A 57,554-nucleotide genomic window follows, 5' to 3' on the forward strand; every position below is an offset into this window, starting at 1 on the left:
ACCTGCTGCGCGGCGGTCTGGCGAGCGCGGAGCAGGCGGGATACGGGCTGTGGGAGGAGACGGCGGCCCGCATGGTCGACGCCCAGGCACCCGGACTGGCAGCGCGGGTGCGGGAGTTGGGGGCGGTCCCGTCGTCCGGGCCCGGCTGGCCGGTGCGCCTGCTGGAGGAGTGCGCGTTGCTCCATCTCCTCGACCAGGGCTGGCTGCACCGCGAGCAGCTGCCGGACGGCCTCGCGGCGACGGTCCGTTCACGGATCGGCCTGTCCGGCACGGCGGACGGCCCGCCGCTGCGGGACCGCTGGCTGGTCCTCGCCCAGTACGACACGGCGGACGCACGCCTGACGACCCGCCGGATCTGGCTGCACGGCACCGACTCGGACCGCACCGCACTGCTCCTCTCCTACGGCGCCGCGGGCCGCGCCCCGGAGCTGGCGCTGCCCGTCGGGCTGGCCTTGGATGCCGAGGTGTCCGCCTATCCGGGCGCCGGGCAGCTGCGGGCGGCCCTGGGCGAGCAGTTCGCCCCGCCGGCACCGGCGGTGACACGGCCACCGGGAGTGACGACGTCCCAGGCAGCCACCCGCTACGGCGATGCGTTGCGGGAGGACCCATGGCTGGACTCCGTGCCGGTCACGCTGGACCGGGTCGTACCGGTCCCGGACGGCGACTCCTGGCAATTGGCGGACGCCGACGAGGACGCGGCGCTGCCGCTGACCACCGCCGCCCGCACCCGCCCCGGCCTCTGGCGCCTGGTCGCCCTCTCGGGCGGCGCCCCCGTCAAGGTCTTCGGCGAGTGCGGCCACCGGGGCTTCACGCCGCTGACGGCCTGGCCGGAGGGGGCGGGCGAGGCGGTACAGCTGTGCTGAGCCGACGGTTCGGGGACTGCCGTACGACGCCGCCGGGACGGACCCTTGATGGCCCTCCATGGAAAGGAACCACATGAACAGCACGTCCACACCCATGGATTCGCCCACCCCGGGCGCCTGGGAGGAGCTCGTCACGGCGGCGCTGCTCGGGACCGAGCGGCGCACCCCTCCGGGCGGAGCGGCGGGGCGGGAGGCACCGGTGGCGCTGCTGGACGCTGCCGCCTCGGAGACCGTACGACGACGGGCCGGGCTGCAGCCCGCGCGGGCGGCCGGGCGGCCCGATCCCGCGGCCGCGGACCCGCGCCCCGCGCTGCCCGCCGCCGCGGCCCGCAGGCTCGCGCTGCTGCTGGCCGACCGCCCCGGCACGGGCGGCGGCGGCCGTAGGGGCACGGCGCCGGACCTCATGGAGCTGCTGCCCCAGTGGCTCGCGGCGGCGAACGCCCGCGGCTTCGCGGCGCCCCCTCAGACCCTGCCCGCGCTGCTGGACGCGGCGCGGGGGCGTACGGATCTGCGGCCCGCGGCGCTGGCGTTCGCAGGGCCGCGGGCCGTGTGGCTCGCCCGGCTGAACCCGGACTGGCGCTTCGCCCTGCGCGCGATGCCGGGCGGGGGCGCCGCCCTGCCGCATCACGAGGACACGGAGAAGACGCGGCGCCTGTGGGAGGAGGGCCTGTTCGCCGAGCGGGTGGCGCTCCTGTCCGCCATACGCGCCCGGGAGCCCGCCACCGCCCGCGAGCTGCTGACAACGACCTGGTCGACGGAGCGGGCCGAGGACCGCCTGATGTTCCTCGACTCGCTGCGCACGGGACTGGGCCCGCAGGACGAGCCCTTCCTCGAACGGGCGCTGGCCGACCGCAGCCGCAACGTACGAGCGACGGCGGCCGAGCTGCTCTCCGCGCTGCCGGGTTCGGCGCTGGCCGCACGGATGGCGGTGAGGGCCGCGGCCTGTGTGGCCGTCGACCCCCTGCGGCGCTCACCGACGATCACCGTCGAGGCCCCGCACGAGTGCGACGCGAGCATGGAACGCGACGGTGTTGTGCCCAAGGCCCCGGCAGGACGGGGTGAACGGTCGTGGTGGTTCGGCCAGTTGGTGGAGGCGACACCGCTCGGGACATGGTCCGCGCGGCTTGGTGGACGTACGCCGCGGCAGATCGTGGCACTGCCGGTGACGGACGACTGGCAGAGCGAACTGCACGCGGCATGGTGCCGGGCTGCCGTGCGGCAGCGGGACCCCGAGTGGGCGCGGGCGCTCCTCGGGACCCCGTCCGCCCCGGAGGCCGGCGGGCCGGGAGCGGTATCGCTGGCTGAGCGCGCCAAGCTGCTCGGCACGCTGGGCTCCGCCGAACGGGCCGACTGGGTGGCCGGGTTCATCGCGGCACATGGTCTGTCCGAGGCGTTTCAGCTGCTCGGGGTGTGCGCGGTCCCCTGGGCTGCGCCGCTCGGGCGGGCGGTGGTCGACGCGCTCAACATCGCGCGGGACGCGGGGAGTTACCCATGGAGCTTCAGCGGAGTGATGGGCCTGGCCGAGCGCTGCCTCGACCCCTCCGAGGCAAGCCGCCTCGACGGCCTGCTGGCAATACCGGACGAACCGGAGGACGCGTCGCCCGGCGCCGGGGGCTACTGGGCGGAGGCGTTCCAGCGCCTGATGACGACATTGCGGCTGCGGGCGGCGATGACGGAGGAGCTGGGGGCGTAGGGCGGTACGTCTTCACCACCGGTCGGCTGCATCCAGCCCGTCCGGCGTTTGAGGACGAGGCCCTTCAGGCCGACCGGGGGTCTGGGGGCAGAGCCCCCGGGGACAGCAAGCCCCACTCACCCACAGCCCACCACGGCCTAAGCCCCAGCCGGCTGCCTGACATTGGCCCGCACCCAGTCCACGATCGACTGCGTCGTCGCCCCCGGCGTAAAGATCTCCGCGACACCCTTCTCCTTCAACGGAGCGATGTCCGCCTCGGGGATGATCCCGCCGCCGAAGACCAGGATGTCCTCCGCGTCCCGCTCCTTGAGCAGCTCGATCACCGCGGCGAAGAGCGTGTTGTGGGCGCCGGAGAGGATCGACAGCCCGATCGCGTCGGCGTCCTCCTGGATCGCGGTGTCGACGATCTGCTCGGGAGTCTGGTGAAGGCCGGTGTAGATGACCTCCATACCGGCGTCGCGCAGCGCCCGCGCGATCACCTTGGCCCCCCGATCGTGGCCGTCGAGCCCCGGCTTGGCCACCACCACGCGGATCGGACCGGCTGCCACACCCATCACTGCCTCCATGAAGCGACTGCATCCATCCCTACCGACAAGTACTGCAGTACCCGAAGCGGCCGGGGAAGTGAACGAACGTTATCGCCAGCATCCCGCAACCGGCAGTTTCGCGGTGAAGACCGAGGGGGAAATCACACGATGGGACACGTTCACCGCGCACTGTTCCGGCGGGAACACGCGCAACGGGAGCCGCAAAGAGGTAGCCGCACCACCGCGCCGCAGGCCGCGCGCCGTGGCGATGCGGCGTGTCGACGATGGCATGAAGGGCCGTCGACCGCCTTCCTCGCGGCTTCCCACGAGGGCACACGGGGGACAGAGGCGTCCTCCTGCGTGCCGACTGGAGGTCGGCCATGAAGGTCACCAGGGCAGCGCTGCCCTTTCTGCCGCTCTGCCAGCGGCTGCTCCCGAGCAGACTGGCGGGACTCTCCCTGGCCCTGCTGAAGGCGACCGCCCTGGAACTCGCGATCCTCGCGGGTCACCTCCTCCTCTATCCCTCCGGCATCGCACAGGAACGCCGAGGACCATCAGCCCCCCTGCCGTCGCCGGACGGCGCCGCACAGCTGCCGACCGAGACCAAACCCCCGGTCGTCCTCCTGCACGGCTTCATAGACAACCGCTCGGTCTTCGTGCTGCTGCGCCGCAGCCTCGCCCAGCACGGCAGGCCCCAGGTCGAGTCGCTCAACTACTCGCCGCTGACCTGCGACATCCGCACCGCGGCCGAGCTGCTCGGCCGGCACATAGAGGAGATCTGCGAGCGCACGGGCAGCGCGCAGGTCGACATCGTCGGGCACAGCCTCGGCGGACTGATAGCGCGGTACTACGTGCAGCGGCTCGGCGGTGACCTCCGCGTCCGCACACTGGTGACGCTCGGCACCCCGCACTCGGGAACCCGTGTGGTGCCGCTGGCCAACGCGCACCCGATCGTGCGCCAGATGCGCCCCGGCTCGGAGCTGCTGGAGGAGCTGACCCGGCCCGCTCCCGGCTGCCGTACGCACTTCGTGAGTTTCTGGAGCGACCTCGACCACTTGATGGATCCGCTGGAGACCGCCTGCATCGACCACCCCGACCTGATGGTGCAGAACGTACGGGTGAGCGGGATCGGACACCTCGCCCTGCCCGTGCACCCGGCCGTCGCAACCGGGATACGCCAGGCCCTCGACGCCGAGCCGACAGGAGCCGAAGCCGCCGCCCACGCCGGCGGCCTGACAGTGGCCTGACCGCATCCCGTACAGGCAGCTCACAGTCCTCGGACGGCGCTCGGACAGCACCCGGACGGCCTTCCGACAGCCATTCGGCCTCGAACATCGCTCGAACACAGGGCCAAAGCCGTGCCCGCCCTCCCCCGAAACACGGCCGATTGCCCGTTTCCTGCGCGCACGAAACCTGTTGAAGATTGTCGAGCCCGCATACCGCCGGGTACAGTCACCGCACTGCTCTGGCAGCCCCTGTTGTCGAGGCGAAAGAGAAGTTGGTGAACGACCGTCACCCGTCGGGGACCATGACCACCCCGGCTCCGGCTTCCGACGCCGCCTCGGCGCACTATGCGTCGTACGGCATGCAGGAAGCCCAGTACGGCGACTTCACCACGTACGGCGGCTACGACTCCAACGGTTTCGCGACCGGCGGCCACACCACCGGGACCTTCGCCGCGGACCCCTTGTTCGGCAGCCTCCCGGGCGAGAGCACCGGTTCGTACGACTCCGGTCAGTGGGCCACGGGCGGTCACCAGACCCTGAACTACGACGTGTACGCGGCCCAGCACCATGCCGCCTATGACACCGGCGCGTACGACACGACCGTCTGGACCGCCGGCTACCAGCCGCTCTCCGCCATCCCGCCGCAGGCCACCGGGCACGACGTCTCCGGTCAGTGGGATGCGAACGCCTGGCTGCAGCCCGATCATTCAGGCGCTCCCGCCGACCGGACCCAGCAGTGGGAATGGGGCACCCAGGCCTTCGACACCGGGGCGTACGACGCCACGCAGTGGAACTCCGAGAGCCCGGAGGGCGGCGACAGCGCCGCGCCCGCCGACGACTACGAGCAGCATTCCGATCAGGGCTCGTACGACGAACCCGTCCCGGACGGCGGCCAGTTGAACGCCGCCAACGAGCTGTCCTCGGTGGCGCCGCTCCTCGACGACCAGGAAGAGGTCACCCCGGCTCCGGCGTCGCGCGCGGCCTCCCGCGGCGGGGCCCGTTCCCGCCGCCGCGCCCCCGCCAAGCGCTCCGCGCTGCTGACCATCGCCGTGCCCTCGGCGTGTGTGATGGGTGTGGCCGGTATCGCCGCCGCCTCCGTGGGCACCTTCAGCGGCGACAAGGACACCTCGACGACCGCCTCGGACGCACATGCGGTGAAACCATCCGCCGCCAACAACAAGCTGGACACCCAGATCCAGAGCCTCTCCGCCGGCGCCGACGACTTCGCCGACCGGGCCAGCCGTACACAGGAGCGCATCGACCTCAAGAGCCAGCAGGAGGCCGAGAAGAAGAAGGCGGCGGCGGAGGCGGCCCGCAAGGAGCGGCTGCGTCCGAAGTACGTCCTTCCGGTCACCCAGAAGGGGCTCAGCGCCTACTTCGGCCAGGCCGGCATCAACTGGATGTCCGTGCACACCGGCATCGACTTCCCGGTCTCGTACGGCACGACGGTGATGTCCGCGACCGACGGCACCGTCCGCACGGAGTGGAACAGCGCGTACGGGAACATGATGATAGTGACCGCGAAGGACGGTACGGAGACCTGGTACTGCCACCTCTCCAGCTACCGCGTGGCCTCCGGCGCGACGGTGAAGGCCGGCGACCCGATCGCGTACTCCGGGAACTCGGGCAACTCGACCGGCCCGCACCTGCACTTCGAGGTACGGCCGGGCGGCGGCTCGGCGATCGACCCGCTGCCGTGGCTGCGGAGCCACGGGCTGGACCCGACGTAGGAGCCCTGGGGGCTGCGCCCCCAGACCCCCGCTTCGGCCTGAACGGCCTCGTCCTCAAACGCCGGACGGGCTGTTACATCACCGCCAGTTACAACTTCTCCACCGGCGCGTAGCGCAACAGCAGCCGCTTCGGCTTGGCCTCGCCGAAGTCGATCGTCGCCTCGGCGTTCCCGCCCGTGCCCTTCACTGCCACGACCGTGCCGAGTCCGAACTGGTCGTGCGTGACCCGGTCGCCGACGGCCAGCGAGACCACCGGCTTGTCGGAGGCCCGGCTCGTGGCGAAGCCGGACGCGCCCGAGGCCGAGGAGCGCGAGCGGGAGGACGACAGGGAGGCCGCCACACCCGACGCCGGGCCGGAGGAGACGGGGGCCGTGGCGCCCGTCCGCTTCCAGTCGACGTGCTGCGGCGGGATCTCCTCCAGGAAGCGCGAGGGCGGGTTGTACGACGGCTGGCCCCAGGCGCTGCGCAGGGACGAGCGCGTGAGGTAGAGCCGTTCACGCGCGCGCGTGATGCCCACGTACGCGAGGCGCCGCTCCTCCTCCAGCTCCTTGGTCTGGCCGAGGGCGCGCATGTGCGGGAACACGCCGTCCTCCATGCCCGTCAGGAACACGACCGGGAACTCCAGGCCCTTGGCGGTGTGCAGGGTCATCAGGGTGATGACTCCGGAGCCGTCCTCGTCCTCGTCCGGGATCTGGTCGGAGTCGGCGACGAGCGCGACCCGCTCCAGGAAGGCGGCGAGCCCGGCGGACTCCTCGCCCTCGCCCGTCTCCTGCTCGAACTCCAGGGCCACGGCGGCGAGTTCCTGGAGGTTCTCGATGCGGGTCTCGTCCTGCGGATCGGTTGAGGCCTGCAACTCGGCGAGATAGCCGGTGCGTTCGAGGATCGCCTCCAGGACGGTCGCCGGGCCGGCGCCGGACTCGACGATCGTCCGGAGGTCCTCCATCAGTGTGTTGAACCGCTTGACGGCGTTCGTGGAGCGCGCGGCCATTCCGTACGCCTCGTCGACGCGGCGCAGCGCCTGCGGGAAGCTGATCTTCTCGCGCTGGGCGAGGGCGTCGATCATCGCCTCCGCGCGGTCGCCGATGCCGCGCTTGGGGACGTTCAGGATGCGGCGCAGGGGCACCGAGTCCTCGGGGTTGGCCAGCACCCGCAGGTAGGCCAGGACGTCGCGGACCTCTTTGCGCTCGTAGAAGCGGACGCCGCCGACGACCTTGTAGGGCAGGCCGACGCGGATGAAGATCTCTTCGAAGACACGGGACTGGGCGTTCGTACGGTAGAAGACGGCGACGTCTCCGGCCTTCGCCTCGCCGGAGTCCGTGAGACGGTCTATTTCGTCGGCGACGAACTGTGCCTCGTCGTGCTCCGTGTCGGCGACGTACCCGGTGATACGAGCGCCCGCGCCCGCATTGGTCCACAGGTTCTTTGGGCGGCGGGACTCATTGCGCTCGATGACCGCGTTGGCCGCACTCAGAATCGTCTGCGTGGAGCGGTAGTTCTGCTCCAGGAGGATCGTCATGGCGTCCGGGTAGTCCTCCTCGAACTGGAGGATGTTGCGGATCGTCGCGCCCCGGAAGGCATAGATCGACTGGTCGGCGTCGCCCACGACACAGAGCTCCGCGGGCTGGAGGTCGTGCTCGTTCGGCGGGACGTCCTCGTCGTGGGCCCCGGTGCCGACGAGCTCGCGCACGAGCGCGTACTGCGCGTGGTTGGTGTCCTGGTACTCGTCGACCAGGACGTGCCGGAAGCGGCGGCGGTAGTGTTCGGCGACGTCGGGGAAGGCGCGCAGCAGGTTGACCGTCGTCATGATCAGGTCGTCGAAGTCGAGGGCGTTCGCCTCGCGCAGCCGCGACTGGTACATGGCGTAGGCCTGGGCGAGGGTCTTCTCGAAGCCGTCGGCGGCCTGGGCGGCGAAGTCCTCCTCGTCGATCAGCTCGTTCTTCAGGTTCGAGATCTTGGCGCTGAAGGACTTCGGCGGGTAGCGCTTGGGGTCGAGGTCCAGGTCGCGGCAGACCAGGGCCATCAGGCGCTTGCTGTCGGCGGCGTCGTAGATCGAGAACGAGGACGTGAAGCCGAGCTTCTTCGACTCCCGGCGCAGGATGCGCACGCACGCGCTGTGGAAGGTCATCACCCACATCGCGTTCGCGCGCGGGCCGACGAGCTGCTCGACGCGCTCCTTCATCTCGCCCGCGGCCTTGTTGGTGAAGGTGATCGCGAGGACCTGGCCCGGGTGCACATGCCGCTCGCCGAGGAGGTGGGCGATGCGGTGGGTGAGCACGCGGGTCTTGCCGGAGCCGGCGCCCGCCACGATGAGCAGGGGGGTGCCGGAGTGGACGACGGCCGCGCGCTGGTTCTCGTTCAGCCCGTCCAGGAGCGCGGCCGGGTCGATCGCCGGGCGGGGGGCGCCGTCGCGGTAGTAGGCATCCCGGTCCGGTGGCACGTCGAACTTCCCGCCGAACAGATCGTCCGGAACCGGCTCCGGTCCGTGATCGTCCTCGGGCGGCGGCGGGGGTTCCTCGTCGTGCCCGCGGGGGGTCTGGAGGTTCGCCAGGAAGCTGTCGTCAAAGAGGCTGCTCATCGCTCTCCGAGTCTAGGGCGCCCCACTGACAGCCCGCCGCCGCCCCGGGAACATCGCCGGATTCAGTGACCCGGAGGCCCTCCGGGACCGCGCCATCACGGTCCGTGATCGATCGCGGATACCCAACCCTCTTGGTCGCCGACTGGAAGTTAGCGGCTGGAAGCGGGCAGACATCGCCACTCCGGCCAGAATGCGCACAAGACGGTGCAGATCACTCCGGATTGGCTGCCGCGCGCGACACTCTGACCAAAGGTCACGAAAATGTATCGGGCATATCGAACATCAACCTTCACAGAGGCCACACGAGTTGGCTACCGTTCCGAACAGGCCGTACGACCCCCACCGGCGAACGTCGCCGGGCCGCACGGCCTCCGCCGAGTCCGAAGCGCCGCCGCGCATCCGGAGCCGGGGACCCACACCGACCTTGGGGTGAATCGGTCCGACTCCCCTTCGGGGAACGGACCGTAGGGCAACCCTTCCGAAGCACCCGCCCGAACCCGACAGCTAACTCGGTAGGCGGAGTATGGAAGGAGTCGCCTCCCTTGGCGTCGCACCGCAAGTCGCGCCCCGCGGGTACGCGCGTAGCAGGCATACGCACCCCCGCACTCGCCACGGCCGCCCTCACCTCGGTGGCCCTGCTGTCCCAGTCGGCGAACGCCGCCCCCGCCGCCGACGGCAAGCCCAGCCTCGAAGAAGTCGAGAAGAAGGTCGACGACCTCTACCGCCAGGCGGAGTCGGCCACCGAGAAGTACAACGCGGCCAAAGAGAAGACCACGAAGCAGCGCAAGAACGTCGACACCCTCCTCGACGACGTCGCCAAGCGCACTCAGAAGCTCAACGAAGAGCGGGAGCAGCTCGGCTCCTTCGCCGCGGCCCAGTACCGGACCGGCGCCGCCGCACCCGACACTGCGACCTTCCTGCTCGCCGACTCCCCGCAGGACTACTTCGACCAGACGCAGCTGATGGGGCGGCTGACGTCCCGTCAGAAGAGCGCGGTCGACGACTACTTCACCGAGCAGTCCGCGACGATGAAGAAGCGTCAGGAGGCCTCCAAGAGCCTCGAGACGCTCACCGAGACGCAGAGCAGCCTGCAGACCGCCAAGTCCACGGTGCAGACCAAGCTCTCCGACGCGCGTGAGCTGCTGTCGAAGCTGACCGCCGAGGAGAAGGCGCGGCTCGCGGCGATCCAGAAGAAGCAGGAGGAGGCGGCCGCCCAGAAGGCCGCGGAGCTGGCGAAGCAGCAGGCGGCGGCAGAGAAGGCCAAGGAGGAGGCCGCGGCCCAGCAGGACCAGAGCTCCAGCTCCTCCTCGGACTCGGGATCCACCTCCGCCGGCGACTCCTCGTACGCCGCCAAGGCCGAGAAGGCGCTCGCCTTCGCCCGTGCGCAGATCGGCAAGCCGTACGTCTGGGGCGCCACCGGCCCCGGCTCCTACGACTGCTCCGGCCTCACCCAGGCCGCCTGGAAGGCCGCGGGCGTCTCCCTCCCGCGCACCACCTACGACCAGGTGAACTCCGGCACCACGGTCTCCCTCACCGACGCCCAGCCCGGCGACCTGATCTTCTTCTACGACGACATCAGCCACGTCGGCATCTACATCGGCAACGGCATGATGATCCACGCCCCGAAGCCCGGCGCATACGTCCGCGAGGAGTCGGTCTACTACGGCGGCGAGTCGATCATCCACAGCGTGGTCCGGCCGGCCTGAGGCCCTGGGGAGCAGTGCACGCGCGCGTGCAGCCCGTTTGTGATGCACGCGCGCGTGCGGGCCGGTTTGCAGGGCCTCTGCAGAGGGCGCCTTCCTGAGTCACCGGCGTGCTGCTCCCGCCTCGCGCGCCCACCCCGACCCCTGCGCCCGCGCGTAATTCGCCATTCGCCGTACCCGCGCGCGTGCCCCACCCTCAACCCGCGTCGCGCTCCTTAGCATCGGCCCCATGTCCGGACCGACCTCCCTCCGCGCCTGGTGGGCGCAGCGTTCGCCGGCGGCCGGGGCCGCCGTGATGGCGACCAGCATTCTGTCGGTCGGGCTGCATCTGACGGGGCACGCAGTGCTGTCGCGGGTCTTCCTGGTCCTGGCCTGTGTCGCCTGGGTGGGGCTGGCGGCGGACTTCGGCGTCCGGCTGATGCGGGAGCGGGAGAGGTGGCGGGCGGAGGCGGGGACGCCGGGGGCACTCACCGCCGTCGCGGCGACCGCCGTGCTCGGAACCCGGTTCTCCGCCCTCGGACGGCAGACCCTCGCCGAGGCCCTGCTCGCACTGGCGGCCGTGCTGTGGCCGGGGCTGCTGTTCGCAGCCGTGCGGCGCTGGCGGCGTCATATGCCGGGCGCGGTCTTCCTGTGCTGTGTGGCCACGCAGGGGCTCGCGGTGCTCGGCGCCACGCTCGCCGGTGCCGAGGCGACGGCTTGGCTCGCGCATGCGGCGCTCGTGCTGTTCTGGCTCGGGCTCGTTCTCTACGGCTGCGCGCTGCCCCTCTTCGACCTGCGGCAGGTGATGGAGGGACGCGGGGACCACTGGGTGGCGGGCGGCGCGCTCGCCATCTCGGCGCTGGCCGGATCGAAGCTCGTCGCCGCGGACAGCGCGCGCCTGTACCTGTGGAACGACGACGACCGCGGTGTCCTGCGCACGGTCACCGTCGCACTGCTCGTGCTCGGCCTGGCCTGGTACGCCGTACTGCTCGTCGCCGAGGCGGTCCGGCCGCGACCGCGCTACGACGTGCGCCGCTGGGCGACCGTGTTCCCGATGGGGATGACGGCGGCGGCCGTGCTGTCCGTCGCCGCCGCCCTGGATGTCTCGTGGCTCAAGGGGCCCGGGCGGGTGCTGCTGTGGATCGCGGTGGCGGCGTGGGTGGCCGTCGCCGCGGGGGCCGTCGCCGCGGCCCGAGCCGGCATCAGGTCCACAGCACCGCGATGAAGATGTTCGCCGTGGTGAGCAGGCCCACCAGCCCGAACAGGCTCTTGTCGATCTTCTCGTCGTCCCGCTTCACATAGACCAGGCCGAGGATCACGATCAGCAGGGCCAGCTTCACGCCGATCTTGATGTTGTTGACGTGATGGTCGTCGGCCTGGTTGAGGCCGACCAGGATCGCGCCGGTGACCAGCATCGTCAGCGCGCCGTGCAGCATCCCCGGGACGAAGCGGGCGTCGCCGCGGCCCATCGCCTTCATCTGGGTGAGGAAGCCGCCGAGGAGCGCGGCGATGCCGATGATGTGCAGGCCGACGAAGAGATGGATGAGTACGTCCATGAGGCGGGAGCTTAGACAGGGGCGCCCGGGGCACCGGACACCGCCCCGTCCTTCATGGACGGATCCTGATAGGTGAATCCTGATAGATGGATCCTGCATATATGCGGTCCATAGCAGTCCGTCCCCCACGCATGTCCCGGAACCGCCACATCGGTCAGCGCGCTGCGTGAAGTCGACGGCGCGAGTCCTGGATCACGGCCGTATACGGTCACTCGGCGATCCGCCGGGGGCACTTCCGCACATCGCGTTACCGAGCCGACACAGTCAGGTTTAGCGTCCTCCACCAGGTGACCGGCTCCCCACCGCCGCCCGGGCCAGGGGCGGCAGTCGGCCACCACCGCCGAGAAGGTCCGGCGGCGGCCCGCTCCCCCTGTGCGGGCCGCCGCCGGACGCGTAAGTCGCCCCGGAACGGGCGGTCGTACGAAAGGACGTGCAGTCCAGGTGGCAGCGCACCGCAAGCCCAGTCGGCGCTCGCTCAGCGGCAGTTCGGCCCGGACCGCCTTCACGATCGCCGTGGCGGGCGCGGCGACCGCGACGGGCTTCGACGGGACCGGGCACGCCGCGCCGGATCTGACGCCGGCGCAGGTCAAGGCGGAGGTGGACAAGCTGTACCAGGAGGCGGAGGTCGCCACCCAGAAGTACGACGGGGCGAAGGAGCAGGCGGACGCCGCCGAGCAACGTCTGTCGACGCTGCGGGACGAGGCGGCGCGCAAGACGGACAGCCTCAACTCGGCGCGGGACGCGCTGGGTTCGATGGCCGCGGCGCAGTACCGCGACGGCGGCCTCGACCCGGCGCTGCAACTCGCACTGTCGGACGACCCCGACCGCTATCTCGAGGGCGCCGAGTTCGTCGACCGGGCGGACACCCGGCAGGCGGCGGCCGTCGCGGGCGTACGGGAACAGCTGCGGGAGATCGAGCAGCTGCGCGGGGCCGCACGCATCGAGCTGGCCGGGCTCAGGTCGCGGCAGGCGGAGCTGAAGCGGGACAAGAAGACGATCACCGGAAAGCTGGATGCGGCACGCCTGCTGGCGTCCCGGCTGTCGGCCGCGGAGCGCGCCCGGCTCGGGGACGGCACCGGCCGCGCCGCACGGTCCGCCACGGGCGGCCGGGACGGCCTCGCGCCCCTCGGATCCGCGACCGCCGAGGCGCCCGGCTCCCGCGCCGCGGCGGCCCTCTCGTACGCGTACTCCAAGCTGGGCAGCCCCTATGTGTGGGGCGCGACCGGCCCGGAGGCCTTCGACTGCTCGGGCCTCGTCCAGGCCGCCTACCGCTCCGCGGGCATCTCCCTGCCCCGCACGACCTACGCCCAGATCGACGCCGGCCGGCGCGTCTCCCGCTCCGAACTGGCCCCGGGCGACCTCGTGTTCTTCTACTCCGGCATCAGCCACGTCGGCATCTACGTCGGCAACGGCATGATGATCCACGCCCCGAATCCGTCGGAGCCCGTGAAGATCGCGCCGATCGACGAGATGCCGTTCGCGGGGGCCACGCGGGTGGAGTGAGCTTCGGGCAGGGGCTCTCAGACCAGCCGCCGCGCCGTCGCCCACCGCGTCAGCTCGTGCCGGTTCGACAGCTGAAGCTTCCGCAGCACCGCCGAGACATGGGACTCGACCGTCTTCACCGAGATGAACAGCTGCTTGGCGATCTCCTTGTACGCATACCCCCGGGCGATCAGCCGCAGCACCTCGCGCTCGCGCTGGGTGAGGCGGTCGAGGTCCTCGTCGACCGGCGGGGCGTCGGTGGAGGCGAAGGCGTCGAGGACGAAGCCGGCCAGCCGCGGGGAGAAGACGGCGTCGCCCTCCTGTACGCGGAAGATGGAGTTGACGAGGTCCGTGCCGGTGATCGTCTTGGTGACATAGCCGCGCGCGCCGCCCCGGATCACACCGATCACATCCTCCGCCGCGTCCGACACGGACAGCGCGAGGAAGCGGACGGGCTGCTCGGCATCGGACATCAACGCGGCGCAGCGGCGCAGGACTTCGACCCCGCCGCCGCCCGGCAGGTGGACGTCGAGGAGGACCACCTCGGGGCGGGTCGCGGTGATGACCGTGACCGCCTGGTCCACGTCCGCGGCCTCGCCGACGACTTCGACGCCGGTCTGCTCGGTCTGGCCGATCTCGGCCTGTACGCCCGTACGGAACATGCGGTGGTCGTCGACGAGGACCACGCGCACATGCCGCTCGCCCGCGCCGCCACCGGCCGTCGGCTCCACAGGCTCCGCGTTCGCCTCGGTCGGGTCGCTCATCACGTCTTCTCCGCCCTCTCCATCTCCAACTCGACCTCCGTGCCGCCGTCCGGTACCGCACGTAGCCGCGCCGTACCGCCGTGTCGCTCCATGCGGCCGATGATCGATTCTCTGACGCCCATGCGGTCGGCGGGTATCGAGTCCAGGTCGAAGCCGGGACCGCGGTCCCGGACCGACACGAAGACCGTCTTTCCCTCGACTTCGGCGTAGACCTGTACGGCGCCGCCCTCGCCACCGTACTTGGCGGCGTTCACCATCGCCTCGCGCGCGGCCTGCATCTGGGCGCCGACTCTTTCGTCGAGCGGGCAGTCGCCGACGATGACGACCTCTATGGGGACGCCGTGCTTGTCCTCCACCTCCGCGGCGTTGCGCCGCACCGCGTCGGCGAGTGTGGTGGGTTCGTCGGCCTCGTCCTTGCCGGTGCCCTCCGGTTTGTAGAGCCAGGTGCGCAGGTCGCGCTCCTGGGCGCGGGCGAGGCGGCGCACCTCGTTCGCGTTCTCCGCGTTGCGCTGGATCAGGGTCAGGGTGTGCAGCACGGAGTCGTGGACATGGGCGGCGACCTCGGCGCGCTCCTGCGCACGGATGCGCATCAGGCGCTCCTCGGAGAGGTCCTGGGTCATACGGACGAGGTACGGCCCCGCGAGGAGCGTTATCCCGACGAGGACCGCGAGGGCCGCCTGCAGGACCGAGCCGAGGTGGGCGGCGGAGCCCTGGAGCACGAAGATGCCGGAGACACCGGCGGTGACGAGGAGGACACCGCCTGCCGCGCGCAGCAGCGTGAGCGTGCGCCGGCGGCTGCCGACCTCGACCCAGCGGGCCCGGCGGGCGTTGTCCGCCTGGCGCCAGACGAGGGCGACGCCCGCACCGACGAGGACCGTGGGCCAGAGGTAGGCCTTGGCTCCGCCGCCCACGTTCACATTGCCCACGAAGACCATGGCCACCACGACCATGAGGAGCAGGGCGACGATCTGGCCCTTGTCCGGCTTGCGGGCGACCAGTCTGCGGCGGCCGTCGGGCGAGGTCTCGGTGCTGACCAGAGAAGGGGGTTTCTGGCCGCCGACGCCGCCGACGCCGAGCGGCACGAAGAACCAGAACGCGGCATACAGCAGCGCGCCGAGGCCGTCCGCCATGAACAGGCCGACGAACACCAGCCGCACCCAGATGACCGGCAGCCCGAGATGCCCGGCGAGCCCCCGCGCCACACCACCGAGCCAGCGTCCGTCGCTGCTGCGGTAGAGCTTGCGCGGCGGCCGCGGTTCGACGAGTGGCGCTGCAGCGGCTTCCGGCATGGCATCGATACTCACACGGGCGGAGGACGGGGGCATCAGGGTCGACCCCCGAGACTCCCCTGATCTTCGGGGCTCCCCTGACTTTCAAGAACCTGGCCGGTCGAAATCTTCGAGAACCTGCCCGTCGAACGCTTCCCGGGCGCCGGCTCAGGGGCGATATCAGGGTCCGGCCAGGGTCGTTCCGACTCCCGCCGGAGCGGCTCGGCCGTCACCATGGACACATGACAGATCACGAGCGCGCCGCGACGGGTCCGGGACCCGGCTCCGGCCCGCGCCCCGCTCCGGGCGCCGGGCCGCAGGATGCCGCGCCCGCCGCGGATGCCGCACCCGCCGCCGGGGCGGGACCCGGTGCGGAGGCGGAGGCCGCCGAGGCTCCCCGCAGGTTCCGCCGCGACCGGCGGTACAAGGTGCTCGCCGGGGTGTGTGCCGGGCTCGGGCGGCAGTGCGACATGGATCCGGTGATCTTCCGGGTCACCCTCGCGGTGCTCTCCGCGACCGGCGGCATCGGCCTGATCTTCTACGGCTTCGCCTGGCTCCTCATCCCGTACGAGGACGAGGAGGAGAACGAGGTCCGCAAGCTGCTGACCGGCCGAGTCGACGGCCAGGCGCTGACCGCGGTGATGTTCGCGCTGGTCGGCTGCGGGGTGTTCCTGTCCTTGCTGAAGAACGGCGGGGTGCTGGCCTTCGCCGTGGTCCTCTCCCTGCTCCTCGCGGGTGCCGGGTACTGGTCGCGGCAGCGCGGCGCCCCCGACCCCGACCCGCTGGCCGCGCAGGCCGTCGCCGACGCCCCGCCGGAGGCCCAGGCACCGCCGGTCATGGTCACCTACCCCTCCTGGTGGCGCGACCCCATCGTCAAGGACGGCACGCATATCGGCGGGACCGGCTATCTGTGGGGCCCGGGGGACTCCCGCGCCCGGGACGTCGCGGCCGCGGTCAACATCAGCCTCGGCAGGTCCTGGACCGACCGCGCGGACATACGCACACCCCGCTCCCCGGCGCCCAGGCCGCGCAGCCCGCGCTGGATCGGCGGCTGGGTCTTCCTGCTCGCCCTGCTCGCGGGCGGCCTCGGCACGGGGCTGACCTGGCACGACCACACGCTCGGCACCAGCCTGCAGACCGGCCTGTCCTGCGCGCTCCTGGTCCTCGGCCTGGGCATCGCCATCAGCGCGTTCCTGGGGCGTACGGGAGCGGGGTCCGTCTTCCTCGCCGTCATCACCGCGGCCCTGCTCGCCGGCTCGGCGGCCCTGCCCAAGGACGTCGGCACACATTGGATACGTACGACCTGGCAGCCGGCCGCGGCGGCGGATGTACAGGGGAAGTACGAGGTCGGCAGCGGCGTCGGCACCCTGGACCTGAGCCGGCTGCACCCGGCCGAGGGGCAGACGGTGAGCACGAGGGCCGAAGTCGGCCTGGGCCGGCTGAAGGTGATCGTGCCGAAGGGCGCGACCGTGAAGCTGAGCATCGACGTGGGGGTGGGCGACATCCAGTTGCCGGGCGACAAACCGGGAGATGTGGACGTGGAGCCGGGCAAGCACAAGGAGGTGACCCTGTCGCCGGTCTCGGGCGGCAAGAACACGGGCACGCTCGACCTCGATCTCAAGGTCGGCCTCGGACAGGCGGAGGTGAGCCGTGCTGCGTCATGAGTTCCAGCCGGGAAAGCTGGTCGCCGGTGTCTTTCTCGCCCTCGCGGGCGCCATCTACGCCGGTGACGCGGCCGGTCTGTGGGAGACGCCGTGGTTCGCGGTGATCCCGGTCGTCACGGGCGGGCTCTGCCTCGCCGGTGTGGTGGGAGTGCTGGCCCGGGTCGTACGACGGCGCCGGGCGGCGGTGGCCGGAAAGGGCGCGAGGGAGGCACAGCTGGATGCACCCGGGACATGACTCGGGCTCCCGGGGCGGCGCGGCTCCACGCCGAGGGACATGACACATGACCCCGAGCTGACGCGGCTTCAGATCTAGCCGGGCCGCCCCGCCACCGGTAGCCCCCGCCGACCAGGAGCTACCGGTAACCTCCCGCCCGCTGCCATCGCCGCGCGCGGATTGCGGCGTCCAGGGAGAACGTGGCTGCGCCCGCGAGCACGAGGGGGATCCAGGCCATCAGGTAGGCGAGGTCGTTGCCGTAGTAGTACGGGTCCGATTGCCAGCTCACGGTCAGCCACAGGCTGAGGGAGATCAGTGCGCCGCCGAGCGCCGCCAGGCGCCCGAACAGGCCGATCAGAGTGCCGATGCCGACGGCCAACTCGCCGAGGGCGATGGCGTACCCGAAGCCCACGGGGTTCTTCAGAGCCAGGTCGACCATGGCCGGGATGGCGGAGGAGTCGCGGACGGAGCGCATCATCTCGCCGATCGAGCCGGCCCCGGAGTCCTTCATGAACGCACTGTTGGTGAGCTTGTCCACGCCGGCGTAGATGAACGTGACACCGAGGAAGACACGGAGCGGAAGGAGGGCGTACCGGGTGGCGGAATCGCGCCAGCTCCGGTCGCCGTCGAGATAGGGGGTGTGCGTGTCGGTGCGCATGCCGTGAGTCATCGCTGTCGCCTCTCGCCAGCAGTGCCGGGACCCCTCACCAGACGATACGTACGCAAAGGACGGTGCGCTCAATGAGTTCGTGCCGATTTCAACGGCCGTGCCCGGTGCCGCGCCCGTGCCCTGTGTCGAGAGGGGTGTGCCCGTCAGTCCGTCACATCAATCGCGTACCTGTTGGTCTCTGCCCCCGCTGCCGTGACCACTTGCACCTCGACCCTCCCCGGTTCCACATCCGCCGGTACGGGCACGGTCAGTGCCGCGTCCGTCGGGTTGCTGAAGCCGCCGGTCACCGGGACGAGGGGCACATGGACGTTCACCGTGCCGATGCGGACCACCATCCGCGTCAGCCGGTCGGCGCCGTGCGCGCCCGGGGGGACGAAGCCCGCGCCGCGGATCTCGATGTCGTCGCCCGTGCGGATGGGGCCGTCGAGGTCGCCGGCCTCGCGGGCGCGCACCACGGACAGGATCACCGGGCGGCCGCCCTCCGCGTACTTGCCGGCCACATAGGTCGCCGCCGACACCAGCACCACCACCGCGAGACCCCAGGGGAGGTCCGGCAGTTGGTCCGGGCGGCGGGCCAGCCGTACCGCAGCGAACAGAAGGGCGACGGTGCTGATCACGACGTACTGGATGTCGGCGAAGGTGCCCCGGCCCGAGTCGTCGGTCAGCAGGTCGGCCGCCCTGGGCCGGTCCGCCCGTACCTTCTGCAGCCGCTGGCCGAGGACCCGCAGCCCGACCACGCGCCGCACCAGCACCGCGATGCCGCACACCACAGCAAGCACGGTGACGACGCCGGCGCCGCGGGCGAGTCCGAGGCCGGAGATCAGCGCGTCGCGCTCCGCGTGGTCGGAGGCCGCGGCGAGGCGGCCGGCCAGGACCAGCACGGCGTAGGCGACGAACAGCACCCAGGCCGCCGCCACCGTGCGGGAGGTGGACAGGCGGTTGTCCTCGCCGATCATCGGAGCCAGTACGCCGCCCCGGGCACGGTGGAACCAGGACGCGGCGGTCAGCGCACCGCCCACGACGACGGCCGCCAGCAGTCCCGCCGTGCGTGCCGTCGTCCAGCCCGCGCCGATGGCCGTGAGCGACTGCACCAGCAGCAACAGCACCACCAGCGCCCACACCGCGCTCACCGTTCGCCGCCACAGACGGGCCAGCCAGGCTTCGCCCTCGGCGCGGCCGCGTTCGGCGACGAGTTCCGCGGACTGGGTGAGCTCCTCCGAGACCCACTGGCGGGAGGCCGAGGCGGAGTGGGCCACCGCGGCGGGCAGCCCCTGTCCGGCCGCGAAACCGTCCCGCATCAGCAGGAATTCGGCGACCGCGCGCCGGTGTCCCTCGCGCGCCCCGTGCGGGCAGTCCCCGCAGGTACAGCCACCGCCGTGCGCACCTTTGCCGGCGCCCGCGTCCGCGCCGCCTCTCGCCTCCTGCACCGCCACGCCCGACGCCCGCCTTCCCCACAACCCCGACGGCCGGCGGCCCCGTCCAGCAGTCGGCCGCCGCCTGAAATTCCCCGTGTGATGACAGCGAATTGTGCCCTACACCGTCCCACCCCCGTCCGGCAGGTCTGGTCAGCGCGGGGTGAAGCGGGGCCGCCGTGTTGACCCGGCTGCGAGAATTTCCGTATGGCCGAGATCATCCAGCGCGACGGGACCTGGGCCTTCGACGGCACCACGGTCAGGATCACGCCGGGTCTCCACCGCTCCGTGCCGCTGTTCCGGCAGACGTACGGCGAGGTCGCGGTGCCCCTCGAAGCCATCGCGGGCGTGGTCTTCGAGCCCGAACGCAAGCGCGGACGGCTGCGGATACGGCTGCGCGAGGGCGCCGACCCGCTGCTCCAGGCGACCGGCGGGCGGCTGCCGGATCCTGCGGACCCGTACCGGCTGGTGGTGGACGTGGACCGGGCCGGGGTCGCCGAGTACGTCGCCGAGGAGATCCGCCGGGCCCTGCTCCTTGACCAGATCCCCAAGGAGCCGACCAAGGCGTATCTGCTGCCCGGGCCGCCCGTCCCGGTGTCCGTCCGCTCCTCCGACGGCACCGTCTCCTTCGACGGCACCCAGGTGCGCATCGACTGGGCCGACACCTCCGACCGGGTCAAGCGGGCGACCGGGCCGCGGATCATCGCCGTCGGCGATCTCGTACAGGTCGAGTGGCTGCCCAACTCCGGTTACGAGGACGGCTTCCTGCGCTTCGTGACCCGCGAGACGGTGTTCTCCAAACTGCCGCCGGAGAAGGACCCGTACGCCCTGGACCTGTGGGGCAGCGCCCGGCGCGATCTGCTCACCGCGCTCGTCGCCACCGCGGTCACGGCCCGTCTGCCGCACCCGTCCACCCGCAACGGCGGCGAGTACACGGAGAGACGGCAGCCGACGGCAGCCGTACCGCCCGCGGCCGACCACCACGACGTACTCCTGCGCAGGCTGCGGGAGTTGGGCGAGCTGCACCGGGACGGGGTGCTCACGGACGAGGAGTTCGCGATGACGAAAGCGGCCGTACTGCGAGGATTCTGAAACCGTCAGCTCAGCAGATCCGGCTCGCTGCGGCTGATGTCCTGCCACAGCGGCTGGTAGTTGATCCATGCCACCAGGTCGCCGCCGAGCTGCTCGCGGGTCGCCACCGCCATTCGGTGATCGATGAGGAGGGGGCGTCCGGCGGCCTTGGCGGTCAGCTGCACCTGGGCGGAGCGTTCCATGGACACGAACCACCAGGCGGCCGCGTCCACCGAATCGCCGACCGTCAGCAGCCCGTGGTTGCGCAGTACGAGCGCCTTGCGGGAGCCGAGCGCGGAGGCGATACGGCGGCCCTCCTCGGCGTCGACCGCGACGCCGGTGTAGGCGTCGTAGAGGGCGGCGTCCTCGTAGAAGGCGCAGCTCTCCTGGGTGATCGGGTCGATGAGGTCGCCGAGCGCGGACAGGGCGCGGCCGTGCACCGAGTGGCAGTGGGCCACGGCCACCACGTCGGGGCGGGCCGCGTGGACCTGGGCGTGGACGGTGAAGGCGGCCTGGTTGACGTGGTAGCGCCCCTCGATCACCTGGCCCTCCGAGTTGGCGAGCACCAGGTCGCTCACGGTGACGTGCTTGAAGGGCATCCCGAACGGATTGACCCAGAAGCAGTCGCTGTACTCGGGGTCGCGGGCCGTGATGTGCCCCGAGACACCGTCCTCGAAGCCGAGCCGCCCGAAGAGCCGCAGCGCGCCCGCGAGCCGCTCCTTGCGATGCCGGCGCTCGTCGTCGACCGAGTCGTGCATGGGCGGCATCGCGAACCGCAGCCGGTCGCTCGGAAGGGCGGGGGGCGGAGTGGGCCCGGCCCCGGGGGTCCCGTGCATGTGTCCTCCAGCACTGGGTTGCTTTACGGGGCGGAAGTTACCGTCGGTCAGCCCAGGAGAACAGAGATGTTCTGTAAAGATGACGCGCGGGATATCCGACAGCGATACCCGACAGAAGATGTCGGATATCGGCGCCACACTCGCCGTATGACAGCGAATACGGCAGCGCATACGGCAGCGAACTGGGCGGCGTTCATCAGCGCCGAACCCGACCTGGCCAGGACCGTGGAAGAACGCTTCGGCGCCTTCACGCACCACGTTCTCGCCACGCTCCGCAAGGACGGCTCCCCGCGCACCACGGGCCTGGAGGTCCGTTTCCTCCACGGCGAGCTGTGGCTCGGCATGATGCCGGGCTCGCTCAAGGCCCTCGACCTGAACCGCGACCCGCGCTTCGCACTCCAGGCGAACCCGGGTCCGGGCACCGGGATGGGCGGCGGTGACGTGCGGATCGGCGGGCGGGCGATCGGCGTCGAGGACGGGGAGGCGAAGGCGGCGTACAGCAAAGAGGTGGAACCGCCGGAGCCGTTCCACCTCTTCCGCACCGAGTTGACGGAGGTCGTACGGACCTACGTCGAGGACGACAAGTACCTGGTCGTCGAGGTCTGGAAGCCCGGAGCGCCGGTGCGCACGCTCAAGCGGACATGACCTTCACAGCCGTGGGGCCTACTCCCACTCGATGGTGCCCGGCGGCTTCGACGTCACGTCGAGGACGACTCGGTTGACGTCCGCCACCTCGTTGGTGATCCGGGTCGAGATCTTCGCGAGGACGTCGTACGGCAGGCGCGACCAGTCGGCCGTCATGGCGTCCTCACTGGACACCGGGCGCAGCACGATCGGGTGGCCGTACGTCCGGCCGTCGCCCTGGACGCCGACGCTGCGGACGTCCGCGAGCAGGACCACCGGGCACTGCCAGATGTCACGGTCGAGGCCGGCCGCGGTCAGCTCCTCGCGGGCGATGGCGTCGGCCTCGCGGAGCAGGTCGAGCCGCTCCTTGGTGACCTCGCCGACGATACGGATGCCGAGGCCGGGGCCCGGGAACGGCTGGCGCTGGACGATCTCGTCCGGGAGCCCGAGCTCCTGGCCGACCATCCGGACCTCGTCCTTGAAGAGCTTGCGCAGCGGCTCGATGAGCTTGAACTCGAGGTCTTCCGGAAGCCCGCCGACGTTGTGGTGGGACTTGATGTTGGCCGTGCCGGTACCGCCACCGGACTCGACCACGTCCGGGTAGAGGGTCCCCTGGACGAGGAACTCCACCGCCGGGCCCGCGTCCGCGATGATCTCCGCCTGCGCCTGCTCGAAGACCCGGATGAACTCGCGGCCGATGATCTTCCGCTTCTCCTCGGGGTCGGAGACGCCCTTGAGCGCGGTGAGGAAGCGCTCCTCCGCGTCCACGACCTTCAGCTGCACGCCGGTCGCGGCCACGAAGTCCTTCTCGACCTGCTCGGTCTCGCCCTTGCGCATCAGACCGTGGTCGACGTACACACAGGTCAGCTGGGAGCCGATGGCCTTCTGGACGAGGGCCGCGGCCACGGCGGAGTCGACGCCGCCGGACAGCCCGCAGATGGCGCGCTTGTCGCCGACCTGCTCGCGGATGGCGGCGACCTGCTCGTCGATGACGTTCCCGGTGGTCCAGGAAGGCGTGAGCCCGGCACCGCGGTACAGGAAGTGCTCCAGCACCTGCTGTCCGTGCGTGGAGTGCATGACCTCCGGGTGGTACTGGACGCCGTACAGCTTCTGCTCGTCGTTCTCGAAGGCGGCGACCGGGACGACGTCCGTGGAGGCCGTGACCGAGAAGCCCTCGGGGGCGGCGGAGCAGGCGTCGCCGTGCGACATCCATACCGACTGCTCGTCCGGGGTGCCCTCGAAGAGGGTGGAGCCGGCCTTGGACACGTGCAGTGGCGTACGGCCGTACTCACGGGCGCCGGTGTTGTCGACGGTGCCGCCGAGGGTCGTGGCCATCAGCTGGAAGCCGTAGCACATGCCGAAGACGGGGACACCGGACTCGAAGATCTCGCGGTCGAGACGCGGGGCGCCCTCCGCATAGACCGACGAGGGGCCGCCGGAGAGGATGATCGCCGCCGGGTTCTTGGCGAGCATCTCGGCGACCGGCATGGTGCTCGGCACGATCTCGCTGTAGACCCGGGCCTCGCGGACGCGACGGGCGATGAGCTGGGCGTACTGCGCGCCGAAGTCGACGACCAGGACGGTGTCGGGGGCGGAGGCTTGTGACACGGGGTGCCTTCTGGTGGTCGGGCGGGGTCGGTGGTACCGATTCTAACGGGGTGCGGCTTGGCCACTTCCCGTCTCAGGATGCGAACCGGGTTGGAGGCCCCGGCCACGCACGGCATACTGACCGCATGCTCACGCATCCGACCTTCCTGTTTACCTATGGCAACCGGCCCGCCGGCTGCCATGGTCGTGCTGCTTGAGCTACTGACAAGCGACTTCCCAGGCGCCCCGGGCCGACAAGGTCCGGGGCGCCTGGTGTTTTCCGGATCCTGTCGCTTCGGGGCAGCCTTCACCGAAACCAAGAGGAGCCCCCATGACCGCCATCGACGTGACCGGCGCCCGTACCCCCGAGGCCGCCGATGTGATCACCGGCGCGCGTGAGCGCATCGACGCGCTCGACGACCGGATCATCGGCCTGATCCAGGAACGGATGGCCGTCTCCGCCGTCATCCAGGAGGCGCGCATCGCCTCCGGCGGACGCCGCGTGAACCTGTCCCGCGAGATGGAGGTCCTCGGCCACTACAGCGAGGCCCTCGGGAAGCCCGGCACGTCCCTCGCGATGACGCTGCTCGAACTGTGCCGCGGTCGCATCTGAGTTCGGAGTCCCTTTAACCCGTACGGCGCGTGACCGCCGCCCGAACCCCTTCGTTGGTGGTGTTGTCCGTGCCAGCCAGGGGCGGGCCCGAAAGAACCACGCGTGGGCTTGCTGGAGTGATGAGACGTACGGGTCGTGCCGGACGTCGTGGGACCTCACTTCAGGGTTGTGACCGGACGGCAGGGGACAGCAGCCCGGTCACCCAAGAGAACGGTCGGCTCCGGGGACGCCCGGGGCCGACCGGCGGAAAATGCAAAAATGCACAACCCTGGGTCAAACGGTTGCGTACACCCCGTTCTTCCAGCACGATGCGTAGAAAGCCCCAAGTCCCGCCGCAGACAACTGCATTGCTTGCACTTCCGTACCTTCAGAGGTCGAGACCATCCGTGCGCCCCATACGCGCCGGGGCGGCGACCCAGGGCACACAAGACAGAGGACACACAGGGCAAGCGGCGCAACCCCCCGGCGCCGCTCCCAGGCACCGGCGCTGCCCTGACGTCGGTGCTGACGGAGAAGGGCCCCGCGGCTCAAGCCCGCGGGGCCCTTCGCACGCCCCCGGCGATCGTGACCCAGACCACATAAAAATTCTGTGAATGCCGGCACAACCATTCACAGGCTTCACGGATCCAACAGGTGAACCAAGGGCCACACCCGCGCCCCACACGCGGAGCCCTCCCACTGGACTGGACTCCCTTGAGGTTTTCATGAAGCTTCGTCGTGCCATGGGCGTGGCGGCTGCGACCGCGGTCATCGCTCCCCTCGCGCTGCTGTCCGCGCCCGCCGCCTTCGCGGACGAGACGCCGACCGCGGGCGCCACCGAGACCGTGTCCGAGGCACCCTCCGACGCGCCGTCCGAGGTGCCGAGCGACACGGCCTCCGCAACGCCGACGGACACCGGCCTGCCGACCGACACGGCCGCGCCGAGCGACCCGGCGACCGGCACGACGCCGACCGCGAGCGCCACCGCGAGCGATTCGGGCGAGCCCACGCCCTCCACGTCGGCCGAGCCGAGCGATGACCCGACCGAGCCGGACGTGCCCTACTGCGAGGACCTCGACCAGAACTTCGGCAACGCGAAGGTGGCCGCGGACATCAAGGGTCTGCCGGGCAAGATCGTCGCGGGTGACGGCTTCCACTCCTTCAAGCTCACCGTCACCAACGAGTCGAAGACCACCGTCGACGGTGTCGCCTTCTACGCCGAGGTGGAGAACTACGAGCTCGACGAGGCGAAGTTCCTGAGCCCGTACGTCGACCTGGAGTTCAAGAACCCCGAGACCGGCTCCTGGGACCGCATCGGTACCGACGAGTGGGCGGGTGACTACTTTTTCTACGTCGACAAGCTCAAGGCCGGCAAGAGCCAGACCGTCGACCTGCGCGTGAGCATCGACGCCAAGGCCCCGGCCGGTGACGCCTACTCCTTCGGTTCCGGTGCCTACCTCGACAATGTCGACGGACAGGACTGCATCGCCGAGGGCTGGGCACAGTACGACTTCGAGGTGCTGAAGGCCGGCTCCGCCAACACCGACCCGGGCTCCGCCACCCCGAGCGACAAGGGCCCCAAGGACTCGGTGAAGAAGCCGCAGGGCGAGATCTCCGCCCTGCCGACCGGCAACCTCGCCGAGACCGGCTCCAGCTCCGCCCTGCCGGTGATCGGTCTGGTCGGCGGTGTCGCCGTCGTCGCCGGTGCCGGTGCGGTGTTCGCGGTGCGTCGCCGTCGGGCCGGCGCGAGCGCGTAACCACAACAGCTCACTGCAAGAGGAAGGACCCGCACTCGGAGGGGGGTGCGGGTCCTTCTGTGTGTCCGTGTCTCTGCTGCTACTTCTTCGGCGGCACCGTCGGCATCCCCAGGAACGGCAGCTTCAGTGCGCCGAAGGCGTCCGCCGGGACCGCCGGGGTGTTCGGCTCCACCGGCTTCAGGCGTTCGTACGCCGCTCCCTGCGCCGGACGCGGGTCCTCCTCGCCCTTGTTGGGCCAGTACGACATCGCGCGCTCGGCCTGGGCGGTGATGGTGAGGGACGGGTTCACGCCCAGGTTGGCCGAGACCGCGGCGCCGTCGACCACCGAGATGCCGGGGTGGCCGTAGAGGCGGTGGTACGGGTCGATCACGCCGGTCTCGCGCGAGGAACCGATGGGGCAGCCGCCGAGGAAGTGGGCGGTGAGGGGGGTGCCCATGAGTTCGCCGACATTGGAGCCCGCGAAGCCGTTGATGTCGGCGGCGATGGCGGATGCGCTCTCCGTGGCGGCCTTGATCTGCTTGGGGTTGGGGGTGCCGTGGCCCTGGCGGGCGGTGAGCAGGCCCTTGCCGACCCCGTCCGGTTTCAGGTACGTCGTCAGGGAGTTGTCCAGCGACTGCATCACCAGGCCGATGATGGTCTTCTCCGACCAGCGGCGGTTGGAGAGGGAGCGCAGGACGAGCAGGGGGTGGCGGGCGGCGTTCGCCAGCCAGGCCAGGACCCTTGACGATCCCTCGGCGTACGGGACCTGCAGGATCGACAGGCCGCCCATCGAGTTGGAGCCCTTGCCGTAGCGGACGGGCTCGATGTGGGTGTTCTCGTCCGGGTGGATGGACGAGGTGATGGCGACTCCCTGCGTGAAGTCGACCTTCGGCTCGCCGGTCGCCTTGCGGTAGCGGCGGTTGTCGGTCTGCGCACCCACCAGCGCCTCGGAGTTGGTACGGGTCAGCTCACCCAACTTCTGTGAGATGTACGGGAGTTGACCGCCGGCCTTCATGCGGTGCAGCAGGGTCTGGGTGCCGTAGGTGCCGGCGGCCAGCACCACCCGGCGGGCCTTGAAGGTGCGGCCCTCGGCCTTCTTCTCGTCGGTGGGGAGGGTCGCGACCGCGTAGCCGCCCTGCGAGTCGTCCGTGATCGATGTGACCGTGGTCATCGGGTGGACGACCGCGCCCGCCTTCTCGGCGAGGTAGAGGTAGTTCTCGTTGAGGGTGTTCTTCGCGCCGTGGCGGCAGCCGGTCATGCACTCGCCGCACTCGGTGCACGCTTTGCGGGCCGGGCCCGCGCCGCCGAAGTAGGGGTCGTCCACCTGGTCACCGGGCGCCGCCTTCGACTTCCCCTCCGCGTCCTTCCCGTCGCCGAAGAAGACTCCGACCGGCGCCATGTGGAAGGTGTCGCCGACACCCATCCGCTCGGCCGCGGCCTTCAGATGGACGTCGGACGGCGTCATCGTCGGGTTCAGCCGTACGCCGAGCATGCGCTGCGCCTGGTCGTAGTACGGCTTCAGCTCCTCCTGCCAGTCCGTGATGTCACGCCACTGGGGGTCGTCGAAGAACGGCTTCGGCGGTACGTAGAGGGTGTTGGCGTAGTTGAGGGAGCCGCCGCCGACGCCTGCGCCGGCCAGGACCATGACATTGCCCAGCAGGTGGATGCGCTGGATGCCGTACATGTGGAGCTTGGGGGCCCAGAGGTAGTTCTTCAGGTCCCAGGAGTTCTTGGGGAGGGACTCCCGGGTGAAGCGGCGGCCGGCTTCCAGGACACCTACGCGGTAGCCCTTTTCCGTCAGGCGCAGGGCGGTCACGGAACCGCCGAAGCCCGAGCCGACGACGAGTACGTCGTAGTCGTAGGTGTCCTGTGACACGTGCTCTCCTCGTTGAGAACGGGTGTTTCTGCCTGAAGTGCTACTTGAAACGCAAGGCCTTCATCAGCCTCAGGCTGCGGCTCATGAAGGCCGCGTACTTCTCGTCGTCCATCCCCAGCGAGGGAGCCATCGGCAGGAGCCGCTGCTGGGCCACCGTCTGGGCCTCCGTGTACTTGAGGATGCCCTCGGAGCCGTGGCGGCGGCCGAGGCCGGAGTCCTTCATGCCGCCCATGGGGGACTGGACGCTGCCGTAGGCGGGGGCGTAGCCCTCGTTGACGTTCACGGTTCCGGTACGGAGGCGGGCGGCCACCTCGCGGCCGCGGCTGCCGTTCTTCGTCCAGACCGAGGAATTCAGGCCGTACGGCGTGGAGTTGGCGTGCTCGACCGCCTCGTCGTCGGTCTTGAAGCGGTAGATCGAGACGACCGGGCCGAAGGTCTCCTCCGTGCAGACCGACATCGGTTCGGTCACGCCGTCGAGGATCGTCGGCTCGAAGAAGTACGGGCCGATGTCCGGGCGGGCCGTACCGCCGGCCACGAGCTTCGCGCCCTTCGCCACCGCCTCCTCGACATGGCGGGTGACCGTCTCCAGCTGGCGTTCGCCGACCAGGGAGCCCATGTCGGCGCCGTATGCGAGGGAGGTGCCGAGGCGCATGGCCTTCGTGCGGGTGGCGAAGCGCTCCAGGAAGGCGTCGGCGATCGACTCGTGGACGTACAACCGCTCGATGGAGATGCAGAGCTGCCCCGCGGAGGAGAAGCAGGCGCGGACCGCGCCCGCGGCCGCCTTCTCGATGTCGGCGTCCTCCAGGACGAGCATGGCGTTCTTGCCGCCGAGTTCGAGGGAGACGCCGACCAGACGGGCGGCGGCGCCCTGGGCGACCTCGCGGCCGGTGCGGGTGGAGCCGGTGAAGGAGACGTAGTCGGCGTGCTTGACCACTTCCGGGCCGACGACGGGGCCCTCGCCGAGGACGACCTGGAAGACGTCCGCCGGAAGCCCCGCCTCGATGAGGAGGTCGCGGGCCCAGAGGGCGGTCAGGCAGGTCTCGGTGTCCGGCTTCATGACGACCGCGTTGCCCGCGACGAAGGCGGGGAGCGCGTCGCCGACCGAGAGTTCCAGGGGGTAGTTCCAGGGGGCGATCTGGCCGACCACGCCGCGCGGGTGGCGCAGTTCGGTGACCTTGGTGAGGGTCGGTACGGCGCCGGTGTGCCGCTTCGGCCTCAGGTACGCGGGGGCCTTGCGGCCGTAGTGACGGGCCGCGACGGCTACGGCCTGGACCTCCTCGTGGGCGTGCAGCCGGGCCTTGCCGGTCTCCAGCTGGATGAGGTCGAGGACCTCGGCCTGGCGGGCGAGGATCAGGTCGTGGAAGCGGAGGAGGACGGCCGCGCGCTGCCGGACCGGGGTCTGCGCCCAGACCGCCTGCGCGGCGCGGGCCGCCTCGAAGGCCTTGGCCACGTCCTCGGGCGTGGACTCGGGCAGGTCGGCCAGCTTCTCGCCGGTGAACGGCGTGTGGTTGGCGGTGCGCCCGGAACCGACCACGCCCTTGGTGAGCTGGACGATCAGCTCGGGGGTGACCACGTCGGCGGCGGTGCGGGCGCCTTCGGGGGCAGGGGCGAGAGGGTTCGTGCCGGTCTTGGCCTCGGCATGCGCTTCCGTCATGAGGCGCAGGGTATGACGGAGCGGGGGCTTTGGGTACCCGTCGGTAACGCGGCTTCACGGAGTACTCACACGGCGCCAGTGCTCACTGGCAAGGTTTGCGCTGATCAGGGCGTTGGGCGGGGACGACGGGGAACGGTTCAGCTTTTTGCGATCACGAGGCGGTCACGGGCGCCCTTGAAGAGCGCCGTGCCCTTCTTCTCGGCCGGTGTCCCCTTGGGCATGTCCACGCGCAGTTCGTACATGCGTCCGTCGTCGGTGCGGATCATCAGCTGCATCACCCGGGACGGGGTGCCGGCCAGGCCGTAGGAGGTGTCGGCCTGGACGGCCTCGAAGCCGTGGAAGGTGGTGCGGGTGTACTGGGTGCGTGCGTCCCCGTTGTAGCTGTTCCAGTCGGCGTGCGCCTGCTGTGCCTGGGCCATCGGGGAGCGGGGGGCCTTGTCCCACTGGGTGAGGCGGATGCTGACGTCGCCGTCGGGCGCGTCGTACTCCACGAGGCGGCGCGGGCTCGCGGGGCTGCCCTCCCTGGCGGACTCCCGGTACCGGCTCGGCAGGGACAGCACGGCGTTCATGCCTTTCTCCCGGTGCGCGGTCCAGGCGGTGGCGGCGGGGCTCCCGACGCGGGCCGGGGCCTCGGTGAGGGTGGCGGTGCGCCCGGAGACGCCTCCGCCGCCGGATGCGTCGAAGTAGGACGTGCCGAGCCAGGTGCCGCCGATCAGTACGGCGGCGAGCGCGGCGAGGGAGACGGGGCGGCGCAGGAGGGGGTGCTTCGGGGCTGGGGTTGAGGTTGGGGCCGGGTGGGTGATGCCGGCGGTCGCGGGTTCGGCGGAGGGGTCGGGGGCCGGGCGGGGGCCGGGTGTGGGTGCGGTGTCGGATGCCGATGCGGTGTCGTATACCGACGTCGATGCCGATTCCGATTCCGACGCCGACCCCGATGCCGATTGTGACGCCGACCCCGATGCCGATGCCGATGCCGATGCCGATGCAGTATCGGATGCTGATGCAGATTCCGATGCGGCCACGGGGGCCGTCCGGTCCGAGACGGGCGCCGCCCCCAGTCGTACGGTCCCCATGTCGTCGGCGAACTCCCGTAGTCCTGCCGTGTCCTGGGCCGCCGTCGCACCGGCCTCGACCCGCGGTACCGGCCAGCCCTCCGCCACGGCCTCCAGCACCGCCCCGGCCTGCTCCGCGCCGGGCCGCTGCTCCGGGTCCTTCACCAGCAGCCGTGCGATCAACGGGGCGAGCGGTCCGGCCTGTTGGGGCTCGGGCGGGTCGAAGGCGATGACCGCGGCGAGCGTGGACTCCACCGTCGTACGCCGGAACGGCGACACTCCCTCCACGGCCGCGTACAGCAGCACGCCCAGCGACCACAGGTCGGAGGCGGGTCCGGCGCCCCGCCCCGACATCCGCTCGGGCGCGACGAACTCCAGCGATCCGACGAACTCCCCGCTGACGGTGAGGGATTCCTCGCCCTGGACATGGGCGATGCCGAAGTCGGTGAGGACGACACGGCCGTGTGCGCCGAGGAGGACGTTGGCGGGCTTGACGTCCCGGTGCACGATGCCGACGGCATGCGCGGCATCCAGGGCGCCGAGGACGGCGAGGCCGATACGGGCGGCTTCGGCAGCCTCGACCGGGCCGCGCTGGAGCACTTCGTGGAGGGACTCGCCGCGGATCAACTCCATGACGATCCAAGGCAGTCCGTCCTCCTCGACCACCACGTCATGGATGGAGACCGCGGCCGGATGGTCGACCCGGGCGGCTGCGCGGGCCTCGCGGTAGAGGCGGTGGGCGGCCCGCTTATGGTGCTCGTCGTCCGGGTCGCCGGGCAGCCGGGGCTGCTTGACGGCGACGTCCCGCTCCACGAGTTCGTCGTACGCCTGCCAGACGGTGCCCATCCCGCCGGAGCCGATGCGCTCGGCCAGCCGATAGCGCCCGCCGAGCAGCCGACCTTCGCGCGTCTGTTCGCCGCCTGCACTCATGCCACATGAGTACCGTGCGGAACGGGGACTTGTCGACGCGGGTCGCCACGACGTCCTTGGACGTCCTACGGCGTCCTACGACGTCCAGTCGGCGAAGGCGAGCGAGTCGCCCCGTCGCTGCACCTCCACGGCCCCCGATCCGCCGAAGTGCGCGGGGATCACCAACTCGGCCTCTTCTACGGCCCGTTCGAGCACCCGGCGGCGACTGGCGGCCGCCTGCCCGGGGTCCAGGCAGAAGCAGCTGCTGCACTCGGGGTGCAGGATCTGGACCGGGCTGTGCAGCAAGTCACCGACGAATACGGCGCGTTCACCGCGTGAGGCCATTCGCAGGACGGACGAGCCGGGGGTGTGGCCGGGGGCGGACTCCAGGGTGAGGTGCTCGTCGATGCGGTGCAGGCCGTCCCACAGCACGGCCTGCCCGGACTTGTGCACGGGCGCGATGCTGTCCTCGTAGATCAGCCGGTCGTCCGGACGCACGCCGCCGCCGTACCCGCCGTCGGGGCCGAAGTGGTGGTCGTCGGCGGCCGGGAGGAGATAGGTGGCATTGGGGAAGGCCGGCACCCAACTGCCGTCCACATCATGGGTGTTCCAGCCGACGTGGTCCCCGTGGATGTGGGTGTTGACGACCACGTCGACGTCCTCGGGCCGCACACCGGCCCGGGCCAGGCGCGCGGGGAGGCCATCGCCCTGCCGCTGGTGGAACAGCGGATTGCTCGGCCGCTCCCGCCCGTGACCGACCCCGGTGTCCACCAGCACGGTCCGCCCGCCGCTGCGCAGGACCCAGGTCTGCAGCGCAACCACGGCACGGTCGCTGCCGGGCTCCCAGTGCTCGGGCACAAGGACTTCCCTGTTCTCCTGCCACACCTCGGGGCCCACGTCCGGCACGAGGCCGCGGGCGGGCGCGTACGGCTCCTGCCACTCGACTACCCGGAGGACCTCGACGTCACCGATCACGAAACTCTTCGCGTTGTCATCAGCCATGCCGGCAACACTAGAAGCGCCGCCGTGAGCATTCCAATGCCTGCCTGGCTCACTCAGATACGCTTGCGTCTCATGGACGTGGTGAGCGACGCGATCTCCGCCGTACGCATCGGACAGCCCTCCTCGAACCGGCTGCGGGTCGGCGGGACCTGGTGCACGCGGCTGGCCCCGTACGAGGGCGCGGGGTTCCATGTCGTCCTCGCGGGCGGCTGCTGGCTGCTGCCCGACGGGGGCGGCGAGCCGGTGACGCTGGGCACGGGGGACGTCGTACTGCTGCCGCACGGGGCGGGGCATGTGCTGGCGGATGCACCGGGCGATACGACGCGGGCGGTGCCGTTCGAGGAGATGAGGCGGCCGGCGGGGGCGCCGGGCGGGCGTGAGGTGGAGTTGCTGTGCGGCAAGTACCGCCTGGACCGCAGCCGGGTGCATCCGCTGCTGGCGGAGCTGCCGCAGGTCGTCCATCTGCCGAACCGGGTCGGCTCCCATCCCGAACTCCGCGCTGCAGTGGACCTGTTGGCCCGCGAGCTCGACGAGCGCCGCCCGGGTTCCTGCCTTGCCCTGCCGAGCCTGCTCGACCTGCTGCTGATCTACATGGTGCGGGCGTGGACGACGGAGACGGGCGCGGCGACGGGTGCCTGGCCTGCGGTGCTCAGCGACCCGGTGACCACGGCCGCCCTGCGCGCCCTGCACTCGGACCCGGCCGCCCCCTGGACCAACGACCGCCTGGCCGCTGAGGCAGGCGTCTCCCGCGCGACGCTGGCCCGCCGGTTCACCGCCCTGGTCGGCCGCCCGCCCATGGCATACCTGACCTGGTGGCGCCTGACCCGCACGGCCACGCTGCTGCGCGACTCCGACGCCCCGCTGGCCTCGGTCGCACGTGAGGCGGGGTACAGCAGCCCGTACGCGCTCTCGCATGCGTTCAACAGGGAGTTCGGGGTGACCCCCGGGCGGTACAGGGCACAGGTTCGACGCTGAGGACGGTCAGAGCCTGTCGACGTCCAGATTCGCGATCGCGGCCTGCGCCACCTCGCGTCCGCGGGCGGTGAAGTCGCCCTTGCCCGGGTAGCTGACGATCAACTCGTACAGGTCGCCGGCCGAGGACTTGTAGTAGAAGATCCGGACTTCGCGCGGGAGCGGGTGCTGACTGTCGTCGGTCTTGTAGACCACCGTGTTCTCGGCGGCCTGCTTTCCCTTGTACGTCGTCTGACTGGTCCTGGTCCTCGGGCCGGCGGGCATGTTCAGTTCGTACGCGCCGCTCTCCTTGAACTTGCCGTTGTCGTCGTACATCTGGGCGGCCGCGGAGTCCTTGATGGCATCGCCGGTGTCCTCGGACTTCTTCTGGAGGCTCAGGGTGATCCCGATCGCGCCGCTCAGGTCGCTGTAGGTGACCCAGTGGGTTTTGTCGGTCTTCCGGTCGGGCACGGCCCGCTGGTAGCCGCCCGGCACCGCGAGCGTCGCGGCCACGTCCTTCTCATGGTGCGTCTGCCAGCCGTCCGGCAGCGTGCCCGCGAACAGCGCCGCGACCAGCAGCCACGCCGCCACCGCCGCAACGACGACGCCCGCGCCGATCCCGAGCCACGCCCTCCGTCCGAGCCGGATCCCTCGGGTGACGATCTGCCCCGGCTGCGTGGGCTGCATGGGCATGGGCGCGGCTGCCGGCGGGTTCACGGTCTGCGACAGCAGGGCCCGGACCCGGGTGGCGTCCGGACGTCTCGCCGGATCCTTCTGCAGCAGCCCCGTGATCACCTCGGCCAGCGGTCCCGACGCCGAAGCGGGCGGTGCCGGCGTGGCGTTGAGGACCGACTGGAGCGTGGCCGGCGTGTTGCTGCGGCGGAACGGGGAGACGCCCTCGGTGGCCGCGTAGAGGACGACGCCGAGGGACCAGAGGTCGGAGGCCGGGCCGGGGCGCTGGCCCAACACCCGTTCCGGCGCGATGTATTCGGGCGAACCGACGAAGCCGCCGGTGTCCGTCAGGTTGGTCTCGCCCTCGATCTGGGCGATGCCGAAGTCGGTGAGGACGACGCGGTCGTGGCGGCCGAGGAGCACGTTGTCCGGCTTGACGTCGCGGTGCAGGATGCCCGCCGCGTGCGCGGCCTCCAGCGCGCCGAGCACCTCCAGGCCGATTCTGGCCGCCTCGCGCACGTCGAGCGTGCCCTCCTGCAGGGCGCTGCCGAGCGAACGGCCCTGTACCAGCTCCATGACGATCCACGGCCGGCCGTCGACCACGGCCACGTCGTGCACGTTGACCACCGCCGGGTGGTCGAGACGGGCTGCGGCGCGGGCCTCGCGCCGCATCCGCTCGAAGGCCTTGGCACGTTCGCGTTCGGGAAGGTGGTCCGGGAGCCGGGGCTCCTTCACGGCGACCTCACGGTCTACGGTCTCGTCCTTGGCGCGCCATACCGTGCCCATGCCACCGTGCCCGAGCTTGGTCAGCAGCCGGTATCGGCCCGCGATGAGACGCCCGGCACCGGGCTCCGACTGCGACGGTCTGGGAGGTCTGGGAGGTTGCAGAACAAAACTCGTTGTCTCGTCGGACTCGTGGCCGACTCCCCCGTTACTGCTCATGGACCATCCATATCGCGCCAGACGCTCACGCATCCAGCGTTGACGCATTCCGGTCACAGACCCGTGACCCGGGCTGCCGCTTATTTCCGCTTCATGCGCGTACGAACGTGTCCACTGCGACGTCGAAGTACTCCTTCGCCTCCCGCACCTTGCCGACCGGCGCCGACACCCACACGTCGTACATCCGCCCGCCCTCCTCCCAGCACAGGTCGTATGTGTGCCGGGGCCCCTCGGCCGTGCTGAAGCCGTTCCAGGTGAACTCCCAGAGGGCGGCCGGGTGTCCGTGCCGAGCGGTCGAGGTGACCTGGCCGTCGTGGTAGCCGGGGTTGGTGTCGGAGCCCTTGGCGGCGGCGCGCCGCATCACCGCGAGCGGGCCGCCCGGTTCGGGGTCGGCGACCTTGATGCCGAGGCGGAAGGTTTCTCCGGGCGAGAGGTAAAAGACCCGCTCGCCCTGCGGCCGGCGGGTGAAGGCCTCCGGTACGGCCAGGGAGAAGCCGGCGGAGTCGTCGGCCACGCGGTAGCCGGAGGGGGCGGAGGGGCGGGTCGCGCTGACGGGGGGTGTGGAGGTGGGCGACGCGCTCGGCGTACGGGTCGTGCGCGAGGGCGTCGGCGACGCGCTCGCCGACGTCCGCGGCGCAGAACTCGTCGGCGTACCGCCGCCCCCTTCGCCGTCCCGGTTCATGAGCAGCGCCGCCGCCGACACCCCCGCCCCGGCCATCGCGGCGACCAGCAGCGCGGCCACCAGCACGCCCCGGGTGGAGTGCCTGGTCTCCACCGTGGGCGACGGCGTCGGCGTCGGTGGCGGCGCGGGCCGGCGGGGCACGTTCCGCTCGGTCGGTGTGTAGCCGGGCGGTAGCTGCGGGGTGCGGCCGGTGTCGCGGTAGGCGCGCAGCATCCGCTCGGCCTGCTCCGCCGTCAGCCGCCGGTCCGGATCGCGCTCCAACAGGCCCAGTACGAGGGGCAGGAGCGGCGCGGCCTGCGCGGGCGGGCGGATGTCGTCGAAGACGACCGCGTGCAGGATGCCGCCCAACGAGTCGCGCCGGAAGGGGGATTCGCCGCTCAGGACCGTGCACAGCAGCGCGCCCAGCGACCACAGGTCGGACTCCGGCCCGGTACGGGCGCCCGACATCCGCTCCGGCGCGGTGTATTCGGGCGAGCCGACGAAGGAGCCGGTCTCGGTGAGCGTGGTGGCGCCCGCGACCTGGGCGATGCCGAAGTCGGTGAGGACGACGCGGTCGGTGCCGGACTCCAGCAGGACGTTGGCGGGCTTGATGTCCCGGTGCAGGACACCGGCCTCGTGCGCCGTGCGCAGCGCGCTCAGCAGGCCGACGCCGATCCGGGCGGCCTCGGCGACGTCGACCGGCCCGCGCGCGGAGATGCGGTCGGCGAGGGAGCCGCCGTCGATCAACTCCATGACGATGTAAGGGCGTTCGTCGTGCTCCACGACGTCGTGCACGACGATGATGTGCGGATGGCGCAACTGGGCCACCGCGCGGGCCTCGCGCAGGGCGCGGTCGCGCTGCCGCCGGGCCTCCTCGGCGGAGAGCGTCTCGTCGAGGTCGAGTGGTATCTCCTTGACCGCCACCTGCCTGCCGAGCAGCTCGTCGGTCGCCCGCCACACCACGCCCATACCACCGCGGCCGAGTCTCGACTCCAGCCGGTACCGGCCCGCTATGACACGGACGCCTTCCCCCTCGGTCCCCATGCGCCCCATCATGCCGCACCGGACGACCCGGCTCCGGGGCGGCGACCGGCCAACCCGGCCGAATCACGGCCCGCTACTGCGAGGTCTTCTCCTGCCAGCCCTGCAGCACCGCCTTGAACTGCTTGCTGCTCTTCGCCCAGTCGTCGGCCGGCCCCGACATGTAGATCGCGTACTCGGTGCCTTCGCGCGAGATGTACGTCTCCTCGATCGCATGCCTCGGCCCGGGGAACTTGCCGCTGTCGGCCCCCGCGGTCCAGGTGGACTCCCACAGGGAGCCGGGCCGGTCGCGGTAGGTGTTCTCCTCCAGCCGCACGGTCTTGAAGTCGGGGAACCGCACCTGGAGTTGCTGCGCCAGGTCCTTCTGGTGCTCGTACGCGGTGGCGAAGTCCGGCGAGGTGTCGACGGCGATCCGGACGAAGTTCTTCTCGTTGTCCGGTGTGTAGTCGACCTGCCTCAGGTCGCCCTTGACGCCGACGACGACCCGCTTCCAGCCCTTGGGCAGGTAGACGGTGAAGCCCCAGGGGTCGTTGTACGCCTGCCAGTTGGCGGGAACGGTCCCGTTGTTCCCCTTGCTCGGCGAGCTGCTCGGCGACGGGCTCTGCGATCCGGAGGTCCCGGTGGAGTCCGACTGACTGCCGTGGTCCTGCTGCTGCAACGCCACGGCCGCACCGCCGCCGACGATCGCCGCGAGGGCGACCACCAGGAGGAAGGTGCGCAGGCGCCGGCGCTTGCGGGCGGGCGGGGCGGAGCCGGGGCCGGTACCGGAGGGCTGCCCCGGGCCCATGCCGGTCGGCCCGATGTGCGTCGGCCCGGTCATCGGCGGGTACGGCGTGGCCGAGCCCGACTGCGGGCCCGTACGGGAGCCGGTGTGCTGCCCCGTACCGGTGCTGCCCGTGTCGAAGCCGTGCCGGGTGTGCACATACGCCTGCGCCGCGTTCGACCGCCGCCCCTCGGCCGCCTCGGCGAGCATCTCCTCGGCCGTGGCCGCACTCGGTCGTTGAGCGGGATCCTTGGCCAGCAGCGCGGCCATCACGGGCCCGAGCGGACCGGCGTACGTCGGATCGGCGGCGTCCTCCTCGACGACCGCCTGCATCGTGGACAGCGGAGAGGTGCGGCGGAACGGCGAGCGGCCCTCCACCGCCGTGTACAGCGTGGCGCCGAGCGCCCACAGGTCGGAGGAGGGGCCCGGGTCGTGGCCGCGGACGCGCTCGGGGGCGAGGTAGTCGACGGAGCCGACGACCTCTCCGGTGCGGGTGATCGTCGTATCGCCCTCGATCTGGGCGATGCCGAAGTCGGTGAGCAGGACACGTCCGTCGTGGCCGATGAGGACGTTGCCGGGCTTCACGTCACGGTGCAGGACACCGGCGGAGTGCGCGGCGCGCAGCGCCCGCAGCACCCACAGCCCGATGCGCGCGGCCTCGGCGGGCTCGATGCGCCCCTGCTCCTTGACCGCGTCGGCGAGCGAGTAGCCCTCGACGAGCTCCATCACGATCCACGGGCGGCCGTCGTGTTCGAGCACATCGTGCACGGTGACGACCGCGGAGTGGTTGATGCGCGCGGCGGCACGCGCCTCGGCCCGCGTGCGCGCGAGCAACCGCTCCTGCTCGCTCTCGGACACATAGAGCGCGGCGGTCAACTCCTTGATCGCGACGGCCCGGTGCAGCACCTCGTCGTGTGCTCGCCACACGCGGCCCATGCCGCCGCTGCCGATCGATTCGGCGAGCCGGTAGCGGCCCGCGACAAGCTGGCCCTGCATCTGATTCACGTTGCCCCGCAATGCTCTTGACAGGGTCAGACTAAGGACTGGACCACGACCAGGGAACCACGGGGGTACCAAGGAGACCGCACTGTGACGGTTGTCGCTTCGAGGCCCGGACAGCAACCGTTTTCGCCTTCACGGACCGTTCACAAGCGGGGTCAGCCGGTCACTTGATAGGTGGCCGAAGCCTGCTCGTACAACTTCGTCACCTCGTCCCGCTGCGACTCGGGACCACGCACCTGCACGATGTGGTACCGCCCGTCGATGAGCATCACCAGGTTGCGCACATACAGGTCCTTCCCGCTGTCGTCGGTCCAGGTGAACTGCCCCTCGGCCATGGTCCGCGTCCCCACCGTGACGGTGCGCAGCCCGGTCGCGGTGGCCCAGCTGGAGCTGCGGTACGGCTGCAACTCGTGCTCCGTGTCCCGCTGGTACGCCATCGGGTCGCTGCCGTAGGTGACCGCGCCGTCGCGTCCCTTCACGACGATGAGCTGGAAGTCGCCGTGCGAGTAGACCACCTGGTTCCAGTCGTTCTTGGGCTGCCGGGACCAGCCCTTGGCCACGGCGATCCGGAACCCCTCCGGGTCCGTGCGCAGGGTGAAACCGCCGGCGAGGACGGGCCCGGTGGTCTGGCTCTCGCTCGCACCGGCCGAATTCGACGGGCTGTCCTCGGACTTGGGCGAGGTCTGGTCGGTACCGGGCCGGCTGCCTGCGCCCGTGTCCGACTGCTCGGGAGCGGGGCTGACGTCCCCCGCGCTGCCGGTACGGTCGCTGCCCGCCGCGCCGTTCTCCCCGGCCTTCGGCATGAAGAACACGGCGTACGCGACCGCCGCGGCCAGCAGGAGCAGGATCAGCAGAAGCAGGGTGCGGCCCAGTCTGCGCGGCGACTTCACCTCCTGCTTGGCCCGCTTGTGCCGCCCGTGCGAGCTGGTCGCGGGCAGCCCGGCGCGCCGCCTGCGCACCAGCTCGCCCCGCCGCCTCACGATCGGCAGCCGGTTCGGGTCGGCGGGCGGCGCGGCGACGACATGCGCACCGGCATCGGGCTCGGGCGCGGACCGCACCAGCGACCGCAGCCAGCCCCGCAGTTCCTCGAAGTCCAGCCGCTCGGTGGGGTCCTGACGCAGCAGCGACTCCACGACCGGCCTCAGCGGCCCGCATTCCTCGGCGAAGGCGGGCGGTTCGGCGCACACCATCTGCACCAGGTCGGCCGTCGACTCCTCGGGATACGGGGCATGTCCCTGTACGGCTCTGAAGAGCAGCGCCCCGAGCGCCCACAGGTCGGTCGCGGGCCCGATGGGCGCCGCCAGCTGCCAGTTCTCGTGCACCGGCCCGGCCTGCTCCGGCGCCCAACGCTCCGTCACGGGCCCCACCACGGCCATCCGCGCCTGCCGGGCCCGCTCCGCGGCGAGCGGGGTGGCGGGACCGCGCGCGGCGGGGGTCCGGGCCACGAGGTCGTCCCAGCGGCTGGGGGGCGTCGCGCCGGACGGGAGCGGGGCGGGGGTGTTGGGGGCGGGCGTCGGGATGCCCCCCGGGGGAGCCGTGTCGAGGCCGGGCGCCGGAATGCCGGAGGCGGGCGGAGCACCGGGGGCGGGCAGTATGCCGGGCTGTGCGGCATGGGCACCGCCGTTGGGATGGGTGTCACTGTGGGGGTAGACACCACCGTGGGGGTAGGCACCGCCGCCGCCCGGCGGGAGTGCCGTACGACCGCCCTGGCCGGCGAGGCCGGCCGCTCCGCCGCCCCCGACGGCTGCTCCCCCGCCGGCCCCTCCGCGCGGCTCGGCGCCGTGCCAGGAGGTGGCGGTCACGCCGTACGGGTCGGCTATCTGTCCCGGAGGGGCGGTGGTGCGGGGCGTGCTCTCCACTCCGTCGCCGGAAGTGTGCGACTGCGCCGAGCCGCCCGCCTGCGCCGCGGGGCCGCCTTCGGGCGCGGAACGGGCACCGGGCAGCGCCGCCCGCCCGCTCTGCTGCGCCTCCTGAACCCTGGCCGCCGCCCGGGCGCCCGCCCGGTACGCGGCTATCGCCCCGGCTCGCGCGGCCCGGATGTCCCCGCCGCTCTCCAGGGCCTTGGGCGCGAGCGCACCCGAAGCGCCCGGCGCCCCCGCCCCGTTCGTCGTGTCCGCCCCGGCGCTCGGCAGCCCCCCGGCCGTACGCGCCCGGATGGCGGCACGCCGGGCAGCCTCGGGATCAGCACCCTCGGGGACGCCTTGAGCACCCTGGATCCCAGGAGGTCCCTGGAATCCAGGAGATCCCTGAGCCGCTGGGATGCCCTGTCCCCCTCGGCCCCCTTGGCCGCCTTCCGGGCCCGGCCCGCCCGGTGAACCGCCCGCACGTCCGAAACCACTGTCCCCGTCGTCCTCCGGAGCCGGCACCGGGTCGTACCCGCACAGCGCCTCCTCCGCCGCCCCGACCGCGAGTCCGGTCAGCATCACCCGGCCGTCGTCGCAGACCAGCACCGTACGGGCCGTGATGTTCCGGTGCACCCAGCCATGGGCGTGCAGCACCCGCAGCGCCATGAGGACGTCGGACGCCACCTCGGCCGCCCGATACGGCGTGAGCGGCTTCTCGGCGAGCAGCGCCGCCAGCGGCCGCGCCGACACCAACTCGCTGACGATCCACAGCGAACCGCCCTCGGCGAACACGTCGAAGACCTGGTCGAGCCGCGGATGGTCGGGGATCTGCGCCGCGGCTTGCGCGGCCTCGACCGCACGCCTCACGGCCGGGTCGGTGGGCCGCCGCACCCCGGCACGCGCCGTGGACCGCCCGCTCCCCCGCTCCCGCGGGTCACGGGCCGTGAAACCGTCGGGCAGTCCCTCCGCGTCGAGCACCTCCGCCTCGACGACTTCCGGCAACGGCACCTGCCTGACCAGGACTTCCTGGCCGCTGTAGGTGTCGAAGGCCCGGGTGTCGGTGAGTTCGTACTCGTCGGCGGGTGGCAGCGGCAGGCGGTAGCGGTCGGCAAGAACCCGTCCCGCATAGTCGTCCACGTTGCCTCCCCCGGCCGCCCGGTTGGTCAATTCCGTTCGCCTTGTGCCCCGTTCCGAACCCATACCTGGATGCGTACGGTCCGCAAACACTCACGATACGTGCCGGAGGCAACCTGCAATGAGGGGATGCCATATCTCATATGGCATCTCGCGGCATCTCACAGCTCAAACGCCGACCGGCTCATTTCACGACTTGGGTTCGAACGTCTTCGCGAGCGTCTTCCAGGTGTCCTTACGGAGGTCACTGTCCCAATTCGCGGCTTTCGCCGTGTACATCAGCGCATATCCGAGATGGTCGTTGACGACGAATCCCCGGTCGATCGTCCGGTACTTCGTCCCGCTCTCCACATAGGTGAACTCCCAGTCGGCCGTGTTCCAGCCGCGGTAGTCCACCTGCTCTATGCGGATCTTCTGGTACTGCGAGCGCGTCATGTAGCGCTCCTGGTTCTTCCAGTCGGCCACGGGGTCACCCTTGGGCGTGGACGTCCACGCGACGAGCAGCTTCTGTCCGTCGGGCCCGGTGAACCGGTCCCCGGCCGAGCTCGCCGACTGGTACTTCCACCCCTTGGGCAGCCCGATCGAGTACCCCTGGCTCCCCTTGTGCGTCGTCTCCACCGCGGCGTCTCCCCCGGACGACCCGTCCGCCCCGGCACTGCTGCCGCCGGACGCGGTCGGACCGTTGCCGGGCGTGCTCCCGCCCGTCGAGCCCGAGGCGGACTGCGCGTCGCCTCCGTCCGCGCTGGTGCCGCCGCCCTTGTCCTCCTTGGTGTGGGCACTGGCGGACGCGCTCGCCGCGGCCTTTCCGCCGTTGTTCTTGGTGCCGTTCGAACTCTTGCCGTCGTCTCCGCCGAGCGTGATGGCCAGCACGGTCCCGATCACTGCGAGCACGAGCACCAACGCAATGATCACCAGCGTCCGCTTCGGCACCACATCGGTGAGCGGCGCCCTGGGCACGGGCCGCGGAGGCAGATCCGGCGGCGGCACGACCGGCCACCCCGAACTACGCCCACCGGCCGCCGCGTTCGCCCCCTGCGTCCCGCTCTCCCGACTCCCGGAGGCCGCACCTCCCGACGAGCCAGAAGCACTCGCGGAGCCCGAACCTGCCGACGAGGACGAACCGGAATCGGCCGAACCCGCCGAGCCCCCCGAAGCGGCCGAAGAACCGGCAGATTCCGAGGACCCCGATGCCGCCGACGAAGCCGAGGACTTCGCCGGAGCCGACGGCGCCGAAGCCGGCGACGAGGCCGACCGCGGAGCCGGAGGCGCTGAAGGCACCGCGGGCATAGGAGTCGTCGCAGCCGGGGGAGTCTTCAGAGCCGGAGGGGCCTTCGGAGGTGGAGGAGCCGAAGAACCGGCCGCCCCCGCCGCCCCGCCCCCGGCCGCCCCTGCGGACTTGGTGCCACCGGAGTCCGAACCCGCCGTACCGCTCGCCGACCTGCCGCGCGCCGCAGCCGCCGAACCGGCCGCCGCCCCCGCGGCCTTCCGCACGGAACGCAGCGCCCCGCGCAGCTTCTCCGCCGCCTCCTCGCCCCGCTTGCCGCCGGAGCCCCCCGAACTCCCCTTGCCCTTGGGCGCATCGGGCTGCACCGGCAACGGCACCACCCTGGTCGCATCCGCCGGCGGCTCCGGCTCGGCCTGCTTCGGCTCGGGGGCGTGGATCACCCGGTTGAGCATCGCCCGCGCACCCGCGTCGTCGAGCCGCTTGGCGGGATCCTTGGTCAGCAGCCCGTAGATGACGTCCTTCAGCGGCCCCGCGTTCTTCGGCTCCTCCATCGGCTCGGTCATCACCGCGGTGAGGGTCGCGATCGCGGACCCCTTGTCGTACGGCGGCACACCCTCGACCGCCGCGTACAGCAGCCCGCCGAGCGACCACAGGTCGGCCGCGGGTCCGGGCTTGTGCCCGCGGGCCCGCTCCGGGGAGATGTAGGAGGGCGCGCCGACGAGCATGCCGGTGGAGGTGATCGACGGGTCGCCCTCGACCTGGGCGATACCGAAGTCGGTGAGCACGACCCGGTCGGTTTCGCCCTCCAGCAGCACGTTCGACGGCTTCACGTCACGGTGCAGGATGCCCTCGCGGTGCGCCGAGCGCAGCACGTCGAGGATCGCGAGCCCGACCTCGGCCGCGCGCTTCGGCTCCAGCAGGCCGTCCTCCCGGATGACCTCGGCGAGCGACTTGCCCTCGACGAGCTCCATCACGATCCACGGCCGGTCGTCCTCTTCGACCACGTCGAAGACCGTCACCGCGCTGTTGTTGCGGATCCGCGCGATCGCCTTGGCCTCGCGCAGCGTCCGCGTGATCAGCCGGCGCTTCTCGTCCTCGTCGATGTTCGACGGGAACCGCAGCTCCTTGACGGCGACCGTCCGGCCCAGGGTCTCGTCCTCGGCCCGCCACACCGTGCCCATGCCGCCGCGACCGAGCACTCCTCCCAGCCGGTACCGCCCGGCGAGAAGACGCTCGCTGTTGTCCTGACGAGTCTCCTGACGGGATGTCCCCGCCCGCTCCGCCTCCGACATGCGTCCCCTCATGCAACCCGCCCTGACAGAGCCTCCATTGTCCCTCACCCGACAAGTGCCGGGCGCCCAGGGTGCCCGCCGGCGCCCTACGAGGAGCCTGTGCACCCTTGACCCCGCCGAACCGCGCGGCCCACCACCCTGCATGATGGGCCGCGACAAGGGAGGACCACGCGATGCCGCCGCTTCGGACGCTACTGGCCGTGCCCGTGTCCCTGGCGCTCCTGTCCCTGTCCCCGGCCGCCTCCTCGGCCCCCGCGGCACCGGCCACGGACACGCTCCTCCCCCTGCTGGTCACGCGGGGCAGAGCCCCCGCCGCAGCCCTTCTGGCCCGCGAGGAGTCCGGCACCCGCTACGCCGGGGCCGGCCGTGGCATCGCCCGTGCCGACCACTTCCGCGCAGGCAGCATCACGAAGACCTTCATCGCGACGGTCGTCCTGCAACTCGCGGCGGAACACCGGCTGTCCCTGTCCGACACCGTCGAGCAGCATCTGCCCGGCCTGGTGCGCGGAGCGGGCAACGACGGCCGCACGATGACCCTGCGCGCTCTGCTCACCCACACCAGCGGCCTGAACGACTTCGCCGTGGACACCAGAGCCGTGGTTCCCCTCTCCCCTCTTCAGGCCCTACGCATCGCACTCACCCACCCCCCGGCCGACCCCGGCCGCTTCTCCTACTCCAGCACCAACTACGTGCTGCTCGGCATGGTCATCAAGCAGGTCACCGGCCACTCGTACGCCACCGAGGCCGAGCGCCGCATCATCGCTCCGCTGGGTCTGACGGGCACCTCCTTCCCCGGCTCCCGTATCTCTCTGCCCTCCCCGCACGGCCGCGCCTACGCCGCCGACGGAACCGACGTCACCGAACTCGACCCGCGGGTGGCCGGAGCCGCGGGCGAGTTGGTGACCACGCTCGCCGACCTGGACCGCTTCTACGCGGCGCTGCTCGGCGGCGAACTGCTGCCCCCGCGCCGGCTGCGCGAGATGCTCGACACCCGCACCGCACACGGCCTGTACGGCATGGGCCTGTTTCCCGTGAAGCTGCCGTGCGGCATCACGGTCTGGGGGCACAACGGGCGCATCACCGGCAGCTACGTGCGCACCGCAGCCACCGTCGACGGCCGGCGTGTCCTCACCTTCCGCGTGAACACGGACGCGATCGCAGACCCCGACCTCGAACCACGGCTGCTCGCCGCCGAGTTCTGCCCCCGCACTCCGTAGAACGACCGGGTTCCGAACGTAGATCCCGGTTCACGACACCCGTTCGAGTGACGTTTCGAGTGATGTCCGGTGTCGGGCGTCCTACAGCGGCACGATGTCCGGCGCCCCCAGCCGAGCCGCATCCGCCGTCAGGTCGTCCGGCTGCCGCTGCGACTCCCGCTCCGCCTCCACCCGCTTCTCGTAGTGCTCGATCTCGCGCTCGATCTGGTCCTTGTCCCAGCCGAGCACCGGCGCCATGAGCTCGGCCGCCTCCCGCGCGCTCCGCGTCCCCCGGTCGAAGGTCTCGATGGAGATGCGGGTGCGCCGGGTCAGCACGTCGTCCAGGTGCCGGGCGCCCTCGTGCGAGGCGGCGTACACGATCTCGGCGCGCAGATAGTCGTCTGCGGCCTGCAGGGGCTCACCGAGCGACGCATCGGCAGTGACGAGGTCGAGGACCTCCTCCGCCATCGACCCGTACCGGTTCAACAGGTGCTCCACGCGCACCACATGAAGCCCCGTCCGTGCCGCGATCCGCGCCCGCGCGTTCCACAGCGCCCGGTAGCCCTCGGCCCCCAGCAGCGGCACGTCCTCCGTCACACACTCGGCGACCCGCAGATCGAGCCCGTGCACCGCCTCGTCCACCGCGTCCTTGGCCATCACCCGGTACGTCGTGTACTTGCCGCCCGCCACCACGACCAGGCCGGGCGCGGGATGCGCCACGGTGTGCTCGCGCGACAGCTTGCTGGTGGCGTCGGACTCGCCGGCCAGCAGCGGGCGCAGCCCTGCGTACACACCCTGCACGTCGTCCCGCGTCAGCGGCACCGCGAGCACCGAGTTCACATGCTCCAGCAGGTAGTCGATGTCCGCGCTGGACGCGGCGGGGTGCGCCTTGTCGAGGTCCCAGTCGGTGTCCGTAGTGCCGACGATCCAGTGCCGGCCCCAGGGGATGACGAACAGCACGGACTTCTCGGTGCGCAGGATCAGCCCGGACGACGAGCTGATGCGGTCCTTCGGTACGACCAGGTGGATGCCCTTGGACGCCCGGACATGGAACTGCCCGCGCTCGCCCACCATGCCCTGGGTGTCATCGGTCCACACTCCGGTCGCATTGACGATCTGCTTGGCGCGGATCTCGTACTCGCCGCCGGCCTCGACATCCTCCACGCGCGCCCCGACGACACGCTCCCCCTCCCGCAGGAAGCCCGTCACGCGCGCGCGGTTGGCGACTTTTGCGCCGTAGGCCGCCGCCGTGCGCACCAGGGTGGCCACATAACGGGCGTCGTCCATCTGGGCGTCGTAGTACTGCAGGGCTCCGACGAGCGCGTCCTTCTTCAAGGCGGGCGCCACGCGCAGAGCGTGGCGCCGGGTCAGATGGCGGTGCATGGGCAGGCCCCGACCGTGTCCGCGGGCCATCGACATCGCGTCGTAGAGCGCAACGCCCGAACCGGCGTACAGGCGCTCCCAGCCCTTGTGCTGCAGCGGGTACAGGAACGCCACCGGCTTCACCAGATGCGGGGCGAGCCGCTCCAGCAGCAGCCCGCGCTCCTTCAGCGCTTCTCGTACGAGCGCGAAGTCGAGCATCTCCAGATAGCGCAGTCCGCCGTGGATCAGCTTGCTGGACCTGCTGGATGTGCCCGACGCCCAGTCACGCGCCTCGACCAGGCCGGTGGACAGACCGCGCGTCACGGCGTCCAGGGCGGTGCCCGCACCGACCACGCCGCCGCCCACGACCAGTACGTCCAGCTCGCGCTCGGCCATTCCCGCCAGTGACTCGGCTCGCTGCGCCGGCCCCAGTGTCGCTGTCCTCACCGCTGCCTCCCGCTATCGATAGCGCCGGCCGCACCCGTCGGGCGAAGCCCGGTTCCTATCCCCCATGCCCAAATTCTGACCGGCTTGCCCGACTTCAGCCACCAGTCGCCCCCAGCCTGTGGACAACATTCCCGAGACCTGCGGAAAACGCGGACAACCAATCCCGCAAATCGGTCATATTTACTCCTAGTGTGACATTGCATCTCGCCTGTCCTGTCCACAGGGCTTGCGCACCTGTCCCGCTTCGGTTATTGAGAAGGACGGCCCACGCCATGCCCGCAGATCTCGCCGTCATCGGACTCGGCCCGTTCGGCCTGCCCCTGGCCCAGGCAGCCGTCGCGGCCGGCATCCCCACCCTCGGCTACCGAACCGGGCCCGAACCCGTCTCCCTCAGCCCCGCCGAGCTGCGCCGGATGCTCTCGGGGGGCTTCCGGCACGCCACCAGCCCGGCCGAGCTCGGCCGGGTGCGGACGGCGGTCATCTGCGCACCCACCACACGCGGCGCGGACGGCGCGCCCGACCTCGGCCAGGTGGAGGCGGCCGCCCGCACCCTGGCCGCGCGGCTGCGCCCGCACACCACGGTCATCCTGGAGTCACCCGTCCCCCCGGGCACCACCGAGGAGTTCCTCTGCCCCCTCCTCGAAGAGGGCTCCGGCCTCCAGGCGGGCCGCGATTTCCACCTCGCCTACTCCCCCAGCCGGGTCGACCCCGGCAACCGCGCCTTCACCCCTGCCAACATCCCCAAGGTGATCGGCGGCCTCACCCCGGCCTGCACCGAGTCCGCCGCCGCGTTCTACGGCCGCCTCACCGACAAGGTGGTACGCGCGCGTGGACTGCGCGAGGCGGAGACCGTGCAGCTTCTGGAGACCAACTTCCGGCACGTCAACATCGCGCTCGTCAACGAGATGGCCGTCCTCTGCAACAACATCGGCGTCGACGTCTGGGACGTCATCCGCTGCGCGGAGACCAAGCCGTTCGGCTTCGAGGCCTTCCGCCCCGGTCCCGGCGTCGGCGGCCACGCCGTCCCCCAGGACCTGACCGGCCACCCGGGCCGCACCCTGCGCATGGTCGAACTGGCCCAGCAGGTCAACAGCCAGATGCCCCGTTACGTCGTCCAGCGCGCCGCAGCACTCCTCAACGAGCACGGCAAGTCGGCGCGCGGCGCGCGCGTGCTGCTCCTCGGCGTCACCTACAAGCCGGACCTCGCCGACCAACAGGGCACCCCCGCCCCGGAGATCGCCGTCCGCCTCATGGAACTGGGCGCCTCGATCAGCTACCACGACCCGCACATCCCGTCCTGGAACGTCCTGGACCGCCCGGTCCCCCGCGCGGACGCCCTTTACGAGGCCGCGGCCGAGGCCGACCTGACGATCCTGCTCCAACAGCACCGGACGTACGACCTGCAGGGCCTGTCGGTGAAGGCACAGCTGCTGCTGGACACGCGGGGGGCTGCGCCCACGGGGGCGGCGCATCGGTTGTGAAGGGGGGCGCGCGGGTGGACGGGCACCGGGGGCTGGTGGCAGGCGGGGCGCGGCGCGGGTACCTTACGGAGACAGGTGGGGTCGGCCGCAGCGGGCACTGCGGCAGGCTCGTGGATGGATCACGGAGTGTCCACCCCTAAGTTGTCTGGGGGCGGCCGCTCGCCTTCCCACCAACAAGGTGGAGCCCACCGCAGGGGCTACTGCGGCAGGCTCCTGGATGGTTCACGGAGTGTCCGCCCCTAGTTGCTTTGGGGGCGGCCGCTCACCATCCGAAAATCCGCAAGATCCACCTCCTCCGGCACTTCACCATCCACGGACGGATCCGATCCCAGCGAGTGGGCTTGCGGTGACGTCCCATGGGCGCCCCCTTCCACGAGGCCGCCCAGTGCCCGGTGGACGGTCCGTTGGAAATCGGGCCGGGCCCCGAGGAGCGGGGTCCGGAACCAAATCCTTGGAAGGGGGCGCTCCAGCAACGTGGGGCGCCGACACGGACGTTATCGCCCTCGGACCGGCTGACCAGCCCGTATCCGTCCCGAACGCATCCGCGCGCCCCCGCACCACCCCACGCGCCCCGCGCAAGCCCACGGCACACAAAAGGGGCCGGTCACCCCACCAGGTGACCGGCCCCCATCACGCCGTAAGCCCTACCGCTTGTGCTGCGAGTCCGCCACCGTGACCTCGACCCGCTGGAACTCCTTCAGCTCGCTGTACCCGGTCGTGGCCATCGCCCGCCGCAGCGCACCGAAGAGGTTCATGGAACCGTCCGGAGTGTGCGACGGCCCCGTCAGCACCTCCTCGATGGTGCCGACCGTGCCGAGGTCGACCTTCTTGCCGCGCGGGAGCTCCTCGTTGACGGCTTCCATGCCCCAGTGGTGGCCCTTGCCGGGCGCGTCCGTGGCGCGGGCCAGCGGGGAGCCCATCATCACGGCGTCCGCGCCACAGGCGATCGCCTTCGGGATGTCGCCGGACCAGCCGACACCGCCGTCGGCGATCACGTGCACATACCGACCGCCGGACTCGTCCATGTAGTCACGGCGGGCCGCCGCCACGTCCGCGACCGCGGTCGCCATCGGGACCCGGATGCCCAGCACGTTGCGCGTGGTGTGCGCCGCGCCGCCGCCGAAGCCGACCAGGACGCCCGCCGCGCCGGTGCGCATCAGGTGCAGGGCGGCGGTGTACGTGGCGCAGCCGCCGACGATCACCGGGACGTCGAGCTCGTAGATGAACTGCTTCAGGTTCAGCGGCTCGTGCGAGCCGGAGACGTGCTCCGCCGAGACCGTCGTACCGCGGATGACGAAGATGTCCACGCCCGCGTCCACGACCGTCTTGGAGAACTGCGCCGTGCGCTGCGGGGAGAGCGCGGCCGCCGTGACCACGCCGGAGTCCCGCACCTCCTTCAGACGCGCGCCGATCAGCTCCTCCTTGATGGGGGCGGCGTAGATCTCCTGGAGCCGACGAGTGGCCCGGTCCGGGTCCAGCCCGACGATCTCGTCGAGCAACGGCTGCGGGTCCTCGTACCTCGTCCACAGGCCCTCGAGGTTCAGCACGCCGAGGCCGCCGAGCTCGCCGATGCGGATCGCGGTGGCCGGGGAGACGACCGAGTCCATGGGGGCGGCCAGGAACGGCAGCTCGAAGCGGTAGGCGTCGATCTGCCAGGCGATCGAGACCTCCTTCGGGTCCCGCGTACGGCGGCTGGGGACGACGGCGATGTCGTCGAAGGCGTACGCCCGGCGGCCGCGCTTGCCGCGCCCGATCTCGATCTCAGTCACGTCTGTGGCCTTTCCCTGATGCGTTGCAGCGTCTACCAGTATCGCCGACGGGTACGACAAGGGCGGCCCCGGTGCTCCGGGGCCGCCCTTGGAGAAGCTGCTGACTACTTGTTGCTGTAGTTCGGCGCCTCGACCGTCATCTGGATGTCGTGCGGGTGGCTCTCCTTGAGGCCCGCGGAGGTGATCCGCACGAAGCGGCCCTTGGACTCCATCTCGTCGATGGTGGCCGCGCCCACATAGCCCATGGTCTGGCGCAGCCCGCCGACGAGCTGGTGCAGCACGCTGGCCAGCGGACCGCGGTAGGGCACCTGGCCCTCGATGCCCTCGGGCACGAGCTTGTCGTCGGCGGCGACCTCGGCCTGGAAGTAGCGGTCCTTCGAGTACGACTTGCCCTGGCCGCGGGACTGCATGGCACCGAGCGAGCCCATGCCGCGGTACGACTTGAACTGCTTGCCGTTGATGAACTGCAGCTCGCCCGGGGACTCCTCGCAGCCCGCGAGCAGCGAGCCCAGCATCACCGTGTCGGCGCCGGCGGCCAGCGCCTTGCCGATGTCGCCGGAGTACTGGAGGCCACCGTCCCCGATCAGCGGGATGCCCGCCGGGCGGGCGGCGAGGGAGGCCTCGTAGATGGCGGTGACCTGCGGGACGCCGATGCCGGCGACCACGCGGGTGGTGCAGATCGAACCGGGGCCCACGCCCACCTTGATGCCGTCGACACCGGCGTCGATCAGCGCCTGGGCGCCGTCGCGGGTGGCGACGTTGCCGCCGATCACGTCGACGGACACGCTCGACTTGATCTTGGACATCCAGCTGAGGGCGTTGCTGTTGTGGCCGTGCGAGGTGTCGACGACCAGGAAGTCCACCCCGGCCTCGGCGAGCGCCTGGGCGCGCTCCAGGGCCTCGGGGCTGGCGCCCACGGCGGCACCGACGAGTAGCCGGCCCTCGGAGTCCTTGGCGGCGTTCGGGTACTTCTCGGCCTTGACGAAGTCCTTGACCGTGATGAGGCCCTTGAGAACGCCCGCCTCGTCGACCAGCGGAAGCTTCTCGATCTTGTGGCGGCGCAGCAGCTCCATGGCGTCCACACCGGAGATGCCGACCTTGCCGGTGACCAGCGGCATCGGCGTCATGACCTCGCGTACCTGGCGGCTGCGGTCGGACTCGAAGGCCATGTCGCGGTTGGTCACGATGCCGAGCAGCTTGCCGGCCGGGTCGGTGACGGGGACACCGCTGATGCGGAACTTGGCGCACAGGGCGTCCGCGTCGGCGAGCGTCGCCTCCGGGTGCACCGTGATGGGGTCGGTGACCATGCCGGACTCGGACCGCTTGACCAGGTCGACCTGGTTGACCTGGTCCTCGACGGAGAGGTTGCGGTGCAGCACGCCGACGCCGCCGAGGCGGGCCATCGCGATCGCCATGCGGGACTCGGTCACCTTGTCCATCGCCGCCGAGAGCAGCGGGATGTTGACCCGGACGTTGCGGGAGATTCGGGACGAGGTGTCGACCGCATTGGGGAGCACCTCGGATGCGCCCGGCAGCAGCAGCACGTCGTCGTAGGTCAGCCCGAGTGTCGCGAATTTACCGGGCACTCCGTCGACGTTTGCAGTCATGACACCTTCCCCAAATGGCCTTGATCGGTGCGGATGTCCATGCTAACGGGAAGCACGGCTCCCGAATTCCACGGTTCCGTATGACCCTGGGCTTCGTATGTTCGTACGGAATTGCCGAGAGCCCTGTTCAAGGAAGGCGCTTACGGCAATGGGGTTACTGCTCTGCGAGCGCCCTGAGCCGGCTCAGTGCCCGGTGCTGCGCGACCCGCACCGCTCCGGGTGACATTCCCAACATCTGGCCGGTCTCCTCGGCCGTGAGCCCGACCGCAATACGCAGGAGGAGCAGCTCTCGCTGGTTCTCCGGCAGGTTGGCCAGCAGTTTCTTGGCCCATTCGGCGTCACTGCTGAGTAGCGCCCGCTCCTCCGGGCCGAGCGAGTCGTCCGGCCGCTCCGGCATCTCGTCGGACGGGACCGCCGTCGACCCCGGGTGCCGCATCGCGGCTCGCTGCAGGTCCGCGACCTTGTGCGCGGCGATGGCGAAGACGAACGCCTCGAAGGGGCGGCCGGTGTCCTTGTAGCGCGGCAGCGCCAGGAGGACGGCGACACAGACCTCCTGCGCGAGGTCCTCCACGAAGTGCCGGGCGTCGCCCGGCAGACGGGACAGACGGGTGCGGCAGTAGCGCAGCGCCAGGGGGTGGACATGGGCGAGCAGGTCATGTGTGGCCTGCTCGTCTCCGTCGACGGCGCGATGGACGAGTGCACCGATCGCCCCTGCGGCACTCGCCGCCTCGTCGTCGCGCATCGGTCCATGGTGCCTTGCGGCCGCGCGGGCCGTGGCACCGTGTCCGATGTTGTGCACCGAAGCGTTATGAGCAGGTGCGCCGGAACTCATCCCTTGCGCCCTCCCCTTCCGCTCGACCGACTCGTCCCCGAGAGACTCCACACCTCAAGGATGCGGCATCCGCGCCGAAACGAGCACCGGGCACCAACAGGGCCACTTGACCGGGGTGCGCATCCGCGCCCCAAAAGGGGCGCGGGGAACTGCGCGACCAGCCACAAACGACCCGCACCAACGCGACGGCCTGCACGACCGAGCTCTCAGCGAACCAGACCCCAGCGGAAGCCGAGCGCCACCGCGTGCGCCCGGTCCGACGCACCAAGCTTCTTGAACAACCGCCTGGCATGCGTCTTGACCGTGTCTTCGGAGAGAAACAGCTCACGCCCGATCTCCGCGTTGGACCGCCCGTGGCTCATACCCTCGAGCACCTGGATCTCACGCGCCGTCAGCGTGGGCGCCGCGCCCATCTCGGCGGACCGCAGCCGGCGCGGGGCCAGCCGCCAGGTCGGGTCGGCGAGCGCCTGGGTGACGGTCGCACGCAACTCCGCACGCGAGGCGTCCTTGTGCAGATAGCCGCGGGCACCCGCGGCGACCGCGAGGGCCACGCCGTCCAGGTCCTCGGCGACGGTGAGCATGATGATGCGCGCGCCGGGGTCGGCGGACAGCAGCCGGCGCACCGTCTCGACGCCGCCCAGTCCGGGCATGCGTACGTCCATCAGAATCAGGTCCGAACGGTCGGCGCCCCAGCGGCGGAGGACTTCCTCGCCGTTGGCCGCGGTCGTCACGCGCTCGACGCCGGGCACGGTCGCGACCGCGCGGCGGAGCGCCTCTCGGGCAAGCGGGGAGTCGTCGCAGACGAGGACGGATGTCATGGCCGTCCTCCGCAGCTGATGCACGTCACCTTGAGCCTCCAGGCTGGTACGAAATCGTCACCTGTGCGGTCGACCGTCTCGGACGCCTGCCCGAGCACTTGTTGCTTCAACCGCCTCCGCACTCTCAACGATGGTCACTCGAAAGAGTTACGGGGCTGTGTGCCATCTTCGGCACTCTACGTGAGGGCACGGACACGGTGGAGACATGCAGGGCGGACCCTCAACGTTTCATCACAACCCATGCCCCATTTAGCCCTTTTTCTTCCCATCTACTGGCGTGTGAGGCTAGATTCGCAATGAGTCATATTTTCATCTCCTTAGATCGCAGATGTACGGTCGTGGGCACCATATCCGCTCAGAACGGCTACAAGGGGTCACGCAATGGCAGATTTCTCCCGCCTTCCCGGACCGAACGCGGACCTGTGGGACTGGCAGCTTCTGGCCGCCTGCCGCGGGGTGGACAGCTCGCTCTTCTTTCATCCGGAGGGTGAGCGCGGTGCGGCCCGGAGCGCTCGCGAGAACTCGGCCAAGGAGGTCTGTATGAGATGCCCGGTGCGCGCGCAATGCGCGGCACACGCGCTGGCGGTGAGAGAGCCGTACGGCGTGTGGGGCGGCCTGACCGAGGACGAGCGCGAAGAACTCATGGGACGGGCGCGGAACCGGCTGGTGTCGGCGGGGACCACCGGCGGGGACAGCGTCTCGAACACTTGAAGGAACGTTTCTTCATCTCGACGCGATGGGCACGCGCACACGTGCCCATCATTTTTGCCGGCGGGCGGCAGCACGCTTCAGCTGCTCCAGGGTCGCCATGACCGCCGGCACCTGAGCCAGATCGGGCAGCGTCAGCGCCACGATCTCCCGCCGCACCGCCGGCTGGAGCGTCAGCACGCGCGCGTGCCGCGGCCGTACGGACTCGATGGCGAGCTGCGGCAGTACGGCGACGCCGAGGCCGGCGCCGACCAGGCCGACCACCGCCGGATAGTCGTCGGTGGCGAAGTCGATACGCGGCGTGAACCCAGCGGTCTCGCACACCTCGACCAACTGCCCGCGGCAGCGCGGGCATCCGGCGATCCACGGCTCGCGCGCGAGGTCCCCGATGGCCACGGTCCCGGCCTGCGCGAGCCGGTGCCGCTCGGGCACGAGCCCCACGAGCCGGTCGCTCAGCAGCGGTCGTACGACGAGGTCGTCCCACTCCTCCGCGCCCGCCGCGCCCTCGTAGCGGAAGGCCAGCGCCACGTCGCAGTCGCCCTCGCGCAGCAGCTCGACGGAGGCGGGCGGTTCGGCCTCCTCCAGAAAGACGCGGGTGCCGGGGTGTGCGGCGCGCAGGGCGGCGAGGGCGGTGGGGACGAGGGTGCTGCTTCCGCTGGGGAAGGAGACGAGCCGGACCCGGCCCGCGCGCAGGCCGGCGATCGCGGCGACCTCCTCCTCTGCCGCGGTGAGCCCGGCCAGGATCCCCGCGGCATGCCGCACCAGCGCCTCGCCGGCCTGGGTCAGCCGCATCTCGCGCCCGCCGCGGATGAGCAGCGGCGTGCCGACCGATGCCTCCAGGGCCTTCATCTGCTGGCTGACGGCGGGCTGCGTACAGCCCAGTTCGCGCCCCGCGGCCGAGAAGGAGCCGGTGGAGGCGACGGCGCGCAGTACGCGCAGGTGGCGGGCTTCGATCACCGTTCGAGGATAAGTGATCCTTTGACCAGGAGCCCGATAATGCGTCGACACTTTGATCTGCTGTCACCTACCGTTCGGACATGAAGCTTCTGTCCCTGAACCTCGGCCGCCCCGAGCCCGTGCCGTACACGGACCAGCCGCAGGGCCTGACCGGCATCGACAAGCAGCCGGTGGACGGGCCGGTGCGGGTGGCGGCGCCCGGCCCCAAAGGGGTCGGCGGCAGCGGGCTGGCCGGGGACGCGGTCTGCGAACTGCGCCATCACGGCGGCGACGACCAGGCCGTGTACGCCGTCGCACGCGAGGACCTCGACGACTGGGAGCGCGAGTTGGGGCGCCCGCTGCGCAACGGCTCGTTCGGCGAGAACCTCACCACCGAGGGTGTCGACGTCTCCGGCGCGCTGATCGGCGAGCGCTGGCGGATCGGACCGGAGGTCGTACTGGAGGTCACCTCCGGCCGGATCCCCTGTGTCACCTTCCAGGGCCATCTGGGTGAGAAGGGATGGGTGAAGCGGTTCACGCGGAAGGGTGCTCCGGGTGCGTATCTGCGGGTGATCGAGCCGGGCGAGATCCGCGCCGGCGACCGGCTCGAGATCGTGCACCGGCCGGATCACGACGTGACGGTGGCGCTGCAGTTCCGGGCGGTCACGACGGAGCGGGAACTGCTGCCGCGGCTGCTGGCGGCAGGGGAGGCGCTGCATCCGGAGGGACGGAAGGCGGCGCGTGCGTACATGGAGAAGCACGGTTCCTGACGATCCGTCAGCCCTGCCCTCTCCTCGGATGCTTCACCACCGTCAGGCCCTGTGCAGAGATCGGATTCCCCCGGTCCGGGTAACTACCCTTGGGCCATGACAACGGCTCTGATTACGGGATCGACCGCGGGCATCGGCGCCGCGTTCGCACGGCGGCTGTCGGCCGACGGACACAACCTGGTGCTCGTCGCCCGCGACACCAAGCGGCTGCAGGAACAGGCGACCGAACTGCACGACCGGCACGGCATCGAGGCGGAGGTGCTCACCGCGGACCTCGCCACGGACGACGGCATCGAGGCCGTGGCCACGCGCCTGGCCGACCGCAAGAACCCCGTCGACCTGCTGGTCAACAACGCCGGCTTCGGCAACAAGGGCCGCTTCCTCGACGTACCGATGGCCGACGAGCTGACGATGCTCAAGGTGCACTGCGAGGCGGTGCTCCGCCTCACGGCGGCGGCGACCGAGGCGATGCGCGAGCGCGGCCGCGGCGGGGTCGTCAACGTCGCGTCCGTGGCCGCCTTCGTGCCGCGCGGCACATACGGCGCCTCCAAGTCGTGGGTCGTGCAGTTCACCCAGGGCGCGGCAAAGGATCTGGCCGGCAGTGGAGTGCGGCTGATGGCGCTGTGCCCGGGGTTCGTGCGGACGGAGTTCCATCAGCGGGCGGGGATGGGAACGGACAACATTCCCGGGTGGATGTGGCTGGACGCGGACAAGCTGGTGGCGGCGGCGCTGGGGGATCTGGCGCGGGGCAAGTCGCTGTCGATTCCGGATCCGCGGTACAAGGCGCTGATGGGGATCGTGAAGGTGACTCCGCGGGGGCTGCTGGGCGGGATCAGTTCGCGGACGGGGCGGAAGTACGGGCCTCAGTAGGCGCGTGCCTGCGCGGCGCCGGAAGAGGAGAATGGTGCCGTACGACCGGACCGAGCGGACCGGAGGCATCACCATGACCTTCGTTCAGATCATCGACTGCAAGACCAGCCGATTCGACGACATCAACCGGCTGATGGACACGTGGGTCGAACAGACCAAGGGGAAGCGGACGGCGACGCACGCGGTGGTCGGCAAGGACCACTCCGACGCGTCGCACTTCATCGAGATCGTGGAGTTTCCCTCGTACGAGGAGGCGATGCGGAACTCCAACCTGCCCGAGACGGACAAGATCTTCCGGGAGATGGTGGCTCTCTGTGACGAGATGCCGACCTTCACGGATCTGGACGTCGTACGGGACGAGCAGTTGTACACGGACACCGCCCGGCGGTTCTTCCAGACCATCGCCGTCTCGGGCGAACTGCCGTCGATCGACGACCTGGTGGCGGAGAACTACCACGACCACGACCCGGCGAACGAGCAGGACACCATGGGGATGGACGCCCTGCGGCGCGAGGTCGAGATGTGGCGCGGCGGCTTCGACTTCGAGTTCGAGATCCGGGACCAGATCGCCCAAGGGGACCGTGTGTGCACCCAGTGGACCTGGCACGGGACCCACAAGGGCGAGTTCATGGGGCTTCCGGCCAGTGGGAAGAAAGTCGCCATGACCGGTTGCACCATTCAGCGGTTCGGCGAGCACGGAAAGATCGTCGAGGCGTGGTGGGAGTACGACCGGCTGGGGCTGATGGGGCAGCTCGGGGCGCTGGACGCGTTGGAGCGGTAGGCGCGGTAGGCGCGAACGCGGAGGCCCGGCACCCTTGGGTGCCGGGCCTCAGTGCTGACCTGCGTCAGTGCTGACCTGGGTCAGTGGGCGTGGCCGTGGCCGTGGCCCGCGGCGGCCGGCTCTTCCTCTTCCTTCTTCTCGACGACCAGGGTCTCGGTCGTCAGCAGGAGGGAGGCGATGGAGGCGGC

At 71.0% G+C, this 57,554-nt stretch carries 45 protein-coding genes and 1 riboswitch (2 of these 46 only partly in view); of the genes, 20 read left to right on the top strand and 25 right to left on the bottom strand.

The window, feature by feature from the left end:
• A protein-coding gene (locus P2Q00_RS26960) for an SWIM zinc finger family protein (RefSeq protein WP_275775400.1) crosses the window boundary here: on the top strand, positions 1-863 show its 3' portion. 493 nt of this gene lie to the left of the window's left edge; the window shows 863 of its 1,356 coding nt (coding positions 494-1,356); its start codon lies off the left edge, out of view; the stop codon is at positions 861-863.
• A 73-nt stretch (positions 864-936) separates the two neighbouring features.
• A complete protein-coding gene (locus P2Q00_RS26965; protein WP_275775401.1) occupies positions 937-2,556 on the top strand; it encodes a DUF5691 domain-containing protein in 1,620 nt (539 codons plus the stop codon).
• Between the two features lie 137 nt (positions 2,557-2,693).
• Here the strand turns inward: P2Q00_RS26965 and icmB are convergent, their stop codons facing one another.
• Positions 2,694-3,110 carry a coenzyme B12-dependent isobutyryl CoA mutase small subunit gene (gene icmB / locus P2Q00_RS26970; protein WP_275775688.1) on the bottom strand — a complete coding sequence of 139 codons (417 nt, stop codon included), beginning with the start codon at positions 3,108-3,110 and terminating at the stop codon, positions 2,694-2,696.
• Positions 3,111-3,463: 353 nt separating this feature from the next.
• On the opposite strand from icmB, the gene P2Q00_RS26975 reads away from it, so the two are divergent.
• Entirely contained in the window at positions 3,464-4,330 is an 867-nt protein-coding gene (locus P2Q00_RS26975) for a lipase family alpha/beta hydrolase (protein ID WP_275775402.1), read from the top strand.
• A gap of 281 nt (positions 4,331-4,611) precedes the next feature.
• Positions 4,612-6,039, top strand: coding sequence for a M23 family metallopeptidase (locus tag P2Q00_RS26980; protein ID WP_275775689.1), 1,428 nt, complete (start codon positions 4,612-4,614; stop codon positions 6,037-6,039).
• A gap of 88 nt (positions 6,040-6,127) precedes the next feature.
• Here the strand turns inward: P2Q00_RS26980 and pcrA are convergent, their stop codons facing one another.
• Positions 6,128-8,614, bottom strand: coding sequence for a DNA helicase PcrA (pcrA, locus tag P2Q00_RS26985; protein ID WP_275775404.1), 2,487 nt, complete (start codon positions 8,612-8,614; stop codon positions 6,128-6,130).
• A 376-nt stretch (positions 8,615-8,990) separates the two neighbouring features.
• Positions 8,991-9,148, top strand: a riboswitch (cyclic di-AMP (ydaO/yuaA leader).
• Positions 9,149-9,156: 8 nt separating this feature from the next.
• On the opposite strand from pcrA, the gene P2Q00_RS26990 reads away from it, so the two are divergent.
• Both P2Q00_RS26990 and P2Q00_RS26995 read left to right on the top strand, forming a co-directional pair.
• A complete protein-coding gene (locus tag P2Q00_RS26990) occupies positions 9,157-10,320 on the top strand; it encodes a C40 family peptidase (protein WP_275775405.1) in 1,164 nt (387 codons plus the stop codon).
• A gap of 226 nt (positions 10,321-10,546) precedes the next feature.
• Positions 10,547-11,521, top strand: coding sequence for a tellurite resistance/C4-dicarboxylate transporter family protein (locus tag P2Q00_RS26995; RefSeq protein ID WP_275775406.1), 975 nt, complete (start codon positions 10,547-10,549; stop codon positions 11,519-11,521).
• On the opposite strand, the gene P2Q00_RS27000 is transcribed toward P2Q00_RS26995, so the two are convergent.
• Entirely contained in the window at positions 11,499-11,852 is a 354-nt protein-coding gene (locus P2Q00_RS27000) for a hypothetical protein (protein WP_275775407.1), read from the bottom strand. The genes P2Q00_RS26995 and P2Q00_RS27000 overlap by 23 nt on opposite strands.
• Positions 11,853-12,293: 441 nt before the next feature.
• Between P2Q00_RS27000 and P2Q00_RS27005 the strand changes: the two genes are divergently transcribed.
• A complete protein-coding gene (locus tag P2Q00_RS27005; protein ID WP_275775408.1) occupies positions 12,294-13,355 on the top strand; it encodes a C40 family peptidase in 1,062 nt (353 codons plus the stop codon).
• Between the two features lie 17 nt (positions 13,356-13,372).
• Here P2Q00_RS27005 and P2Q00_RS27010 read toward each other — a convergent pair whose 3' ends face one another.
• Positions 13,373-14,098, bottom strand: a complete 726-nt coding sequence (locus P2Q00_RS27010) for a LuxR C-terminal-related transcriptional regulator (protein ID WP_275775409.1) — start codon at positions 14,096-14,098, stop codon at positions 13,373-13,375.
• Entirely contained in the window at positions 14,098-15,387 is a 1,290-nt protein-coding gene (locus tag P2Q00_RS27015; RefSeq protein WP_275775410.1) for an ATP-binding protein, read from the bottom strand. The genes P2Q00_RS27010 and P2Q00_RS27015 overlap by 1 nt, the downstream gene beginning before the upstream one ends.
• A gap of 221 nt (positions 15,388-15,608) precedes the next feature.
• Here P2Q00_RS27015 and P2Q00_RS27020 point away from each other — a divergent pair, with 221 nt between their 5' ends.
• Positions 15,609-17,030: a PspC domain-containing protein gene (locus P2Q00_RS27020; protein ID WP_275775412.1), complete on the top strand. Its 1,422-nt coding sequence runs from the start codon at positions 15,609-15,611 to the stop codon at positions 17,028-17,030.
• Positions 17,017-17,265 (top strand): hypothetical protein, encoded by a 249-nt coding sequence (locus P2Q00_RS27025; protein ID WP_275775414.1) that lies wholly within the window; start codon positions 17,017-17,019, stop codon positions 17,263-17,265. The genes P2Q00_RS27020 and P2Q00_RS27025 overlap by 14 nt, the downstream gene beginning before the upstream one ends.
• 118 nt (positions 17,266-17,383) lie before the next feature.
• Here the strand turns inward: P2Q00_RS27025 and P2Q00_RS27030 are convergent, their stop codons facing one another.
• Positions 17,384-17,914 (bottom strand): DoxX family protein, encoded by a 531-nt coding sequence (locus P2Q00_RS27030; RefSeq protein WP_275775415.1) that lies wholly within the window; start codon positions 17,912-17,914, stop codon positions 17,384-17,386.
• A 143-nt stretch (positions 17,915-18,057) separates the two neighbouring features.
• Positions 18,058-19,347 carry a hypothetical protein gene (locus P2Q00_RS27035; protein ID WP_275775417.1) on the bottom strand — a complete coding sequence of 430 codons (1,290 nt, stop codon included), beginning with the start codon at positions 19,345-19,347 and terminating at the stop codon, positions 18,058-18,060.
• A gap of 186 nt (positions 19,348-19,533) precedes the next feature.
• On the opposite strand from P2Q00_RS27035, the gene P2Q00_RS27040 reads away from it, so the two are divergent.
• Positions 19,534-20,418 carry a DUF4429 domain-containing protein gene (locus P2Q00_RS27040; protein WP_275775419.1) on the top strand — a complete coding sequence of 295 codons (885 nt, stop codon included), beginning with the start codon at positions 19,534-19,536 and terminating at the stop codon, positions 20,416-20,418.
• 5 nt (positions 20,419-20,423) lie between these two features.
• On the opposite strand, the gene P2Q00_RS27045 is transcribed toward P2Q00_RS27040, so the two are convergent.
• Positions 20,424-21,233: a class II aldolase/adducin family protein gene (locus P2Q00_RS27045; protein ID WP_275775421.1), complete on the bottom strand. Its 810-nt coding sequence runs from the start codon at positions 21,231-21,233 to the stop codon at positions 20,424-20,426.
• A gap of 147 nt (positions 21,234-21,380) precedes the next feature.
• On the opposite strand from P2Q00_RS27045, the gene P2Q00_RS27050 reads away from it, so the two are divergent.
• A complete protein-coding gene (locus P2Q00_RS27050) occupies positions 21,381-21,878 on the top strand; it encodes a pyridoxamine 5'-phosphate oxidase family protein (protein ID WP_275775424.1) in 498 nt (165 codons plus the stop codon).
• 18 nt (positions 21,879-21,896) lie between these two features.
• On the opposite strand, the gene guaA is transcribed toward P2Q00_RS27050, so the two are convergent.
• Positions 21,897-23,465 (bottom strand): glutamine-hydrolyzing GMP synthase, encoded by a 1,569-nt coding sequence (gene guaA / locus P2Q00_RS27055; protein WP_275775427.1) that lies wholly within the window; start codon positions 23,463-23,465, stop codon positions 21,897-21,899.
• Positions 23,466-23,775: 310 nt separating this feature from the next.
• Here guaA and P2Q00_RS27060 point away from each other — a divergent pair, with 310 nt between their 5' ends.
• Both P2Q00_RS27060 and P2Q00_RS27065 read left to right on the top strand, forming a co-directional pair.
• Positions 23,776-24,057: a chorismate mutase gene (locus tag P2Q00_RS27060; RefSeq protein ID WP_275775428.1), complete on the top strand. Its 282-nt coding sequence runs from the start codon at positions 23,776-23,778 to the stop codon at positions 24,055-24,057.
• A 704-nt stretch (positions 24,058-24,761) separates the two neighbouring features.
• A complete protein-coding gene (locus P2Q00_RS27065; RefSeq protein WP_275775429.1) occupies positions 24,762-25,793 on the top strand; it encodes an LAETG motif-containing sortase-dependent surface protein in 1,032 nt (343 codons plus the stop codon).
• Between the two features lie 79 nt (positions 25,794-25,872).
• Here P2Q00_RS27065 and P2Q00_RS27070 read toward each other — a convergent pair whose 3' ends face one another.
• From P2Q00_RS27070 to P2Q00_RS27085, 4 genes are all read right to left on the bottom strand, one after another.
• On the bottom strand, positions 25,873-27,648 hold the full coding sequence (locus P2Q00_RS27070; RefSeq protein WP_275775431.1) for a GMC family oxidoreductase N-terminal domain-containing protein: 1,776 nt from the start codon (positions 27,646-27,648) through the stop codon (positions 25,873-25,875).
• A gap of 40 nt (positions 27,649-27,688) precedes the next feature.
• Positions 27,689-29,302 carry a succinic semialdehyde dehydrogenase gene (locus tag P2Q00_RS27075; RefSeq protein WP_275775433.1) on the bottom strand — a complete coding sequence of 538 codons (1,614 nt, stop codon included), beginning with the start codon at positions 29,300-29,302 and terminating at the stop codon, positions 27,689-27,691.
• A 137-nt stretch (positions 29,303-29,439) separates the two neighbouring features.
• Complete coding sequence (locus P2Q00_RS27080; protein ID WP_275775434.1) at positions 29,440-31,281, bottom strand: serine/threonine-protein kinase; 1,842 nt, start codon at positions 31,279-31,281, stop codon at positions 29,440-29,442.
• 75 nt (positions 31,282-31,356) lie between these two features.
• Complete coding sequence (locus tag P2Q00_RS27085; protein ID WP_275775435.1) at positions 31,357-32,262, bottom strand: MBL fold metallo-hydrolase; 906 nt, start codon at positions 32,260-32,262, stop codon at positions 31,357-31,359.
• 72 nt (positions 32,263-32,334) lie between these two features.
• Here P2Q00_RS27085 and P2Q00_RS27090 point away from each other — a divergent pair, with 72 nt between their 5' ends.
• Positions 32,335-33,237, top strand: coding sequence for an AraC family transcriptional regulator (locus P2Q00_RS27090; RefSeq protein WP_275775436.1), 903 nt, complete (start codon positions 32,335-32,337; stop codon positions 33,235-33,237).
• Positions 33,238-33,243: 6 nt separating this feature from the next.
• On the opposite strand, the gene P2Q00_RS27095 is transcribed toward P2Q00_RS27090, so the two are convergent.
• From P2Q00_RS27095 to P2Q00_RS27115, 5 genes are all read right to left on the bottom strand, one after another.
• On the bottom strand, positions 33,244-34,827 hold the full coding sequence (locus tag P2Q00_RS27095; RefSeq protein WP_275775438.1) for a serine/threonine-protein kinase: 1,584 nt from the start codon (positions 34,825-34,827) through the stop codon (positions 33,244-33,246).
• 91 nt (positions 34,828-34,918) lie between these two features.
• Positions 34,919-36,532 carry a serine/threonine-protein kinase gene (locus P2Q00_RS27100; protein WP_275775439.1) on the bottom strand — a complete coding sequence of 538 codons (1,614 nt, stop codon included), beginning with the start codon at positions 36,530-36,532 and terminating at the stop codon, positions 34,919-34,921.
• Between the two features lie 73 nt (positions 36,533-36,605).
• The gene (locus P2Q00_RS27105; RefSeq protein ID WP_275775440.1) at positions 36,606-38,288 is read right to left on the bottom strand and encodes a serine/threonine-protein kinase; all 1,683 of its coding nucleotides are present in this window, start codon (positions 38,286-38,288) and stop codon (positions 36,606-36,608) included.
• 161 nt (positions 38,289-38,449) lie between these two features.
• Positions 38,450-41,275, bottom strand: a complete 2,826-nt coding sequence (locus tag P2Q00_RS27110) for a serine/threonine kinase C-terminal domain-containing protein (RefSeq protein ID WP_275775441.1) — start codon at positions 41,273-41,275, stop codon at positions 38,450-38,452.
• Positions 41,276-41,461: 186 nt separating this feature from the next.
• On the bottom strand, positions 41,462-43,789 hold the full coding sequence (locus tag P2Q00_RS27115; RefSeq protein ID WP_275775690.1) for a serine/threonine-protein kinase: 2,328 nt from the start codon (positions 43,787-43,789) through the stop codon (positions 41,462-41,464).
• 173 nt (positions 43,790-43,962) lie between these two features.
• Between P2Q00_RS27115 and P2Q00_RS27120 the strand changes: the two genes are divergently transcribed.
• The gene (locus P2Q00_RS27120; protein ID WP_275775442.1) at positions 43,963-45,006 is read left to right on the top strand and encodes a serine hydrolase domain-containing protein; all 1,044 of its coding nucleotides are present in this window, start codon (positions 43,963-43,965) and stop codon (positions 45,004-45,006) included.
• Positions 45,007-45,087: 81 nt separating this feature from the next.
• Here the strand turns inward: P2Q00_RS27120 and P2Q00_RS27125 are convergent, their stop codons facing one another.
• Positions 45,088-46,794 (bottom strand): glycerol-3-phosphate dehydrogenase/oxidase, encoded by a 1,707-nt coding sequence (locus P2Q00_RS27125; RefSeq protein WP_275775443.1) that lies wholly within the window; start codon positions 46,792-46,794, stop codon positions 45,088-45,090.
• 272 nt (positions 46,795-47,066) lie between these two features.
• Between P2Q00_RS27125 and P2Q00_RS27130 the strand changes: the two genes are divergently transcribed.
• Entirely contained in the window at positions 47,067-48,275 is a 1,209-nt protein-coding gene (locus P2Q00_RS27130) for a nucleotide sugar dehydrogenase (RefSeq protein ID WP_275775444.1), read from the top strand.
• A gap of 644 nt (positions 48,276-48,919) precedes the next feature.
• On the opposite strand, the gene P2Q00_RS27135 is transcribed toward P2Q00_RS27130, so the two are convergent.
• From P2Q00_RS27135 to P2Q00_RS27150, 4 genes are all read right to left on the bottom strand, one after another.
• Positions 48,920-50,044 carry a GuaB3 family IMP dehydrogenase-related protein gene (locus tag P2Q00_RS27135; RefSeq protein ID WP_275775445.1) on the bottom strand — a complete coding sequence of 375 codons (1,125 nt, stop codon included), beginning with the start codon at positions 50,042-50,044 and terminating at the stop codon, positions 48,920-48,922.
• A 104-nt stretch (positions 50,045-50,148) separates the two neighbouring features.
• A complete protein-coding gene (guaB, locus tag P2Q00_RS27140) occupies positions 50,149-51,651 on the bottom strand; it encodes an IMP dehydrogenase (RefSeq protein WP_275775446.1) in 1,503 nt (500 codons plus the stop codon).
• Positions 51,652-51,805: 154 nt separating this feature from the next.
• The gene (locus P2Q00_RS27145) at positions 51,806-52,393 is read right to left on the bottom strand and encodes a sigma-70 family RNA polymerase sigma factor (protein WP_030930346.1); all 588 of its coding nucleotides are present in this window, start codon (positions 52,391-52,393) and stop codon (positions 51,806-51,808) included.
• A 296-nt stretch (positions 52,394-52,689) separates the two neighbouring features.
• Positions 52,690-53,301, bottom strand: coding sequence for a response regulator transcription factor (locus P2Q00_RS27150; RefSeq protein ID WP_003948568.1), 612 nt, complete (start codon positions 53,299-53,301; stop codon positions 52,690-52,692).
• Positions 53,302-53,682: 381 nt separating this feature from the next.
• Here P2Q00_RS27150 and P2Q00_RS27155 point away from each other — a divergent pair, with 381 nt between their 5' ends.
• A complete protein-coding gene (locus P2Q00_RS27155) occupies positions 53,683-54,012 on the top strand; it encodes a WhiB family transcriptional regulator (RefSeq protein ID WP_275775447.1) in 330 nt (109 codons plus the stop codon).
• Between the two features lie 48 nt (positions 54,013-54,060).
• On the opposite strand, the gene P2Q00_RS27160 is transcribed toward P2Q00_RS27155, so the two are convergent.
• Positions 54,061-54,966: a LysR family transcriptional regulator gene (locus P2Q00_RS27160; protein ID WP_275775448.1), complete on the bottom strand. Its 906-nt coding sequence runs from the start codon at positions 54,964-54,966 to the stop codon at positions 54,061-54,063.
• 80 nt (positions 54,967-55,046) lie between these two features.
• Between P2Q00_RS27160 and P2Q00_RS27165 the strand changes: the two genes are divergently transcribed.
• From P2Q00_RS27165 to P2Q00_RS27175, 3 genes are all read left to right on the top strand, one after another.
• Positions 55,047-55,715 carry an MOSC domain-containing protein gene (locus P2Q00_RS27165; protein ID WP_275775450.1) on the top strand — a complete coding sequence of 223 codons (669 nt, stop codon included), beginning with the start codon at positions 55,047-55,049 and terminating at the stop codon, positions 55,713-55,715.
• A gap of 96 nt (positions 55,716-55,811) precedes the next feature.
• Complete coding sequence (locus tag P2Q00_RS27170) at positions 55,812-56,585, top strand: SDR family NAD(P)-dependent oxidoreductase (protein ID WP_275775451.1); 774 nt, start codon at positions 55,812-55,814, stop codon at positions 56,583-56,585.
• A gap of 73 nt (positions 56,586-56,658) precedes the next feature.
• Positions 56,659-57,366 (top strand): ester cyclase, encoded by a 708-nt coding sequence (locus P2Q00_RS27175; protein WP_275775452.1) that lies wholly within the window; start codon positions 56,659-56,661, stop codon positions 57,364-57,366.
• Positions 57,367-57,446: 80 nt separating this feature from the next.
• Here P2Q00_RS27175 and groL read toward each other — a convergent pair whose 3' ends face one another.
• A protein-coding gene (groL, locus tag P2Q00_RS27180) for a chaperonin GroEL (protein WP_275775453.1) crosses the window boundary here: on the bottom strand, positions 57,447-57,554 show its 3' portion. 1,518 nt of this gene lie beyond the right edge of the window; the window shows 108 of its 1,626 coding nt (coding positions 1,519-1,626); its start codon lies off the right edge, out of view — the gene reads right to left on this strand; its stop codon occupies positions 57,447-57,449.

Origin of the sequence: Streptomyces coacervatus, from assembly GCF_029223485.1 — a bacterium.
Lineage (GTDB): Bacteria > Actinomycetota > Actinomycetes > Streptomycetales > Streptomycetaceae > Streptomyces > Streptomyces coacervatus.

Bases quoted from the DNA above. Each gene is read 5' to 3' on its own strand.
- P2Q00_RS26965 (WP_275775401.1), top strand. From the start codon at position 937: ATGAACAGCACGTCCACACCCATGGATTCGCCCACCCCGGGCGCCTGG.
- icmB (WP_275775688.1), bottom strand. From the start codon at position 3,110: ATGGGTGTGGCAGCCGGTCCGATCCGCGTGGTGGTGGCCAAGCCGGGG.
- P2Q00_RS26975 (WP_275775402.1), top strand. From the start codon at position 3,464: ATGAAGGTCACCAGGGCAGCGCTGCCCTTTCTGCCGCTCTGCCAGCGG.
- P2Q00_RS26980 (WP_275775689.1), top strand. From the start codon at position 4,612: ATGACCACCCCGGCTCCGGCTTCCGACGCCGCCTCGGCGCACTATGCG.
- pcrA (WP_275775404.1), bottom strand. From the start codon at position 8,614: ATGAGCAGCCTCTTTGACGACAGCTTCCTGGCGAACCTCCAGACCCCC.
- P2Q00_RS26995 (WP_275775406.1), top strand. From the start codon at position 10,547: ATGTCCGGACCGACCTCCCTCCGCGCCTGGTGGGCGCAGCGTTCGCCG.
- P2Q00_RS27000 (WP_275775407.1), bottom strand. From the start codon at position 11,852: ATGGACGTACTCATCCATCTCTTCGTCGGCCTGCACATCATCGGCATC.
- P2Q00_RS27010 (WP_275775409.1), bottom strand. From the start codon at position 14,098: ATGAGCGACCCGACCGAGGCGAACGCGGAGCCTGTGGAGCCGACGGCC.
- P2Q00_RS27015 (WP_275775410.1), bottom strand. From the start codon at position 15,387: ATGCCGGAAGCCGCTGCAGCGCCACTCGTCGAACCGCGGCCGCCGCGC.
- P2Q00_RS27020 (WP_275775412.1), top strand. From the start codon at position 15,609: ATGACAGATCACGAGCGCGCCGCGACGGGTCCGGGACCCGGCTCCGGC.
- P2Q00_RS27030 (WP_275775415.1), bottom strand. From the start codon at position 17,914: ATGACTCACGGCATGCGCACCGACACGCACACCCCCTATCTCGACGGC.
- P2Q00_RS27040 (WP_275775419.1), top strand. From the start codon at position 19,534: ATGGCCGAGATCATCCAGCGCGACGGGACCTGGGCCTTCGACGGCACC.
- P2Q00_RS27045 (WP_275775421.1), bottom strand. From the start codon at position 21,233: ATGCACGGGACCCCCGGGGCCGGGCCCACTCCGCCCCCCGCCCTTCCG.
- P2Q00_RS27050 (WP_275775424.1), top strand. From the start codon at position 21,381: ATGACAGCGAATACGGCAGCGCATACGGCAGCGAACTGGGCGGCGTTC.
- P2Q00_RS27060 (WP_275775428.1), top strand. From the start codon at position 23,776: ATGACCGCCATCGACGTGACCGGCGCCCGTACCCCCGAGGCCGCCGAT.
- P2Q00_RS27065 (WP_275775429.1), top strand. From the start codon at position 24,762: ATGAAGCTTCGTCGTGCCATGGGCGTGGCGGCTGCGACCGCGGTCATC.
- P2Q00_RS27075 (WP_275775433.1), bottom strand. From the start codon at position 29,302: ATGACGGAAGCGCATGCCGAGGCCAAGACCGGCACGAACCCTCTCGCC.
- P2Q00_RS27080 (WP_275775434.1), bottom strand. From the start codon at position 31,281: ATGAGTGCAGGCGGCGAACAGACGCGCGAAGGTCGGCTGCTCGGCGGG.
- P2Q00_RS27085 (WP_275775435.1), bottom strand. From the start codon at position 32,262: ATGGCTGATGACAACGCGAAGAGTTTCGTGATCGGTGACGTCGAGGTC.
- P2Q00_RS27090 (WP_275775436.1), top strand. From the start codon at position 32,335: ATGGACGTGGTGAGCGACGCGATCTCCGCCGTACGCATCGGACAGCCC.
- P2Q00_RS27095 (WP_275775438.1), bottom strand. From the start codon at position 34,827: ATGAGCAGTAACGGGGGAGTCGGCCACGAGTCCGACGAGACAACGAGT.
- P2Q00_RS27100 (WP_275775439.1), bottom strand. From the start codon at position 36,532: ATGGGGACCGAGGGGGAAGGCGTCCGTGTCATAGCGGGCCGGTACCGG.
- P2Q00_RS27105 (WP_275775440.1), bottom strand. From the start codon at position 38,288: ATGCAGGGCCAGCTTGTCGCGGGCCGCTACCGGCTCGCCGAATCGATC.
- P2Q00_RS27115 (WP_275775690.1), bottom strand. From the start codon at position 43,789: ATGTCGGAGGCGGAGCGGGCGGGGACATCCCGTCAGGAGACTCGTCAG.
- P2Q00_RS27120 (WP_275775442.1), top strand. From the start codon at position 43,963: ATGCCGCCGCTTCGGACGCTACTGGCCGTGCCCGTGTCCCTGGCGCTC.
- P2Q00_RS27130 (WP_275775444.1), top strand. From the start codon at position 47,067: ATGCCCGCAGATCTCGCCGTCATCGGACTCGGCCCGTTCGGCCTGCCC.
- guaB (WP_275775446.1), bottom strand. From the start codon at position 51,651: ATGACTGCAAACGTCGACGGAGTGCCCGGTAAATTCGCGACACTCGGG.
- P2Q00_RS27145 (WP_030930346.1), bottom strand. From the start codon at position 52,393: ATGCGCGACGACGAGGCGGCGAGTGCCGCAGGGGCGATCGGTGCACTC.
- P2Q00_RS27150 (WP_003948568.1), bottom strand. From the start codon at position 53,301: ATGACATCCGTCCTCGTCTGCGACGACTCCCCGCTTGCCCGAGAGGCG.
- P2Q00_RS27155 (WP_275775447.1), top strand. From the start codon at position 53,683: ATGGCAGATTTCTCCCGCCTTCCCGGACCGAACGCGGACCTGTGGGAC.
- P2Q00_RS27165 (WP_275775450.1), top strand. From the start codon at position 55,047: ATGAAGCTTCTGTCCCTGAACCTCGGCCGCCCCGAGCCCGTGCCGTAC.
- P2Q00_RS27170 (WP_275775451.1), top strand. From the start codon at position 55,812: ATGACAACGGCTCTGATTACGGGATCGACCGCGGGCATCGGCGCCGCG.
- P2Q00_RS27175 (WP_275775452.1), top strand. From the start codon at position 56,659: ATGACCTTCGTTCAGATCATCGACTGCAAGACCAGCCGATTCGACGAC.